Raw genomic sequence first — 56,097 nt, forward strand, 5'->3', positions numbered from 1 at the left:
CTCCCACCGAGAGGGGGGAATAAGAGGCCATGAGGATCAACATGATCGACGGCGGGATCAGAATGCCCAAACAGCCCGAGGCGGCGATGACCCCGGTGGTCAGGGTCGGGCTATAGCCATATTGCAGCATCGGGCGCAGGGCCATCACGCCCATCACGGTGATCGAGGCGCCGATGATACCCGTGGTCGCGGCGAGCAGGATCGAAATAAAAACCACCGCCAGCGCCAGACCGCCGCGAATGTTCGACATCAAAAGTCGCAGTGATTCGAACATCTTATCCGTCACGCCCGAATCGGACAGGAACCGTGCCATCAAGATAAAGAGCGGAATCGCGATCAGCGTGAAGTTGTCCAGCACATCGCCGAAAATCCGGTTGATGACGATGCCCAGCACCATCGGTTTGCCGGCGATGACAGCGCCCAAAACGGCGGTGCCGCCCAGAACGAAGGCCAGCGGGTGGCCCATGAAAAGGCCCAGCAGAAGCAGGCCGAACATGGTGAGAGCAATGAGTTCAGGCGTCACGGGTCAGTTCCTGACGGTTAAGTACGAGTTTCAAAAATTCCGCTACGCCTTGCAGCAGCAAAAGACCGGCAGCGAGGGCCATGGCCATTTTGAGCGGATAGACCGGCAGCTGGACCGAGCCATATGTCGTCTCACCTTGGGCATAGGAGCGCATGGCGAATTCATAAGAGCGGGTGGTGAAGATCCAGGCGAAGGGGAAGAAAAAGATCACATAGCCCGCCGCTTCGACCCAGCGGCGCAGGCTGGGGCCAAGAGTTTCGGTGATCAGATCGACCCGCACATGGGCCTGATGGCGCAGCGCATAGCCGCCCAGCATCACGAAATAGAAGCCATAAAGTTGTTTCGTGACGTCAAAGGCCCAGCGGGTCGGGTCATTCAGCGCATAGCGCATGAAGACGTCATAGATGATGATTGCGGCGAAAATGACGGCGACGACCGACACGATGCGCCCGACGAATTCGTTCATCTGGTCGATGAATTTTATCAAGATCTGAGCCCTCCCTGGCAGCTCGCACATTATTGGCCTTTCTGCCGAAAACAAGGCAAAAGACCATTAATAATGCTGCTTTAAGTAGCACTACGTATGCGGCTTGGGGCGGGATTGTCCAGAAGGTGAGATTTCAATTTGCCTAAGCCATGGACATTTTCGAAAAGCGACGATTATCTGCTGCGCATGGCCCTCCGCGTCGACGTCGGGGGAGGCTAAGCAAATATCCGTTTGGGAGGAAAAACATGGATCGTCGTTCATTTATCCGCAAAGCCGGTGTGATGGGGGCAGGTGCCGCCGCCACGACACTTGCAGCGCCCGCTATTGCGCAGGGCAACATCACCTGGCGCATGGTCACCACATGGCCCAAGAACTTCCCCGGTCTGGGTGTCGGCGCGCAGCGTCTGGCCGACCGGATCACCGCCGCCTCGGGTGGCGAGCTGACCATTCAGGTCTTCTCGGCTGGTGAGATGGTGCCCCCGCTGCAATCGCTCGACGCCGTGATCGACGGCACCGCCGAGATGAGCCATGGCGCCGCCTACTACTGGCAGAACAAATCCCCCGCGCTGTCGTTCTTCACCGGCGTGCCCTACGGCATGACGACGCCGGAATTGACCGCATGGATGCGCTACATGGGCGGTCAGGAAATCTGGGACGAGATCTATGACCAGTTCGGCGTTCAGGGTTTCTTGTCGGGCAACACCGGCACGCAGACCGGCGGCTGGTTCCGCGATGAGCTGAAAAGCCTCGACGACGTCAAAGGCGTACGCTTCCGGACGCCGGGCCTTGGTGGCCGCGTGTGGGAGAAACTGGGCGCGACCGTGACCAACATGGCCGCGGGCGAGATCTTCCAAGCGCTTCAGTCGGGCACGCTCGACGCTGCGGAATTCGTCGGCCCCTACAACGATCTGGCGCTCGGCTTCCATCAGGTGGCCAAGAACTACTACATGCCGTCCTTCGTGGAATCGGGTCTGGCGACCGAGCTTGTCGTCGACAAGAAGAAGTATCAGGAACTGCCCGAGAACCTGCAGGCGATCATCCGTGACGTCAGCCAAGCGGAATACGACCAAGTCGCTGCGGACTTCTACGCGAACGATCCGCGCGCGCTGAAGACCCTGCAGGAAGAGCATGGCGTGACCGTGCGCAACTTCCCCGACGACATCATGGAAGCCGGTGCCAAAGCCTCGGTCGAAGTGGTCGAAGAACTGCGCAACAGCGACGACCCGCTGGTCAAGAAGACCGCCGAGAGCTTTGTCGAAGCGCTGAACCTCGTCCGCACCCGGACCGAGAACATCGACAGCCCCTATGTGCAGGCGCGTCAGAAGTTCCTGAAGTACTGAGCTTCGCGCTGATTGGAAGGGCCCGGTGGTAACGCCGGGCCCTTTTTCGTTTGAGCACGAAGGGCATCGCCCTCCGGGGGGAGGGAGGGCGATGCCCGGCGTGCCGCCGGGCGGGACATTGGCGGATGTTTGGAAAACAAAAAAAGGCCCGGCGTTGCTGCCGGGCCTTTGAACGTCGAGGGGGGCTATCTCACCCTGCGATCACCTTAGGCAACCAAGTCACGATCTGCGGGAAGGCAAACAAGATCGCAATCGCCACCACCTGCAACATCACGAAGGGCAGGATACCTTTGTAAATCGCGCTCGTCGGCAGATCCGACGGGGCCACCCCGCGCAGATAGAACAGCGCAAAGCCGAAGGGCGGCGTCAGGAAGGATGTCTGCAAGTTCACCCCGACCAAGACACCCAGCCAGATCGGATCGATGTCCAGCATCAACAGCACCGGCGCGGTGATCGGGATCACGATAAAGATGATCTCAAAGGTATCGAGGATGAAGCCCAAGAAGAACATGATGATCATCACCACCGCCACTGCGGCCAAGGGGCCGCCGGGCAGGTTGCTGAGGAACTCATGCACCAGATTGTCGCCGCCCATCATGCGGAACACGATGGAAAAGACCGAAGCCCCCAACAGAATGACAAAGACCATGCTGGTGATCGTGGCCGTGGCGATCATCGTCTCCCGCAGGATGCGGAAGGACAGACGCCAGCGCATGGCCGCAAGCACCATCGCCCCCACAGCACCGACAGAGGCCGCCTCGGTCGGGGTGGCGATGCCGCCGAGGATCGAGCCCAGCACGGCGAGGATCAGCAAGAGCGGCGGCATCAGGGCGACAAAGAAATCTCGCACCAGCTGGCTTTTCTCATCCGCCGGAACTGGCGTCGCGGGGCAGGAGGCTGGCGCGGTCGCGGCTTTGAACAGAACGTAGCTCAGGTAAAGTGAAACCAGCAAAATCCCCGGCAGCAGCGCCCCGGCGAAAAGATCCCCGACCGAGACGGGCGTGGGGGCAAAGTTGCCCTTGGCCATCTGCACCTGAGAGTTAATGCCCGAAAGCATGTCGCCCATGAAGATCAACACGGTGGAGGGCGGAATGATCTGACCCAAGGTGCCGCTGGCGCAGATCACCCCAGTGGCAAGCTTGGGGTCATAGCCCGCCCGCAACATCGCGGGCAGCGAGATGAGGCCCATGGTGACAACCGTCGCCCCCACGACGCCCGTGGATGCCGCGAGCATCGCGCCCACAAGCACCACCGAAATCCCCAAACCGCCGCGCATATTGCCGAAAAGTTTGCCCATGGTGAGCAAAAGCTGCTCGGCGATCTGGCTGCGTTCCAGCATCACCCCCATGAAGATAAAGAGCGGCACGGCGACCAAGACTTCGTTGGTCATGAAGCCGATATAGCGGTTCGGCAACGAGCCGAAGTTCGAGGGATCGAAAACGCCGAACCCCATGCCCACGGCGCCAAACAGCAGCGACACGCCCGCAAGTGTGAAAGCCACCGGAAAGCCGAGCAGCAAAAAGCCGATCACGCCAAAGAACATGAGCGCGGCGAGCATCTCGCCAATGAAAATCGGATCCATCAAACGGCTCCCTGCGGATGGTCTGCGGGGATTTGGTCCCGGCTGTATTGCATGGATTTGGGCACCAGCTCAGCATTGCCGCTAAGCACGAGGATGGAGCGGATGATCCATGCAATCCCTTGAATTGCGAGTAGAAATGCGAAGCCGATGATGAAGGCTTTGAGAATGTAAAGCCCCGGCATGCCGCCCACATTGGCCGACCCTTCCTGATAGCCCCAAGCGCGGATCACGAAGGGGATCGAATAGGTGTAGACGATCCAGCAGAAGGGCAGCAGAAAGACGATGACACCGATCAGGTCAATGAGCGCGCGGCGGGCCATGGTGGCGGGGCGGTAGAAGATGTCGACGCGCACATGGTCATCGCGCAGCAGCGCAAAGCCGGCCACGGCCGTGAACATCGCGCCGTTGAGCCAGATATAAAGGTCTTGCATCCAAACGAAGCTGATCGCGAAGACATAGCGCTGCACGACCACGGTGAAACAGACCAACACGATGCCGAGTGCGAGCCATGAGAAGAGATTGCCGATGACCAAATTCACCGCGCAGATCACCCTGGCAATTGCTGCTAAAAAACGCACCTTGTCCCCTCTCCCGTCAAGTTCGTTTGATCGTCAATCAAAGGGAGGGGACAAAATGTCAAGATTTAGATGGCGGGCGGCTCTTCCCGGCTGCATTTGGCGCCTTCCCGTGGCAGGAAGGCAACCGAAGGGCCGCGCCGCTCAATAGATACTGGTCTCGGGCGCGCTGCCTTTACGCACCATGCCGCGGTACATGCCCTGCGAGTTGAAGGGCATAGCGATATTGCCCGCCGCATCCACCGCGATGATCCCGCCGGAGCCGTCGTTGGGTGCCAGATCCTGCATCACCACATGTTCGGCGGCGGTGGCCAGATCCTCGCCCGCGTGGCGCATCCGCGCGGCGATCTCCCCGGCGGCGTTCCAGCGGATGAAAATCTCGCCATGCCCGGTGGCGGAGACGGCGCAGGTCTCGTTGTCCGCGAAAGTGCCCGCGCCGATCATCGGCGTGTCGCCAACCCGGCCTGGGGCCTTGGCGGTCATGCCCCCCGTTGAGGTGGCGGCGGCAATGTTGCCCGCCGCGTCGCGCGCCACGGCCCCCACGGTGCCATGCCGCCGCGCCGGGTCGTCCGAAACCTCGCCCCGGGCGCGCATCTCAAGCGTCTCCTGCAAGGCATCCCAGCGGGACTGGGTGAAGAAGTAGTCACGGTCGGCGAACTCGAGGCCCGCCTGCCGCGCGATCTCCAGCGCGTTGGGGCCGATGAGGGTGACATGCTCGGTCCGTTCCATGACGGCGCGCGCCAGTTTCACCGGGTTCTTCGGCCCGAAGACCCCGGCGACCGAGCCTGCGCGCCGGTCGGCGCCATCCATCACGGCGGCGTCCATCTCCTGCAGGCCCTCGGAAGTATAGACCGCGCCGCGCCCTGCGTTGAACAGCGGCTCGTCTTCGAGCGCGCAGACAGCGGCCACCACCGCGTCCATCGCGCTGCCACCGTCGCGCAGCACCGCTTCGCCTGCTTCCAGCGCCCGGGCGAGGCCGTCGTGGTAGGCGGCCTCCTTTTCGGGCGTCATGTTTTCCTTGAGGATGGTTCCGGCACCGCCGTGAATGGCAAGGGAATAGGTCATGTGTGTCCTTTCAATCCGGCCTGTTCGGCGCAATAGGCTGCGATCTCGGCATGGGTGGCGATCCAGCAATCGCCGCGGGATTTGATGTGGTCGATCAGCTCGTCAAGGATGAAGATACGCGAGCGGTAGCCTGTCACATGCGGGTGCATGGTCAAGAGAAACAGACCGCCCTCGTCATAAGCGCCGTCGAACTCGCGCCGGAAAATGTCGAGCACATCCGCGGGCGGCGTATAGGGCCTCTGCGCGCCAAAACGGTTCATCATGAAATAGACGGCGTCGTCGCGAATCCACTCCACCGGCAGTTCGACGATGCCGGTCGCCTCGCCCTTCTCGACGATTTCGTAGGGGTCGTCGTCCGAGAACAGGGAGCTGTCGTAGAGAAGCCCCATCTCGCGGGCGATCGAGAGCGTGTGGGCACTGTAGTCCCAGGACGGCGTGCGCATGCCGACGGGGCGGATGCCGGTGATCTTTTCCAGCGTGTCCGAGGCGCGCAGCATCAGATCGCGCTCGGCCTCCGGCGGCACCTGCGTGTTGCGCTCGTGGATCCAGCCGTGAAGGCCGATCTCGTGGCCCTCCTCGGCAAGGCTGCGCTGCTCCTCGGGGTGCAGCAGGGCGGAGACGGCGGGCACGAAGAAGCTCGCCTTCACCCCATGCCGGTCAAGGACGCGGCGGATGCGGGGGATGCCACGCCGTGCGCCGTATTCGCCCCAGCCGAGGCGCGCAATGCTTGTGCCGCCGTCGCGTAGCTCGTTGGTTTCGTGATCGCTGTCGAAACTCAACGCCACGGCACAGCGCGCGCCGCCGGGCCAGGATTTCGGCAACAGGTTTTGCCCTGCTCGGACCTGTTCGACCAGCCCCCGCCAATGCGGCTCGTCCCATTCATGCGGCTCGCTCATGCGTGGCCTCCGTCGACGGAAAGGATTTGCCCCGTGATCCAACCGGCGCGGTCGGAGCAGAGGAAGGTGACTGCGTCGGCGATGTCCTGCGCGCGGCCCAGACGGCGCATGTGGATGCCGCCGATGATCTGCTTCTGCCGCTCGGGGCCGAAGGCGTCCCATTGCTTTTCCGTCGAGGGGTTCGACAGGACAAAGCCGGGGGCCACGGAATTCACGGTGATGCCCTGCGGCCCAAGCTCCAGCGCGAGCTGCTTGGTCAGGCCGAGCAGCGCGTGTTTCGCCGCCGCATAGGCCTGAATGCCGGTGAGGCTGGGCTTCAGCCCCGCGCCGGAGGAGATGGTGACGATCCGGCCCGACCCCGCGCTCTTCATCGCGGGCGCGAAACCTTGCGCACACCACATGGCGGCATCGACATTGGCTTTAAAGATCGCCTGCCAGTCGGCCTCGCCGATCTCCTCCAGCGGGCGGCCGACCTGACCGCGCACGCCGCCGGCGGAAGTCACCAGCCCGTCGATCCGTCCGTGACGTTCGAGGATCTCGGCGCAGAGCGCGAGGGTTGTTTCGCGGTTGCCCAGATCGCCGCTATGCAGCGTCACGCCCTCGGCCTTCAGCGGGGCGAGGCCCGCGACGTCGATGTCCATCGCGGCCACGGTGGCCCCGGCGGCGCGCAGTTCGGATAGGATCGCGGCGCCGATGCCCTGTGCTGCGCCCGTTACGGCAAAGACCTTGCCGGTCAGATCGATCTTCATGCCGCCACCAGCAAATTGACGAGGTCGGCGGATTGGGCGCGCTTGCCGTCCTCGATGTCGTGGATGAGGTCCACCATGCGCGCCAGTGTCGGCACCGAGATGCCTGCCTCCCGGCCCAAGTCGACCATAACCCCGATTTGCGCGTCGACCTCGGTCTTGCGCTTGCGCACCGCGAGGTCGCGCCAGATGCCGGAGTGGGTCTTGGCGGTCTTGCGGTTGTGGGCGATCATTTTCTGCATCGCGGCGTCGATGGCGGCGGTGTCATTGGTGCGGAAGGCTTCCGGGTCGAACCCGTTGAAGCCGAGAGGGGAGACGCCCTCATGCGCGGCCAGTGTCATCACCTCGTGGCCAAGCGCGCGGTAGGCGGCGCGGTGTTCGTCGCGGGCCATGGCGTCGGACATGCTGTCGGGGGTGAGGGCGGTGCAGAACAGCAACGCGCCGTAGCCCATCTTGCCCCAGAGGTAGCCCCAGATGTTGTCGGTGGCGACGGCTTCGGGTTCGACCAGTTGCAAAAGGCCATGCACCTCGGCCACGCGGTCGCTCATGCGCCCGTCGAGTTCCCCCACAGCTACGGCGGCGCGGTTGCCGAAGAGGATGCGGCCCGGCTCCAGCCAGTCGGCGCCGTAGTTCACGAAACAGCCCACCGTGTTCTCGGCCCCGATGCGTGCGGCGATGACCTTTTCGTTGAGCCCGTTCTGGGCCGAGACGACATAGCCGCCCGGCGCGAGATGGGGGGCAAGCATCTCCAAAGCGGCGGCGGTGTGGTGCGCCTTCACGCAGAGGAAAATGCGGTCGTATTGGCCAGTCAGTTCGTCCGGCGTGCTGGCCGGGAGGACTTGAGTAAATGCTTCGACCGGGCCTTCAATGCGCAGTCCGCTGCTGCGCATGGCTTCGACATGCTCTTCCACGACATCGACCATATGCACGACATGACCCGCGCGGGCGAAATAGGCGCCGAGGATGCCGCCGATGGCACCGGCGCCCCAGATCAGGATCGGGGTCTCGCTCATGCCCAATCCCCCTCGAGCTGCGCGCGGGTCTCGCGCACGGCGATCTCCCACAGCCGGTCGGTATCTGCGTCCGGCTTCTGGTAGACGCCGCCGTAGTTGCCGTCTCCGATGAGCGCACGCACGCCGGCAGCGTTGCGGTCGCGCAGGCGGTCGAAGTCGACGAAGGGTTTTTGCTCGTCCGGCAGTTCGCGGCCGGGCAGGCGGGTCCAGGGGAAGTTCTCCATCCAGGAGGCGTGGGAGGCGACGGGGTCGATCTCCTGCACGCAGTTCCACGTCTCGGGCGCGCGCCACCAGTCGTGGAAGCGGCAGCGGGCGCCTTCGTTGGCCTCCATCCACTCCATCGTGACGGGCTGGACCGGGCTGTTGCCGCCGTGACCGTTGACGATCAGCACGCGGCGGAAGCCGGTGGCATAGAGGCTGTCGAGGATGTCGCGCAAAAGCGCCGCATAGGTCGAAAGCTTCAGCGAGACCGAGCCGGGGAAACCCATGAAATAGGGCGTCAGACCGTAGGCCACGGCCGGAAACACCGGCACGCCCAGAGGTTCGGCGGCATCGGCGGCGACCTTTTCCGATAGGATCGAATCGACCGAGAGGCTGAGGTAGGCGTGCTGCTCGGTGCTGCCCAAGGGGAGGACGCAGCGGTCGTCGGTCTTGAGGTATTCTTCGATCTCGAACCAATTGCTTTCGGATATCTTCATTCTTCGGCGGCCTTTGCGGATTTGAGAGAGGCCCGGCATGTCTCAATGGCGGGCAGGATTTCTGAACGGATGGCGTGCACGTCTGGGGTGTGACGGTATTCAAAAGCGGTCTGCTCGGGGCGCAACGCGCCACGAAGGTAGTCGGCACCGGTGGCATAGATGACCACATCTGCCTCGCGCATGGCCGATGACAGGCCATTCTCGTCACGAACCTTCATGGTCAACTGCGTGACATGGGGGGCAAACCGCAGGATGCCCGCTTTCATGATCGTAACGAAGCCGGGAAAATAGGAGTAAGCGAGCGTCTTGGCGTCAGGCGGGATCGAAGCCAGCGCCACGCGGGTCGCCTCGTTGGGGATGAGCGTCAGGCCCAGCACCTCGACATTCGGCAAGATTTCTCGCGTTTTGGACAGCAGAGTTTTGGGCGCGATAATCAGGTCGATGTCCTTGGGCGGATTGGGTGAGATCTCATCCAGAACGGCGGCGTCGATCTCATCGCCCTCGGGCAGATGCTGGCGCAGTTCATCGGCATAAGCGCGGGTCGCGTCGATGAAATTGCCGACCATCAGAATGCGCAGCGGGCGCGGGCTGGCGCTGCTGGCCATGGAAATGCGCACAGCCAGTTCCGACGCGCTGACGCCACAGGATTTCGCGAGGCTCAACAGTTCAGCGATCTGTTGATCAAGCTGACGAAAGCGCCCGTCGTGGGCGCGGCTGCCACCGCCGCTGACGAATGTACCCGAGCCGACACGCCCCTCGACCAACCCCGAGGATTGCAGCGCGGCGTAGACATTGCTGACCGTGACCGGGGAAATCTTCATCCGTGCGGCCAAAGCGCGGACCGAGGGCAGGCGCGCGTCGGAGGGCAATTCGCCCGACGCAATCCCGAATTCCAGCGCTCCGCGGAGCTGAACGGAAAGAGATACGGACGAGCTGCGATCCATCGCCTGTACGATTCGATCCATTGCCCGTTCAAATTTTGCCTGTTTGTCACTCATGTTTGTAACACTGCCTCAAAAGCCGTGGCGCGACAAGCTTATATATTGGGCTTATACGGCAGGAAAAGATTGCAATGTTACATATTTGTGTTGACCGTCACAATTATAGCTGTCTAGTGTAACTGCAAGATATAACACATGGAGGTTTTGACCAATGAAGAAGCTTACCCTGAAATCCGCCGTCGCCGCACTGGCGCTGATCGCTGCCGCGCCAGCAGCGATGGCCGCCGATCTGGTGATCGGCCTGCGCGCCGGCCCGGATTCGATTGACCCGCATTGGTCGACCTTGGGCTCGCAAGCCGAAGCCCTGCGCCATGTCTTCGACACGCTGGTCGACGTCGACGAGAAGCTGCAGTTGAAGCCCGGCCTCGCCGTCAGCTGGGAGCCGATCGACGACACCACATGGGAATTCAAGATGCGCGAAGGCGTGAAATTCCATGATGGCACCGACTTCACCGCCGAGGACGCGAAATTCTCGATCGAGCGCATCCCGCAGGTGACCGGCCCGATGCCGATGACCCTCTACACCAAGTATGTCGACAGCGTCGAAGTGGTCGACGACTATACTCTGCGCGTGAAGACCAAGGGCATGGCGCCTTCGCTGCCGAACGACTTCACCCGTCTCTTCGTCGTGCCCTCTGAGACTGGCATGGAAGCGGGTAACGAGGAGTTCAACTCGGGCGAGAAGGCGATCGGCACCGGTCCCTACACCTTCGTCTCTTGGCAGCCCAAGGGCGATCTGGTGCTCGAGCGTTTCGACGACTACTGGGGCGGTCAGGCCGCTTGGGAAACCGTCACCCGTCGCGAGATCCCCGAGGACACTTCGCGCGTTGCGGCACTGCGTTCGGGTGAGGTTGACCTCATCAACTACGTGCCCGCATCCGACTACCTCGCCATGAAGAACGATGGCGACATCGAAACATTCGTGTCTGACTCGGTCTATATCCTCAACATCGCACCGTCGGTGAAGGACGAAGAGCCGCAGCCGATCAAGGTCAACGGCGAAGAGGTCGAGGGCAATCCGCTGCAGGATCTGCGCGTGCGCAAGGCGCTGGACCTGGCGATCAACCGCGACGTGCTCGTGAACGTGGTGCTCGAAGGTCTGGGCACGCCCGCCAACCAGCTGATGCCCGAAGGTTTCTTTGGCTACAGCCCGGAACTGGGCGAGCGCGAATATGACATCGAGAAAGCCAAGGAACTGCTGGCCCAGGCCGGCTACCCCGAGGGTTTCGAGATCGATTTCACCTGCACCAATAACCGCGTGCCCGGCGATGCCGTGGTCTGCGAGGCGCTGGCACAGATGTGGTCGCGTCTGGGTCTTAAGGTGAACGCACAGGCGCTGAACGGCACCGTCTTCTTCCCCGCCGCCGCGCGTGAGGAATACACCATGACCATGTCCGCTTGGGGCACGCTCACCGGCGAGGCCGCCTATACCTACGGCGCGCTGGTGCACACAAAGGACCCCGAGAAGGGCTTCGGCAACTTCAACCGCGCGGGCTATTCCAACCCCGAGTTCGACAAGGTCTTCGGCGAAGGCGCCCAGACCCTCGACCCGGAAGCGCGCAAGAAGCTCTATGAAGAGGCCTCCTTCATCGCGATGGAAGACCGCGCGCTGATCCCGACGGTGATCTTGCAGACCGTCTGGGCGGCTAATGCCGACACCATCGAGATGACGCCCCGCGTCGATCAGGAAACCCGCGCCTATGCGATCACCCCGGTCGAATAAGGCGGCATAACGCACCGGGCGCCCGCTGCTTGCCGGCGGGCGCCTCTATTTTCCAAGTCTGATGGGCGAGGTCGAATGCTCAGCTATTTTGTAACCCGGTTGGCACAGGCGGTTGTCGTGGTCTTTGCCATGTCGGTGATCGTCTTTGTCGGCGTCTTTGCCATCGGCAATCCGATCGACGTGATGATCGATCCGGGCGCCACCGCCGAGATCCGCCAGAAGCTGATCGAGCAATACGGGCTCGATCAACCGCTGGTCGTGCAGTACTGGACCTTCCTCCAGAACGTGGCCCAGGGCGATCTGGGCAACTCGATGGTCTATAACATCCCTGTCGTCGACCTTGTGTTCTCCCGCTTTCCGGCAACGCTGGAGCTGGTGCTTGTCTCGGTGCTGATCGCCGTGGGTGTGGGCATTCCCGCCGGTCTCTGGGCCGGTTACCGTCCCGAGAGCCTTGGCGCCAAGATGATCATGGCGCTGTCGGTTCTGGGCTTCTCGGTGCCGACCTTCTGGATCGGCATGTTGCTGATCATGGGCTTCGCCGTCGAGCTTGGCTGGCTGCCCTCGGGCGGGCGCGGCGACGAGGCGACGGTCTTCGGCATCACCTCCTCGCTTTTCACCCCCGATGGCTGGAGCCATGTCATCATGCCCGCGATCAACCTGTCGCTGTTCAAGATGGGCCTGATGATCCGCCTCACCCGCGCCGGCATGGTCGAGGCCATGGGCACCGATTACGTCAAGTTCGCCCGCGCGCAGGGTCTGCCGGACCGGCAGATCGTATTCCGCCACATCCTGCGCAACATCTCGATCCCAATCGTCACGGTGCTGGGGCTCGAGCTCGGCTCGACGCTGGCCTTCGCGGTGGTGACCGAGAGCGTGTTCAACTGGCCCGGCGTTGGCAAGCTGATCATCGACTCGATCCTGCAACTCGACCGGCCGGTGATGGTCTCTTACCTTATCATGGTCGTGATCCTCTTTGTCCTCATCAACCTCGTGGTTGATCTGGTCTACGCCCGTCTGGACCCGCGGGTCCGCCTGAAAGGAGGCGCATGATGCCCGAGATCGTCGCTGAAAACACCATGGCCGTGCCCTCGGCCCCGCCGGTGGAGACGCGCGCCGAGCGGCTGCGCAACTTCTGGTCGGACTTCCGCGAAAGCTGGGTCGCCGTGGGCGCGCTCACCGTGATTGCCTTGCTTCTGTTCCTCTCCTTCGGCGCGCCGCTGGTCTCGCCGCAGGACCCCTATGACATGGCCGCGCTCGATTGGCTCGACGCCTTCCTGCGCCCGGGCACCGAAGGATCGGGCGGCTACGTCCATCTGCTGGGCACCGACAACGCGGGCCGCGACATGCTCTCGGCCATCTTCTACGGGCTGCGCACCAGCTTCGTGATCGGCCTGTCGGCGGGAGCGCTGGCGCTGCTGGTGGGCATCGCCGTGGGTCTCACGGCGGCCTATTTCGGAGGTCGGATCGAGGCGCTCTTGATGCGGATCGTCGATCTGCAACTGTCGATGCCCGCGATCCTGTTGGCATTGGTGCTGGTGGCGATGCTGGGGCAGGGGATCGGTCAGATCATCCTCGCCCTCGTTGTCGCGCAATATGCCTATTTCGCGCGCACCACCCATGGCGCGGCCAAGGTCGAACGCGGCAAGGACTATATCGAGGCCGCGCGCTCCACCCCGCTGCCGACCCGCCGGGTGCTGTTCCGGCACCTGCTGCCCAACGTGCTGCCGCCGCTCATCGTCGTGGCGACGGTGCAGGTGGCGAGCGCGATCGCGCTGGAGGCGACGCTGTCCTTCCTCGGCGTGGGCCTGCCGCTCACTGAACCTTCGTTGGGATCGCTGATCTCCAACGGGTTCAAATACATCCATTCGGACCGCTACTGGCTGTCGATCTATCCCGGATTGGCACTGATGGTGACCGTTGTCGCAATCAACCTCGTGGGCGATCAGGTCCGCAAGGTGCTCGACCCGAGGAACAGCCGATGAGCGCCGCACTGGAGGTCAGGGGACTGACCACGCAATTCAGCACCCGCAAGGGGGCCGTCACCGCCGTCAATGACGTGAGCTTTTCGGTCCAGCCGGGGCGCATCCTCGGGCTGGTGGGAGAAAGCGGCTCGGGCAAGAGCGTCACCGGGTTTTCGATCATGGGGCTCATCCACGCACCCGGCCGGATCACCGCAGGCGAGGTTCTGGTGCAGGGCACCGATATGCGCAGCCTCAGCGCCGAGGGCCGACGCCAAATGCGCGGCCGCAACATCTCGATGGTGTTTCAGGACCCGATGATGACCCTCAACCCGGTGCTGCGGGTGGGCGACCAGATGGCCATGGCGGTGCGCGTGCACGACAAGGTCAGCAAGGCCGCCGCATGGGAGCGGGCCCGCGAGGCGCTTGAGATCGTCGGCATCCCGGCCCCCGCCGAGCGGCTGCAAGCCTATCCGCACCAGCTCTCTGGCGGCATGCGTCAGCGCGTGGCGATTGCCACGGCCCTGCTGCACCGGCCTGCCGTGATCCTCGCCGATGAGCCGACCACCGCGCTCGACGTCTCGATCCAAGGTCAGATCCTTGCCGAAGTGCGGCGTCTGGCGGATGAGACCGGCACCGCCATCGTCTGGGTCACCCATGACCTCGCCGTGGTCTCTTCGCTCGCCGACGATATCGCGGTGATGTACGCGGGTCGGATCGTCGAAAGCGGCACGGCGGAGGAGGTTATCGCTCACCCGCGTCACCCCTATACGCGCGGGTTGATCGACTCGGTCCCCGGCCTGCACGAACCGGGCCGCGACCTGCCGCAGATCCCGGGCTCGACCCCGCAGCTCGCGAACCTGCCCTCGGGCTGCCCGTTCCGCCCACGCTGCCCGCGCGCCACGGACATCTGCGCGACGCTCCCACCCAACACTGGAACCGAGGCACATTCCGTCCTGTGCCACCATCCGATCGAGGCGACATGACCGATCCCATTCTGAAAATCGAGGGCGTCTCCAAACGGTTCACCCGCAAGCCGGGGCTGGTGGTCCGGGGGCTGGACCGCCTGTCGGGGCGCGACTCCACCCAGACCGTCCATGCCGTGAACGACGTCAATTTAAGCGTTCCGCGCGGCGAGGTGCTGGGCATCGTCGGTGAGAGCGGCTGCGGCAAGTCCACCTTGGGGCGCGTCGTCTCGGGCATCTATGCGCCGAGTGAGGGCACGGTGACGCTCGAAGGCCAGCCGGTGGCGCGCGACCATCGCGGCAATGTCGACAAGCTCACGACCCGCGTGCAGATGATCCACCAGGACCCTTTCGCGAGCCTCAACCCCCGCATGAAGGTGGGCGAAATAATCGCAGAAGGCCCGCGCATCCACGGGCTGATCCCGGCGCGTGAGGTGCAGGAACGGGTGCGCAGCCTGCTGGAGCAGGTCGGCCTGGAGGGCGCCTATGCCAACCGCCTGCCGCACCAGTTCTCCGGCGGGCAGCGCCAGCGCGTCGCCATCGCCCGCGCGCTCGCCATGCAGCCCGAGCTTCTGGTGCTGGACGAAGCCGTGGCCTCGCTCGACGTCTCCATCCAGGCGCAGGTGTTGAACCTCTTCATGAAGCTGCGGCGCGAGCTCGACCTCACGGCGCTGTTCATCAGCCATGACCTGTCGGTCGTGCGTCACGTTTGCGACCGGGTGGCGATCATGTACCTCGGCCGCGTGGTCGAGACCGCGCCGGCGGATGAACTCTACGCCAAGCCGCTGCATCCTTATACCGAGGCGCTCTTTGCCTCCGTGCCGACCCTCGGCACCGGGCGCGCCCACTTCCACCCGATCAAAGGCGAGATCCCCTCGCCGATCAACCCGCCCAAGGGCTGCGCTTTCCATCCGCGCTGCCCGCTTGCAGGGCCGCGCTGCAAAACCGAGGTGCCGCGCCTCGTGAACCCGAAAGACAACCGCAGCGTCGCCTGCCACCTGCATGACGGGGGCACCGGCGCCGAAACAGGAGCCGCCGCATGAGCCTGACCCTGACCGACCGCGTGGGGCGGCTGAACGACGTGCTCGTCTCGGTAAACCTGCTGAACTGGGACGCGCGGGTGATGATGCCCAAGGGCGGGGCCGAGACGCGCGGCCACCAGATCGCCACCTTGATGGGCATCGCGCGTGAGATGATCCTCGACCCCGAGATGGGCAAGGCCGCCGAAGCCGTGCTCAAGAGCGACGCGCCCGAGATCGAGCGCCGCGCCGCGCAATCGGTGCAGGAGGCGCGCACCCATCACGCCCGCATCCCCGCCGCCCTGCTGCGCCGACAGGCCGAGCAATCGATCACCGCCGGCGCCGCCTGGACCGAGGCCCGCCGCACCGGCGATTTCGCCCTGTTCCAGCCGCATCTTCAAAGCATCGTCGATCTGGCGCGCGAGAAGGCTGAGGCGCTCGGCCATGACGGCCACCCCTACGATCCAATGGCCGATGTTTTCGAGCCCGGCGCCACCGCGGTGCAGCTCACCCGGTTCTTCGACCAGCTCCGCGACGGCATCCGCCCGATCCTCGACGCGGCGTTTGCCCGGCCCGCGCCGCGCAGCGATTTCCTGTTCCGCGACTATCCCGTCGCCGGCCAGCAGGCCTTCTGCGCCTATATCGCCGAGGCCCTGGGCTATGACATGGACCGCGGGCGTCTCGATACGGCGGTGCATCCTTTCGAGATCTCCATGACCCGCAACGACGTGCGGATCACCTCGCGCTGGAACCCGAACTACCTGCCAATGTCGATCTTCGGCACGATCCACGAGGCGGGCCATGCGCTCTACGAGATGGGCGCCGATCCGGCGCTCACGCGCGGGGCGCATGCGACCGACATGATCGGGCTCTATGCCGTGGCGGGCACCAGTTTCGGGATGCACGAAAGCCAGTCGCGCCTGCTGGAAAACCACATCGGCCGGTCGCCCGCCTTCTGGGCAGTGCATTACGGGCGCCTGCGCGACACCTTCCCCGAGCAGCTCGGCGACGTGAGCGAAGAGGAATTCGTCGCCGCCATCAACCGCGTCTCCCCCGGCCTCACCCGGGTCGAGGCGGACGAGCTGACCTATGATCTGCATGTCATGCTGCGGGTGAAGATCGAGATGGCGCTGGTGGACGGCTCGCTGAAGGTCGCCGACGTTCCCGAGGCGTGGAACGCGGCGATGCGCGAGGATCTGGGGCTGGAGGTGCCGGACAACGGCGCGGGCTGTCTGCAGGACGTGCATTGGTCGCACGGCTACATCGGCTCCTTCCCGACTTATACCGTGGGCAATTCGACCGCCGCGCAGATCATGGCGCATCTGGATGCCACGCAGCCCGAGGTGCGCGCGGGCGTGACGGCGGGCGACTACGCGCCGCTTCACGCGGCATTGGGCGATCTGGTCTGGCAGCATGGTCGGTCGCGCAGCCGGGCCGAGATCCTCGCGGGGATCGGGGCCGGGGCCTACGACCCGACGGCCTATCTGGCCTATCTGGAAGCCAAGTTCGGCAGGTGATGAGGGGGGCAGTTTGCCCCCCCCCCTTCGAACCTTAGCCCGCTACCCGGTGCAACATCTGGCGGCCCGGGGTCAGGCCCTGCACCTTTTCCACGATCGAGCGCGCGTCGATGCCGAAATGCCGGTAGAGGTCGGCGATGGTGCCGGTCTGGCCAAAATGCTCGACCCCGAGCGGCACCGTCTGATGGCCCACGACCGCGCCCAGCCAGGACAGCGTCGCCGGATGGCCGTCGATCACCGTCACCAGCTTGCAGTCGCGCGGCAGCTGACCTAACAGCGTTTCGATATGACTCTGCGCCGCGTGATTGCCGCGCGCCCGGGCGCGCTGTGCCGCGGTCCAGCCGGCATTCAGCCGGTCGGCGGAGGTCACCGCCAACACACCCACGTCGCGGCGGCCTTCGGCGATGCTACCCGCGGCCTTGATCGCTTCGGGTGCTACGGCGCCTTGGTAGGCGATCACCACATCGCAGTTCGGCCCCGGCTTGCGCAACCAATAGGCTCCGTCGATGGCGCCTTGGCGGAAGTCCTCGTCGACGCGTTTGCCGGGCTGCTCGATGGGGTTCGTGGTCAGCCTCAGATAGACCGAACCTCCGGTCTCATCCCGCAGCCAAGTGCGCTCGTCCGGGTCGCCTTCGCCGTCGCGTTGCAGGTAGTCGAAGGCCCATTGCATGATGACGGCTAGCTCATCGGCGAAGGCCGGCTCAAAGCTCGCCAGCCCGTCCTGGCTCATCCCGATGAGCGGCGTGCCGATCGATTGATGCGCCCCGCCTTCGGGCGCCAACGTCACGCCCGAGGGGGTGCCGACGATCATGAAGCGCGCGTCTTGGTAGCAGGCGTAGTTCAGCGCGTCCAAGGCGCGCGCGACGAAGGGGTCGTAGACCGTGCCGATGGGAATGACCCGTTTGCCGAAGAGCGAATGCGACAGGCCCGCCGCGCCCAAAAGCAGAAAGAGGTTCATTTCGGCGATGCCCAACTCGATATGCTGGCCCTCGGGCGTGAATTCCCATTTCGCGGTGGAGGGGATCTTCTCGTTGATGAAAGTGTCGGCCTGTTCGCTGCGCGCGAAGAGTTTGCGCCGGTTCACCCATGGCCCAAGGTTCGTGGTGCCGGTCACGTCCGGCGACATGGTCACGATGCGGGAGGCGAGATCGCTGTCGCCCTTCGACAGATCGTCGAGGATCTTGCCGAAGGCCATCTGCGTGGAGATTTCGCGGTCGCTCGACAGTTCGATCTGCGGTACCGGCAGTGTCGTGTCATTGTAGCGGCGGCGGCCCTTGGCGAAGAAGGGCACGCGGTCGAGTGCCGCTTGCAACGCTTGCGGGTTCTCGATGGTGGCGAAAGGCTCCCATTCCTCCCCCTCGGCCACGCCCATGTGTTTCTGCCAGTCGGCCATCTGGCTTTTGGTCATCAGACCGCCGTGGTTGTCCTTGTGCCCCGCAATCGGTGTGCCCCACCCCTTGATGGTATAGGCGAGGAAGCAGACCGGGCGGTCGTGGTCGATGGCGGCGAAGGTCTCGGCCATGGTCTCAACACAGTTGCCGCCGAGGTTTTCCATCAGCTCGGCTAGTTCGTCATCGCTGCGCGCGTCGATGAGCGCCGTGACATCACCCTGATCGCCAAGCGCCTCCATCAGCCGCTCGCGCCAGACCGCGCCACCCTGATAGGTCAGCGCCGAGTAGAGCTGGTTGGGGCAATTGTCGATCCAGTCGCGCAGCTTGTCGCCGCCCGGCTCGTCAAAGGCAGCGCGCTGCAAAGCGCCGTATTTCACCTTCACCACGTCCCAGCCGAAGGCGTCGAAAATCTGCTCGATGCGTTTGAACAGCCCCTCGCGCACCACCCCGTCGAGCGACTGGCGGTTGTAGTCGATGATCCACCAGGTGTTGCGCAGGTCGTTCTTCCAGCCCTCTTGCAGCGCCTCGTAGATATTGCCCTCGTCGAGTTCGGCATCGCCGACCAGCGCCACCATGCGGCCCAGATCAACGTCCCCGCCCCAGTCTTTCGCGGTGATGTAGTCCTGCACCAGCGAGGCGAAGGAGGTCACCGCCACCCCAAGCCCGACCGACCCGGTGGAGAAATCCACGTCATCCACGTCTTTGGTGCGGCTGGGGTAGCTCTGCACGCCTTGGAACCCGCGGAAATCCTCCATCTTCTCGCGGGTCTGGTTGCCCATCAGGTATTGCATCGCATGGAAGATCGGCGAGGCATGCGGCTTTACCGCCACCCGGTCCTCGGGCCGCAGGGCACTGAAGTAAAGCGCCGTCATGATCGACACCATCGAGGCCGAAGACGCCTGATGCCCGCCCACTTTGATGCCGTCGACCTTGGGCCGAATGTGGTTCGCGTTGTGGATCATCCAGTGCGACAGCCACAGGAGACGTTGTTCGATGGTCTTCAGCTGTTCAGGGGCGAGAGCGGTCATGGCAGGTCTTTCATTCTGAGGATCCCTCGGGCGGTGCCCTCCTCGACACCACCCGCGACTGGTCCGGTTCGTGCCGGATCAGGCCGCTTGCATGTTATGCGCCCCGAGCGCGGCGTAAAGGTCATCAATGATGTCTTCCGCCGATTCCAGCCCGACCGAAAGCCGCACCAACCCCTCGGCGATGCCGTGTTCGGCGCGTTCCTCGGGGGAATAGGTGGAATGGGTCATGCTGGCGGGATGCTGGATCAGGCTCTCCGCATCGCCAAGGCTCACCGCGCGCTGAATGAGGTTCAGCCGGTTCATGAAAGCGATGCCGCCCGCCTTGCCGCCCTTGACCTCGAAGGGGATCATGCCGCCGAAGTTGCCCATCTGCCGCCGCGCAAGCTCGGCCTGAGGGAAGCTTGCCAGCCCCGGGTAGGCGACATGCAGCACCGCCGGGTGCTGCTCCAGCGCCTCGGCGACCTTGGCGGCGGTGGCACAGTGACGCTTCATGCGCAGCTCCAACGTCTTGATCCCGCGCAGCAGCAGCATGGCGGTGAGCGGCGACATCACCGCGCCGGTCATGTCTTTCAGACCCACGAGCCGCACCTGCATCATGTCCTCGGCATTGCCCACCACGAGGCCCGCGACCACGTCGCCATGGCCGGAAAGGAACTTCGTCGCCGAATGCAGCACGATGTCGGCGCCATGTTCGATGGGCCGGGTGATGACCGGCGTGGCATAGGTGTTGTCGACCACCACCTTGGCGCCCGCGCGATGCGCGATGTCTGAGATGGCGGCGATGTCCACCAGCCGGTTGTTGGGGTTCGCGGGGGTCTCGAAATAGACCACCTTGGTCTGGTCGCTGATCACCTCGGCGAGGTTTGCAGGCTCGGTCATGTCGACCAGCGTCACCTTGACGCCAAAGCGCGGCAACCCGTGGGTCATGAAAGCAAAGGTGCAGCCATAAAGCGTTTTGTCGATGATGATCTCGTCGCCCGCCTGCAGGAAGGTCCAGAGCGTCGAGGTGATCGCCCCCATGCCCGAAGCGGTGGCAAGCCCGGCCTCGGCCCCTTCGAGGTTGGCGATGCGCTTTTCCAGATGGTCCAGCGTCGGGTTGCTGATGCGGGTGTAGAAATGCCCTTCGCGCTCGCCCGCGAACATGTCGCCGCCGGCTTCGGCAGTCTCGAAGGTGAAGGTCGAGCTCATGTAGATGGGCGGGTTCAGCGCGCCCTGTTCGTCCTGCGCGTCATAGCCGTGGTGGATGGCGCGGGTGGCAAAGGATTTCTGGTTCTCGGTCATGGCTGGCCCCTGTCTGAATTTGAGGGCATGATCCGATGGCTTGAAAGGCATTTGGTTGCTAATATATGCTCAAATTTAAGGAGATTTGGCATATCATGCCCCAAACGCCCCGATTGGACGCCACCGACCGCCGGATCATCCGCGCGCTGCAACGCAATGGCCGGATGACCAACCTCGATCTGGCGGATGAAGTTGGCCTGTCGCCCTCGCCCTGCCTGCGGCGTCTGCGCGCGCTGGAGAAAAACGGCGCGATCCGCGGCTACAGCGTGGAGGTCGACGCCAAGGCCTACGGGCTGCCGGTGACGGTCATGGTGCGCGTGACGCTGGACGGTCACGACGAGGGCACGGTGCAGCGCTTCGAGAACCAGATCAAGGCGATCCCCGAGGTGCTGGAATGTTTCGTGATGAGCGGGCTGTCGGACTACCTGCTGCGCGTCGTGGTGGGCGATCTCGAGGACTATGAACGCTTCGTGCGCGCGCGGCTGCATCCCATCGGCGGCATCGGGTCGATCGACACCAGTTTTGTCTACGGCGTGGTCAAACGCTCTCAGGTCTATCCCGACATCGGCGATTGAGGGCGCAGGAGACATTTAACCGGTTTACAATTCCGCCCCCCTTGGGAAATGTTCGCCCGAAGCCCCGAGGAGCCCCCATGACATTCGCCGCCACCCCCGCCTTGCAAGCCGTCGTCGACCATGCGCAAGCGCATGAGACCGACTGGCCCCGCTCGATGTACCATGCCGATGGAGCCTATGTCGGCAACCGCGAGTGGAACGAAAGCGGCCCTTGGACCGAGATCGTGGGCCCCGTCAAACCGCGCGGCGGCCCTGCCGGGGTGATCCTGCACCGCGGCCAGCGCGTGGCCGATTGGGGTGATACGACACGCGCCGATATGACCTTCTCCATCGCCAAGAGCTACCTGTCGGTGCTGGCGGGGCTGGCGGTGAAGGACGGGCTGATCGATGACCTCGACGCGCCCGTGGGCGACAGCGTGCCGGGGCCGCATTTCGCGGGCGATCACAACGGACGCATCACTTGGCGGCATCTGCTGCAGATGAACAGCGAATGGCGGGGCGAGATTTTCGGCAAGGACGATCAGGTCGACCACTACCGCCAAATCGGCCCCGGCGCCGACAACAGCCGCAAGGGGCAGCTGCGCGCGGTCGGCGAACCGGGCAGCCACTATGAGTACAACGACGTGCGGGTGAACGCGCTGGCCTATGCGCTGATGATGCGCTTCCGCCGGCCCTTGCCCGAGGTGCTGCGCGAAAGGATCATTGATCCGATCGGGGCCTCCGCTGACTGGCGATGGGAGGGTTATTCGACCTCATGGGTCGAGGTGGATGGCACCCGGATGCAATCGGTCACCGGCGGCGGGCATTGGGGCGGCGGGCTTTTCATTTCTGCCGAGGATCACGCAAAATTCGGCCAGTTCATCTGCCAGAACGGCGCGTGGAACGGCGAACAAATTCTGCCCGTGGACTGGATGCAGCGGTCCCTGACGCCCACGCCGACGCTCGACAAATACGGCTTCCTGTGGTGGCTGAACCGCGGGGCGGAAGCCGATCCGAAACTGCCCGATACCGCCTTCAGCGCGCAGGGCGCGGGCGGCCATACGATCTGGATCGCGCCCGAGCAGGAAATCGTCGCGGTGATGCGCTGGCTCGCGCCGACCGCCACGCCGCAATTCCTCCGCCGGCTCTTCGCCGCGCTGACTGAGAGCTGACACGAAAGGAAAAACAATGCATATCAAGACCTTCGGCGTCGAGATGTGGATGAACGAATTCGAGAACCACTGCCGCTACAACCTCGCCGAGACCTGCGTGGACTCGATCACCTTGGGTGAGCTGATCGACATGGCGGGCGTCGACAATTCCGTGCTGGGCGAGTTGCGCGGCATGCGCATGGGCTATGGCGCGATCGAGGGCTCGGACCGGCTGCGCGACGCGGTGACGGGGCTCTACGAGACCCAGTCCCGCGAGAACGTGCTGACCACCCACGGCACCATCGGGGCCAATGCGCTGGTTCATCAGACGCTGGTTAGCCGCGGCGATCATGTCATCGCCATCGTGCCGACCTACCAGCAGCATTACTCGATCCCCGAAAGCATCGGCGCCGAGGTCGAACTGCTGCATCTGCGCCCCGAGAACGGCTTCCTGCCCGACCTTGACGAGCTGCGCGCGATGATGCGGCCCGACACGCGGATGATTGCCACCAACAACCCCAACAACCCGACCGGCGCGCTGATGGATCGCGCGATGCTGGCTGAGATTGCCGAGATCGCGCGCGGCAGCGGCGCATGGGTGCTCTGCGATGAGGTCTATCGCGGCACCGATCAGGCGGGGAACGGCTATACCGCCTCGATCTGCGATTTGTACGAGCGGGGCATCAGCACGGCGGGGATGTCCAAGGCCTATTCGCTGGCCGGGCTGCGCGTGGGCTGGGTCGCGGGGCCGAAGGCCCTGCTGGAAGACATCATGATCCACCGCGATTACAACACGATCTCCGTTGGGCGGATTGATGAGTATTTCGCGGCCCTCGCCCTCGAAAACCGCGCCCAGATCCTCGACCGCGCGCATCGGATCACCCGCGAGAACCTCGCGATCCTGTCGGATTGGGTCGAGGCCGAGCCGTTGATCTCATGGGTGAAGCCGCAAGCGGGCACCACGGCGCTGCTGAAATACGACCTGCCGCTGCCCTCCCGCGATTTCTGCACGCAGCTACTGGAGGAAGAGGGCGTCCTCTTCACCCCCGGCAGCGCCATGGACATGGAGGGCTGGCTGCGCATCGGTTTCGCCAATTCGACGGCGGACTTGCGCGACGGATTGGCGCGTGTCTCCGCTTTCCTCGCGCGTCACGGTGCAGCACAGTCAAGCTAGATGGAGCCCATCATGCCGTCAGCCTCAGACCTGATCGCCCAAAGCGCCGCGCGTTCCTGCGTGGTTCATCGCAAGATCGCGGGCGCGGTTTACCGCACCCCGGTGATCGCCTCCCGCTTGCCAATGGCAGAGGGCTCGCGGCTGTTCTACAAGACCGAGAACTTCCAACATACCGGGTCATTCAAACTGCGCGGCGCCAGTGCAAAGCTGACGACGGTGCCGCTCGACCGGCCTGTCATCACCGCATCCTCCGGCAACCACGGCATCGCCTGTTCGCTTGCGGCCCAGACCACGGGGCATGAGTTGATCGTGGTGCTGCCCGAAACCGTCGTCGCCAAGAAACGCAAGATCATCGAAAGCTACGGCACGAGGGTCGTGATCCATGGGGCCGATGCCTCGGTCTCAGAGCTGCATGCGCAGAGTTTGGCTGAGGGAGAGGGCTATACCTATATCTCACCCTACAACGATGCCGAGGTAATCGCGGGGCAGGGCACCGCCGCGCTGGAACTGCTCGACCAGATCGAAGGCATCGACAATGTCTTCGTCTCGATGGGCGGCGGTGGGCTGATCTCGGGCATGGGATCGGTGATCAAGGAATTCTCGCCGCAGACCCGCGTGATCGGTGTGAGTGCCGCGAATAGCTGCGCGCTGGCCGCGTCGATCAAAGCGGGCAAGATCGTCGAAACGGAACATCTCGACACGCTGGCCGATGGCGTGGCGGGCGGGGTCGATGCTGGCTCGATGACCCTGCCGCTCGCAAGCGCGGTGATTGACGAGATCGTCCATTGCGACGAGGATCAGATCGCCGAAGCGTTAAAAGTGTTGGCTTGGGAAGAGAACTTGCTGGTCGAAGGGGCCGCCGCTTTGGCGCTGGCGGCCTATCTGGCAGGGCCGCGGAACTACGCGGGCCAGACCTCTGTCGTTCTGCTATGCGGTGGCAATTATGAGGTCGAGCAGTTGCGCGGCATCATTTAACGGCCACCCGGCCATTTCCCCTCAGTCCATGTCGAACCGCAGGTCGACCCAGCGGCCTTCGGGAATATCCCGCGGCGCGCCGCCCGCCCAGCCGTCCTGCCAGATCACCTCGCGGGTGCGGATATCGAGCGTCCCCGCATCATAGCTGCACGCGACATGAACCAGCCGATTGCCATTCGCATCCTGCGGCGCTTCGATCTGCCAACCGCGGCTGGCGAGCGGCGGCACATTCGACAATCGGTAATGGCCAAGCCCGATCCGTTCGAACCCTGCACCCAAAGGCACCGCAGGCTCTTCACTGCCATCGCGGAACAGGCGCACGATCGGGCTGGCTTCCTTGATGAACCCATTGGCATCCACGGTCGTATTCGCGCCGGACCAAATGGGCTGCCACGCGCCCCATGTCCCCGTCGCCCGGACACGAAAGGCCAGACCCGGCGTGTCGATCCCCAAGGCGATCTGCCACAGATAGGCGCTCTGCCCGCCTAAGGTGCTATTGCCGCAGAGCAGGCCGAAGACCCCATTCAGGGCCGGGAAAGGGTTGGCCCCGGCAGGCGCCTGCGCATGGGCGCCGCCATAGCTTGAAAAACTGCCAGAAAGATCATGCGTGTCGAGGTCCGTCACCAGCGGCCCTGCGTCAGCGCCGATGCCGAAATCCCCGACCCGCAGCAAACGGCCTACGGTCGCATCACCCACGCCCTGTGTCAGCGCCGCGCCTGAAGCGATGCCGCTCGCTGCGTCAAAGGCCAGTGCGGTGGTCCAACTGCTGCCATCGGCGCTGACCTTGATGGCGAAATCATCCTGCCCCGCCGTGCCCATCTCGGCACGGCCAGACCAATCGGTTTGGAACAGCAGGCTCGCGGTATCGGCGGCGCTGGCCTTGTTGAGCTTTAGCTGATGCCCCGCCCCTTCGTGGGTAAACAGGCTCGCCGGGGAGGAGACCGACAAGCGATTGCCACTGTCATGATCCGTATTAACCCCCAGCCCGGGGAGGTTCGCCAGCTCGGGAGGCGCGACCTCGGTCCAAGCCCCAGCCCCCCAACGGTGCAGAATCCCGGTCGATTTATCTAAGGCGACCCAGCCGTCTTGCGGGGCGGTGAACTGCCAGGTCTCTCCGACCCACGCGGCGAGTTCACCGGGATGACCCGCCCAAACCTCTGTCGGCGCATCACCGAGGGCGTAAATCTCCCCCGCCTGCGGCAGGGCGGGCGGCGTGTTGGCGTCAAAGCCTTCGACTGCAAGCTGCACCAGAAGATCGAGCCGTTGCAGCGCTTCGTTATGGGTCACATGTTTTTGCGCCTGTGCGGGCATCAAATAGGGCAGGGATAGGCGCTCAGAGGTGTCGGGCATCGGGGCTCTCCGCGTTATGGGTCGCCTGAGACTGTGAGAAGGAAGTCTTGCCAGCCTGACAACCCACCGTTCGGGCCACGCGCAACAAGCGGCGGTTCTGCCACATCGCACGACACGGGCGAAAGGTTCGCGCTGCGGCCTTCACTTTCGCCAAACCGCCCTAACTCCCTGTCAGGCGGTGCCTTTTCAAAACGAAAGCCGCAGTTTAATATCACGCCACGCCGCGCAAGAAAGGCCCACGCTTATGTCCAAGACCAAGATCGCCGTTGTCGGTATCGGCTACGTCGGGCTTTCGAATGCGGTGCTGCTGGCGCAGCACAACAACGTGACGGCGGTCGATTTGAACGCAGAACGGGTGGCGCAGGTGAATGCCCGCCGCGCGCCAATCGTCGATCCTGAGATCGAGCAATATCTCGCGGAAAAGCCCCTCACCCTCGGGGCCACGACCGATGCCGAGGCGGCATATCGCAACGCTGATTATGTGCTCATCGCCACGCCGACCAACTATGACCCACGCACCAATGTCTTCGACACCTCCAGTGTTGAGGCGGTGGTGCGGGATGTCTTGGCGGTCACGAAAACGGCCACCATCGTCATCAAATCCACCGTCCCGGTGGGCTATACTGCGGGCCTCTCCGCCAAGGTGAACAGCGACCAAGTCATCTTCAGCCCGGAATTCCTGCGCGAGGGCCGCGCGCTCTACGACAACCTCCACCCCTCGCGCGTCGTCGTCGGCGAAGACAGCCCGCGGGCCCGGCGCTTTGCGGAATTGCTGGCCGAGGGGGCAATCGACGACGACATTCCCATGCTCTTTACCGGTGCGTCCGAGGCAGAGGCGGTCAAGCTCTTCGCCAATACCTTCCTTGCCATGCGGGTGGCCTATTTCAATGAGTTGGACAGCTACGCGTTGACCAATGGGTTGGACACGCGGCAGATCATTGACGGTGTCTGCCTCGACCCGCGCATCGGTGGGCATTACAATAACCCGTCCTTCGGCTATGGCGGTTACTGTTTGCCAAAGGATTCCAAGCAGTTGCTGGCCAATTACTCTGACGTCCCGCAAAACCTGATCAACGCCGTGGTCGAGGCAAACCGCACCCGCAAGGATTTCGTCTCGGAGCAGATTCTGGCGCTTGGCCCTCAGCGGGTGGGCATCTACCGGTTGGTGATGAAGGCCGGGTCGGACAATTTCCGGCAAAGCTCGGTCCAAGGCATCATGAAGCGGCTCAAGGCCAAGGGCATCGAGGTGATCGTTTATGAGCCCGTATTGCAAGAGGAACGCTTCTTCGGATCCGAAGTCACCCGCGATCTAGAGGCGTTCAAGACGCGCGTGGATGTGATCGTGGCCAACCGCAATCACCCAGATCTGGCAGATGTCCCCGACAAGGTCTTCACCCGCGATCTTTTCGGTGCGGATTGACGCACCAACGGCACCCCAAACTCTCGAAGGCAAAATGCGCAATACGATCGACAGCAAGAACTGGTGGACCCTGCCCACGGCGCCACAAAATACCATCTGCGATGTCGCGGGGGTGCGCGTGGGCAGCCAAGACCTACGCGGGGAGGGGCTTTGCTCCGGTGTGACGGCGGTTCTGCCGCATGAAGGTGATCTTTTCCGCAATCCTGTGCCTGCGGGCGTCGCCGTGTTGAACGGTTTCGGCAAAAGCGCGGGCCTGATACAACTGGCCGAACTGGGTCAGATCGAGACGCCGATCCTGCTCACCAACACCTTTGGCGTCGGCCCCTGTAGCACGGCACTGATCCGGCGGGCGATTGCAGAAAACCCCGAGATCGGGCGGGGCCTTTGCACGGTCAACCCGCTGGTTTTGGAATGCAACGACGGCACGGTGAACGACATTCAGGCGCTGGCGGTGACCGAGGATCACGCGCAGGCGGCGATTGCGGCTTGCGGGCCAGCGTTTGCGCAGGGCACCGTCGGGGCGGGCAGCGGGATGAAGACCTTTGGCTATGCCGGTGGCCTCGGCTCCGCCTCGCGACAGGTCACCCTGCCGGGCGGCGCGGGTTTCGACCTTGGCGCGCTGGTCCTGTCGAACTTCGGCCAGCAAAGCGCGCTGCGGGTCTTTGGCCAACAGCTGCCGCCGCCGGGGCAGGGCGATGCCCCCGACAAGGGCTCGATCATCGTCATACTGGCGACCGACGCGCCGATGGGGTCGCGGCAGTTGACCCGCATGGCCCGGCGCAGCGCCGCGGCCCTTGGCCGGTTGGGCAGCCACATCGGCCATCAAAGCGGCGACATCGCGCTGGCCTTTTCAACCGCCAACCGCATCACCCGTGGGGGGGCCGACACGCAGAGCGGCGAGCGGTTGAACGAAGACCGGATGGATGCCTTCTTTATCGCCGCGGTCGAAGCGGTTGAGGAGGCGATCCTCAACGCGCTTTGGCATGGCGTCCCGCACCGGGGCTATGATGGCAGCCTTTTGCCCGCCTTCCGCGACCGGATGGCCGAGGTCTATCGCGGTTAAGCCGCGCTCACCGGGTCCATTGGGGCGAGGTCGAGCCCCCCGACCTGCGCCAGATGCGCCAGCAGCGTGTCGATCCCCTCGCCGGACTTCAACGCACAGAAGACCGTCGGCAGGTCCGGGCGCATCCGCGCGCTGTCGCGCTGCATGACGTTGAGCGAGGCGCCGACATGGGGGGCAAGGTCGGTCTTGTTGATGACCAGAATGTCGGACTTGGTGATCGCCGGACCGCCCTTGCGGGGGATCTCCTCCCCCGCCGCCACATCGATCACATAGAGCGTCACATCCGCCAGTTCAGGGCTGAAGGTGGCCGACAGGTTGTCGCCGCCGCTTTCGATCAAGACCACTTCCACATCCGGGTGCCGCGAAACCATCTCCGCCACGGCGGCAAGGTTGATCGAGGCATCCTCGCGAATTGCCGTATGCGGGCAGCCGCCGGTCTCGACCCCGATGATCCGGTCTTGGGGCAGCACCTGCATGCGCATCAGCGCCTCGGCATCCTCTTGGGTGTAGATGTCATTGGTGATCACGCCGATCGACAGCCGATCACGCAGCGCGCGGCTGAGCGCGGCGGTCAGAGTGGTCTTGCCCGCGCCCACCGGGCCGCCGATGCCGACGCGCAAAGGGCCGTTGTTGCGTTTCATGTGCGGAAAATCCTTGAATATTGGGTTTCGTGTTTCATCGCAGCGATGTCGCTGAGAAAGGCGGTGGAGGAGAGATCGTCGAGCGTGCCGTCCTCTGCCGCTGCGGCGATCTCAAGACAGAGCGGCGCAAGGTCGCGGATGACGATCTGCCCCTCGGTCTGCCCCAAGGGGATAAGGCGCATGCCCGCGGTGGCGAGGTTGGTGGTGAAGGCGTGCAAGAACATCTCAAGCGTTTGGCGCAGCGGCAGCCCTTGCAGCCGTGCGGCGCGTCCGACGGCCACGGGATAGCAAAGCGGCGGCATGTCCTGCTGCCAGATCGCGGCGCTGGTGCGGGCAAAGGCTTCGCCCTGTAGCACGGTCTCTTTCAACCGCTCGGCAGAGGCGGCAAAGGCGCGGGCCTGCGCGTCGATCTCCGATGGGTCGTTGGCGCGGTACGCGGCTGCGAGGAACAGCGCATCCGCCTGACCCGACCCGTGCCGCAACACCGTGCGCAGCCAGCCGTCCAACGTTTCTTGGTCCGTCACATCCCCGTTCTGCACCGCCCATTCCAACCCATGGCTATAGGCGAAGGCCCCCACCGGGTAGGAGGGCGACAGCAACTGCACCAAGGTCAGAAGCGCGTCGGCCTGTAGGGTGTCAGCCATGCGCATGGTCATGCGGGTGGTCGTGATTGTGAACAGCGTGGTGGACATGGCCGTGGTCATGCCCATGGGTGCGCCCATGGCCATAGGCACCGCCTTCGGGGCGGAAGGGGCCGGTGATCTCTCGCGCGGTGGCACCGATCTGGCCGAGCATCTTGGCGATCACATGATCGCGCTGGATCACCAGCCGGTCGGCGTCGATTTGACAGGGGGTGTGGCGGTTGCCGATGTGCCACGCGATGCGCGGCAGGTCGGGGCCGGTCACCTCCAGCAGGGCTTCGTCGGCAGCCACAACTTCGACCAGACGCCCGTCGGCCAGCACGAAAGCATCGCCGTGGTCGAGCGAGGTGGTCTGCGCCAGATCGACCAGAAACGTCAGCCCGTCCGCCGTGGTCAGCACCTTGCGGCGCAGAAAGCGCCCGTCATAGGTCAGCTCGACCCGATCACTGGCATCGGACCACGCTCCGGCGCGGCGCATCTCTTGGCAAAGGATTGGGGTCATCTCGGTCTCTTCAAAACAGGAAATAGCGCTGCGCCATCGGCAGCACAGAGGCGGGTTCACAGGTCAGCAATTCACCATCCGCGCGCACCTCATAGGTCTCGGGGTTGACTTCGACCTCAGGCAGCGCGTCGTTCAACTTCAGATCGCGCTTGCCGATCTTACGGGTGTTGCGCACCGCAAGCGTCTGTTTGGCAAGGCCGAGGCTGCCGCCCACTCCCGCGGCCTCCGCCGCTTCGCTGACAAAGACCACGGCGGAATTTTCCACCGCCCGGCCATAGGCGCCGAACATGGGCCGCGAATAGACCGGCTGCGGCGTGGGGATCGAGGCGTTGGGGTCGCCCATCTGCGCGCAGACGATGCTGCCGCCGAGCAAGACCATCTCGGGCTTCACCCCGAAAAAGGCGGGGTTCCAGAGCACCAGATCGGCGCGCTTGCCCTCTTCGATGCTGCCGATATGGGTCGAGATGCCATGAGCGATGGCGGGGTTGATGGTGTATTTCGCAATGTAGCGGCGCACACGGAAATTGTCGTTGTCGCCCGTTTCCTCGGGCAGCCGCCCGCGCTGCTTTTTCATCTTGTTAGCGGTCTGCCATGTGCGGATCAAGACCTCTCCGACCCGGCCCATGGCCTGACTGTCGGAGGCGATGATCGAGAACGCCCCCATGTCATGCAGGATGTCTTCGGCGGCGATGGTCTCTCGCCGGATGCGGCTTTCGGCAAAGGCCACATCCTCGGGGATCGATTTGTCGAGGTGGTGACACACCATGAGCATATCCAGATGCTCTTCCAACGTGTTGACCGTGAAGGGCCGCGTGGGGTTGGTCGAGGAGGGCAGCACATGCTCTTCGCCGCAGATCTTGATGATATCTGGCGCATGGCCCCCGCCCGCGCCTTCGGTGTGGAAGGCATGGATCGTGCGGCCTTTCATGGCTTTTACGGTATGTTCGACAAAGCCGCTTTCGTTCAGCGTGTCGGTGTGGATCATCACCTGCACGTCCATCGCATCGGCCACGCCAAGGCAGCAGTCGATGGCCGCCGGGGTGGTGCCCCAATCCTCATGCAGTTTCAGCGCGCAGGCGCCCGCGTTGATCTGCTCTTCCAGTGCTGCGGGTTGCGAGGCGTTGCCTTTCCCCGCGAAGGCAAGGTTCATCGGAAAGGCGTCGGCGGCCTGCATCATGCGCCCGATATGCCAGCCGCCCGGCGTGCAGGTGGTGGCCAAAGTGCCATGCGCAGGGCCAGTGCCGCCGCCGAGCATGGTGGTCAGCCCCGAATGCAGCGCGTCTTCGATCTGTTGCGGGCAGATGAAATGGATATGGCTATCAAACCCCCCGGCGGTGAGGATGCGCCCCTCGCCCGCGATCACCTCGGTCCCCGGCCCGATGATGATATCGACCCCCGGCTGCGTGTCGGGGTTGCCTGCCTTGCCAATCTTGGCAATGCGCCCGTCTTTCAGGCCGACATCAGCCTTGTAGATGCCGGTATGATCGACGATCAGCGCATTGGTGATGACCGTGTCGACGGCCCCGCCCGCGCGGGTGACCTGCGACTGGCCCATGCCGTCGCGGATCACCTTGCCGCCGCCGAACTTGACCTCTTCGCCATAGGCCCGGCCCTCGCCGGTGGTCAGGTCACGTTCGACTTCGATAATAAGGTCCGTATCGGCCAGCCGCACCCGGTCGCCCACCGTGGGGCCGAACATGGCGGCATAGTCACCGCGTTTGATCTGTGCAGGCATCAGAGGTCTCCCATCACCGCGCTGTTAAAGCCAAAGACCCGCCGCGCCCCGTCGATCGGGATGAGCGCGACCTCGCGCCGTTGGCCGGGCTCGAAACGCACCGCAGTCCCCGCCGCGATGTCGAGGCGCAGGCCCCGCGCGGCGGCGCGGTCGAACTCAAGCGCGGGGTTGCTCTCGGCAAAATGGTAGTGGCTGCCGACCTGCACCGGGCGGTCGCCGGTATTGGCGACCATCAGCGTGATCGCCGTGCTGTCGGCATTGAGGGTCAACAGGCCCTCCGCCGGAATGATCTCTCCCGGGATCATGCTTTGGCGGTCTTCAGACGCCGCAGGACGAGGATCCCCCCCGACAGCGCAAAGGCCGCGGCGGCGATCAGGTAGACGGCGAGCGATCCGTCGCCCTCTCCGCCATGGCTGTGGGGGAGCGGCGCGCTATGGGCGAAGGCCGCCATGGCGAGCGACATAAGCGGCAGGGCAAGAAGGGGGGAAAAACGCGGCATGGGATATCCTATCTGATGGGGTTGTGCACGGTGACCAATTTGGTCCCGTCGGGAAAAGTGGCTTCGACCTGCACCTCGGAGATCATCTCGGCCACCCCCTCCATACAGTCGTCGCGGGTGATGACATGGGCGCCCGCCTGCATCAGATCGGCCACGCTGCGGCCATCCCGCGCGCCTTCGACCACGGTGTCGGTGATGAGGGCGATGGCCTCGGGGTGGTTCAGCTTGACCCCCCGCGCAAGGCGCTTGCGGGCGACCTCGGCGGCCATGGAGATCAGCAGTTTGTCTTTTTCTCGCGGGGTCAGTTGCACGTCAGGTCATCCATGATCGGGGAAGGGTGTCACCGCTCAACGCGCCCAAGATCGGGACGAGCGATTGGCGAAGGTCGAAACTATCTGCGGCGAGGATCCGGGCGACCAGCAGGTCAGGACCGATGAGGCTGGCCCCGGCGCTGTTGGGCAATTGGGCGCGGAGCCGGGGCAGCCGCGCTTCGGCATCGGGGGCCACATAGATCAGCGTGGCAAGGGCACCGGCCCCCGCCGCGATATGAGGGGCCGCCAGATGGGCGGTGACATCGCCGCTGAGTGTCATCGCATCGTGAAAAAGCGGCTGGCCCGCGCGGTTGACCTCGATCCGGTCGCGGAAATAAGCATGACGCAGCGCTTCACCCATAGCGGCGCGGCCAAAGACCAGCGGCTCCACCAGCAGGAGAGAGGCGTCTTGCGCCAGGTCGACCGTCAGATGCCGCCGCAGGGCGCATCCGTCGTAGAGAATGGACTCTTGCGGCAGCCAATGCAGCGTCGCGCCGGAGTCGACGGTAAGGGTGTTGCGCAGCGCCGCCACTTGCCCCGGTTGCGCGCGATAGGCGCGTTCGGCGGCCTGCGTGGTGAGGCTGAGCGCCGCTTGCGCCTCGGCGCGGGCGTTCAGGGTAAAACTATCGCCGCCGGTGATGCCGCCTGCGGTATTGATGACGATGGTCTGCAACAGCGCGGGATCGGGGCGGGGGAAGAGCAGCTTCATCGCGCCCGACTGGCGCAATTCGCCGATTGTCGACCCGCCCCGCGCAGCCTTGGCCGAGACCATCGCAGCACCAAGGGCGCGTGGCTGCACCGGGGTCGCTTGGGGGCTGTTTATGCTGCTGTCGATGAGAATGAGGAACGCTCCGCCCGGTAAAGTCTGATGATTTTTTAATCACCATAGAGACGGGGGAGTGTCATCGCCGAGGCGGTTCAGAGCCGCCTGCGCGGCGGGTTTGCTTGAAAAATGGGCGGCAAATCGCGGTGCTGTCCGAAACTTGGGCATTCCGCGCATGGGGCGGCGGCCCCGGGGAGGGAGGGCCGCCGCTGTCGTCAAATCCCGATCACGGGCGGAGCATGACCTTGCCGCCACGGCCCGTGGTCAGCGCGGCTTTCATCGCCTCGGTCACCTCGGCCAGCGGGTAGATGCCGCCGGTGTCGAGGGGCAGTTGGCCCTTCGCGGCCAGTTGCACCAATTCGCCAATCAGGCGGCCCCGCGTCTCAGCCGCCATCTCGCCGCTCACGCGCGAGCCCCAGAAGCCTTTGACGGTGATGTGCTTCATGATCAATTCGCCCGAAGACATGGTGAGCGGCTGGCCCGTCGCCGTGCCGAAGACGATCAGCTCACCGTCCTTGCCTAGCAGTTCGACCAGTTGGCCGCCCAACTCGCCGCCGACGGAATCGATGGCCGAGACCGCGCCGTCTTTGCCGATCAACTCACGCGCTTTGCTTTGCCAATCCGCATCTTCGGTGGAGAGGACATGTTCCGCGCCGGTGTCGCGCATCTCTTCGGCGGCGCCTTCGCGGCGGACGAGGTTCAGCAGGTTGACGCCGCGCGCCTTGGCCAGACCGACCATGATCTTGCCGACCGCGCCATTGGCGGCGGTTTGGATCAGCCAATCGCCTTCGCCGACCTTGAGGGTCTCCAACAAAGACAGGGCGCTGAAGGGCATGGCAATCAACTGCGCGCCCGCTTCGTCCGAGATCGCCTCGGGCAGGGGCAGCAGGCCCGCGGCAGGGGCGGTGAAATACTCGGCCCATGCGCCGTGGAAGCCAGCCGCGGTGACGCGTTTGCCGATCAGCGCCTCATCAACGCCTTCGCCCACGGCCTCGACGATGCCAAGCGCTTCGGAGCCGCCGATGGCGCCGGGCAGTTCGGGCTTGTAGCCATAGTTACCGCGCACGGTCCAAAGGTCGTGGTTGTGGATGGGCGAGAGCACCATGCGCAGCAGCGCTTCGCCTGCGGCGGGCGCGGGCTTGTCGGTTTCGCGGGTGGTCAGAACCTCGGCGGGCTCGCCGAATGTGTCGTGGATGGCAGCGAACATGCTGTTTCCTTTCAGGTTGGGAATTGGCCCCCGGTGAGGGAGAGTTGGGCAGAGGTTTCAGCGCGCGCCATGCGCAGGGGCGCATCGCTGCGTGCCAGTTTGGCCAGCACCGCAGCGCCGAGCCATTTGGCATAGAGCATGCGGGCTGTGGTCTCGGGGTCTTCGAGCACCCGGACGGTCCCATCCTCTGCGCCTTGGCGCAGCAATTGGGCAATCCGGGCGACCAAAGCATCGACACCCTGATCGAGCGTTTCGCGCATCGTTTCCGACAGGTCGGCAACTTCGGATCCGAGTTTCACCACCAAACAGGCGCTGGCGATCCCCGGGGCGCTGGATTGGCTGAGCCATGCATCCCAGAAACTGTCGAGCTTATCGCCTGCCGTTCCCGGGGCCGCGATCAGCGCATCGACACGGTCGAGATAGGCCTCGACGTAATCTGCCAACATCGTGGTGCCAAAAGCCTCTTTCGACGCGAAGTAATAGTAGAACGAGCCCTTGGGCACGCCGCTTTCGCTCAGAATGCGCGACAGGCCAACGCCAGAGAACCCGTGCCGCAACACGAGGCTGCGCCCTATGTCCAAAATGCGTTGCCGCGTCTGATCCGATTTCTTTGCCTCTGTCATACCGGGGCATCTAAGGAATAATAGACCGGTCGTCTAGTGCGCTCGCGCGAATGTGAGACAGCCAAGTTGAACGAGGCGCCAAACCAGAAAATAGCGAAAAAACCTATTCTTGCGCGATCATATATATTAGATTCCACACAACGGCCCGGAGGGCGATGACAGGGATGGAATGAGAAGATGGATCAAAAGATTGCTCTGATAACAGGGGCCGGAAGCGGGGTGGGCCTTGCCTGTGCGCAGCGTTTGGCGAAGGACGGTTTCACCCTCGTGCTGACGGGGCGGCAGCAGGATAAGATCGACGCGGCCTGCGCGACGCTCGACGGGCAGGGGCATATCGCCGTGGCCGCCGATGTTGGGATCGAGGCGGAGGTCGATGCGCTTTTCGAGCGGGTGGAGACGACCTTTGGGCGGCTGGATTTGCTGTTCAACAATGCCGGGCGCAATGGCTCGGCAGTTGAGGTAGACGGCTTAAGCGTGGCGGAGTGGAACGACATCGTCGCGACCAATCTGACCGGGTCATTCCTCTGCGCCCGCGCGGCTTTCGCCCTGATGAAACGGCAGAGCCCCAAGGGCGGGCGGATCATCAACAACGGTTCAATCAGCGCTCATGTGCCGCGCCCTCTGTCGGTGCCCTATACGGCGACGAAACACGCGATCACCGGGTTGACCCGCGCGCTGTCGCTCGACGGGCGGGCGCATGACATCGCCTGCGGGCAGATCGACATCGGCAACGCGGCGAGCGAGATGACCGAGCGGATGAAGGAGGGCATTCTGCAACCCAACGGCAGCCGCATGTCCGAGCCGCGCATGGATGTGAACGACGTGGCCGAAACGCTGTCATATATGGCGAAGCTGTCGCTCGACTCCAACGCCATGTTCGTCACCGTGATGGCTACTAAAATGCCCTTCGCGGGGCGCGGTTAAATGGTCAAAGCACCTTGCCCGGGTTCATCAAATGGCCCGGGTCGAGGGTGGCCTTAATCTGCGCCATTAACTCCAGCGCGACCGGGTCCTTATACCGGCGCAGCTCGGCGCGTTTGAAGGTGCCGATGCCATGTTCCGCCGAGAAAGAGCCGCCCATCTGGTGCACGATATCATGCACGATCCGGTTGAAGGCCCCGTATTCGGCAAGGAACGCCGCATCCGCCATATCCACCGGGCGCGACAGGTTGAAATGCAGGTTGCCGTCGCCGAAATGGCCAAAGGGGCAAGGGCGCAGCCCGGGCATGTGATCCATACAGGCTTGGGTCGCCTCGCGGATGAAATCCGCCACGCGCGACACCGGGACCGAAACGTCATGTTTGATCGACGCGCCTTCGGGTTTCTGGGCCTCTGACAGGTTCTCTCGCAGCGCCCAAAGCGCGTCTTTCTGCGCCTCCGAGGCGCCGATCACGGCGTCGATGATCTCCTCCGCCTCGAAAGCCGCTTCCAATGCGGTTTCCAGCCGGGCGTCGAGGTCTGTCGGCGCGCCATTGCCGGTGAGTTCGATCAGGCAATAGGCGGGATGCGCCTCGGCCATCGGATCGCTACAGCCGGGCGCGTGGTCGATCACCATTTGCAGGCCCAGCCGGTCGATATACTCGAATGTCGAAAGCGTGTCAGCGGTCTGGCCGCGCATCCGCGCATAGAGCGCGAGCGCCGGATCGGGGCCGGTGCAGGCCACCAGCGCGGTGGCCCGGGCGGTGGGTTTGGGAAAGAGTTTGATCACCGCCGCCGTGATGATGCCAAGCGTGCCTTCGGCGCCGATAAAGAGGTGTTTGAGGTCAAAACCGGTGTTGTTTTTCCGCAGGCCGTTCAGGTCATTCAGCACCCGGCCATCTGGCAGCACCGCTTCGATCCCCAGCACGAGGTCACGGGTATTGCCATAGCGCAGCACCGCCGTCCCGCCCGCGTTGGTCGAAAGGTTGCCGCCGATCTGGCAGGACCCTTCAGAGGCGAGCGAGAGCGGGAAGAGCGCATCGACCTCATCTGCCGCAGCTTGGATATTGGCGAGGATGCAGCCTGCCTCAACCGTCATCGTGGCATTGGTCGGATCGATCGCGCGGATACGGTTCAGCCGGTCTGATGTGAGGATAATGCCGCCATCGGGCACGCCGCCGCCTGCAAGACCGGTGTTGCCGCCTTGCGGTGTGACCGGCACTTCGGCTGCGTGGCACAGACGCATGCAGGCAGCGACCTCCTCGGTTGAACCGGGGCGGATCAGCGCCAGCGCCGTGCCGCGCCGCAGCCCGCGGTCTTCGATCAGCCGCGCGTCGAAATCCTTGGCGTCGGTCACCACATGGGCAGGGCCGATGGCATCGCGCAGCGCATCGAGCAAGGCGGCGTGGTCTTGCGCGTCCGTATCATCTGCGCGGCGCGGCGCGGTCAGGGTCGTCATCTGGGTCATCCTTCAGCGCTGGTCGGCGTCGACTTTTTTCTGGGCCGCCGCGCGCAGCTTGCTGATCGTGGTGCGGGTCGAGATCTGCTCGGGGTCGGTTACCAGTTCGATCAGCGCGGGACGTCCACTCTCGCGGGCGCGGGTGAAGGCGGCGGCGAAATCCTCGGTCTTGGTCACCCGTTCGGCATGGGCGCCCAGACCTTCGGCCATCTTCACGAAGTCTTGGTTCTGCAAGGTGGTGCCCGAGATGCGTTCGGGGTGGTCGCGTTCCTGATGCATGCGGATGGTGCCGTAGATGCCGTTGTTGAACAGCAACACGATGGGCCGCCCGCCATATTGCGCGGCGGTGGCGAGTTCGTTGCCGCTCATCATAAAGCCGCCATCACCGACGAAGGAGAGCGTCAGCCGTTCAGGGTCTGCAATCGACGCGGCCACGGCAGCAGGCACGGAATAGCCCATCGCGCCACAGGTGGAGCCGACGATTCGGCCCGGACGCCCAAAGCGCAGGAACCGCTGCGCCCAGCCGGTGTGGTTGCCCGCGTCGAGCGTGACCACCACGTCGTTGGGCAGCTCATCGCGCAGTTGCGCAAGGGCCACCCCCATGTCGAGATCCCATTCCCCGCCATTGGGCGCTTCGGTATCGGTGAGGTAGTCGGCATGCAGCTTGTCGCACCAATCGCCCCATGCCTCTGCCCGGCCCAGATCGACGCCGTCCAAGGCAGCGGCCACAGCGACGGGCGCTGCCGCAATGCCCAAATCCGGCGAATAGACGCGGCCAATCTCATCCGCCTCGGGATAGAGATGCACCAGACGGGTCTCGGGGTTGGGCGATTGCATGGTGGTATAGGTCTTGGTCGTCATCTCACCCAAACGCGCACCGATCACAATGAGCAAATCCGCCTCACGTTGATGTGCGTAGAGGCTGGGCGCGGTAGAGGTGCCGAAATCGCCTGCATAGACCGGCGAGAGGTTGTTCACGATGTCCTGCCGCCGGAAAGAGGTGGTAACGGGGATCTTGTTGGCTTCGGCAAAGCGGGTGATGGCCGCCGCACTCTCATCCGACCAGCCGGAGCCGCCGAGCAGCAGGAGGGGCCGTTCGGCCTGCGCGATCTCGGTCTTGAGCATATCGAGGCTATCGGGCGACAGGCCGGCATGGGTGGCCGTATAGGGCCGCGCATCGGCCACGGAAACCACCTCGGTCAGCATGTCTTCGGGCAGGGAGATCACCACCGGGCCGGGGCGGCCCGAGGTCGCCACGCGGAAGGCGCGGGCCATATATTCCGGCACCCGCGCCGGGTCATCGATCTGGGTGGCCCATTTGGCGATGGGGCCGAACATGGCGCGGTAATCGACCTCCTGGAAGGCTTCGCGGTCGGTCGTGTCCCGGGCGATCTGTCCCACGAGCAGGATCATCGGCGTGCTGTCTTGCTGCGCGATATGCACCCCGATGGCCGCGTGGCAGGCGCCGGGGCCGCGGGTGACCATGCAGATGCCGGGCTTGCCGGTGAGCTTGCCATAGGTCTCGGCCATATTCGCGGCCCCGGCTTCGTGCCGCGCGTTGATCAGGTTGAAACGGTCCTGCACGTCATGCAGCGCGTCCAGCACCTCAAGGTAGCTTTCGCCGGGCACGCAATAGGCGGTGTCGGCGCCGTGGATCAAAAGCTGATCCACAAGGACCTGTCCGCCGGTCCGCGCCTTGAGGGAAGTTTTTTGCAGCATGGAGAAGGCTCCGTTTCGTTCGTTCAAAGAGTTAAGTATGTGTGGCCGCTTGGCTCTCGGGGCTGGGGTTCCTGGCCTTTTGGAAGGCCAGGATAACGCCCGCGATGACCAGCCCCGAGGCGGTGAGCCGCAGATCGGGATAGATCAGCAAGAGCGACGCCGCGAAAAGCACCACCGACAGCACGTTGGACAGTCTGCCAAAGTAGTAGCGTTGCAGGGCGGCGGCCAGCAAGATGACGCCAATGGTGGCCTGCAACAGGACCAAGGTGATCTGGGTGGCCGAACCCTGCATCAGGATCGCCGGTTCATAGACGAACATGAAGGGCACGATAAAGCCGGTGGCCCCGAGTTTCACCGCGGCCCAGCTCGCCTCCACGATTTTGGCGTGGGACAGGGTGTTGGCCGCATAGACCGCCATGGCGACGGGGGGTGTGATGGCCGACAGGATGGCGAAGTAGAACACGAAGAGATGCGCCGCTTCGACCTGCACGCCCAGTTTCACCAGTGCCGGCACCAGCAGGGCGACCTGCACGATATAGGCCGGTGTGGTCGGCATCCCCATGCCAAGGATGATGCCCGCAATCATCGACAGGAAGAGCGCGATGACCAGCGTGTCTTGGGCCGCTTCGATCACGAAGTTCGAGAAGGTCAGGCCAAGGCCGGTGATGTCGATCACGCCGACGACGATGCCCGCACAGGCACAGGCTGCGGCAATCGCCAGCACGTTGCGTGCGCCGCCTTCGAGCGCTTCGAGGATGTTGTCGACGGTGACGTAATGCCGTGTCGTCTTGCGCAGCGCCGCGACGGGCACGACCGAGACGATACCGCAAAGCGCCGCATAGGGGGCCGAATAGCCCAGCATCAGCACGCCCACGATGATCGTCAGCGGCAGGAACAGGTGGCCGCGTTCAAGCAGCACGGTTTTCAGCGGTACTTGATCCTCTTTCGGGACCGACCCGATGCCCTTGCGCTTGGCCTCGAAATGGACCGCGGCGAAAAGGGCCACATAGAACAGGATCGCGGGCGCCAGCGCGTATTTCGCAACCGTGAGGTATCCGACGCCGAGGTATTCGGCCATGACAAAGGCCGCAGCCCCCATGACGGGCGGCATAATCTGCCCCCCGGTCGAGGCCACGGCTTCGACCGCGCCGGAGAAGGCGGGTTTAAATCCCATGCGTTTCATCAGCGGGATAGAGAAGGTGCCCGTCGTCATCACATTGGCCACGGCAGAGCCGGACACCGACCCGAAGAGGCCCGAGGTCACACAGGCCACCTTGGCCGGACCGCCGACCTGCCGCCCCGTAAGCGCCACCGCGAAATCCATGAAGAGCTGGCCCACGCCCATCCGCTCGACCAAGGAACCGAAGAGGATGAAAAGCACCATATAGGTCGCGGAAACCGCGATCGGGATGCCGAAGATGCCTTCGGGCGTCATGAACAACTGCTCAAGGATCACCGAGGGCAGGGTCGAGGTGAAGGCGAGGCCGTAGCCGAGGAACAAAAGTGCCGTGATCGGCAGCATCGGCCCCAGCATCCGGCGCGTGGCTTCCAATAGCAGAGCCACAAGCGTGATCCCCACCACGATGTCCATCGGCATTAGCGGATCGACGTAGAGGAAGCGCTGCGTGATGTAATTAAGGTTAAAGGAAGGATAGAGCGCAGCACCCGCCGCGAAAAGCCCGATGACCACATCATACCAACTGGGCACATCATTGCGCAGACCCTTGCGGTTCACCGTCAAGAAAATCAGCAGAAGCGCCAGAGCGACGTGTACGCCGCGCATAATATAGGGGTTGGGCGGGCCGACGAAGGCGACATAGAGATGCCACACAGCCATGCCGATCAGGATCAGCCTTGCTATGCGGGTAATCAGGGGCATCTTGTCCAGAAAGATCGACAGTTGCATGGGGGTTCTCTCGTCTAGAGTGGAAGGCGGCCTCTGTGTGTCAGCGCGCGGAATGCACGGGGCGCAGGGACCTTATGGATGTGGGCCGGACGAAGCGCTTGGCTCCGACCGACCCGTTTCGTGTCGGAAGGGAATTACATCCCCGAGACGCCACGCTCTGCGTAGAACTCTTTCGCGGCGGGGTGGAAGGGCACGCCGATGTCGGTGGCCATTTCCTCAACCGTCAGGTTCGCCATGGATTTGCTGATCGCGGCGAAGCTGTCGTTGTTGTCGGCAATCGCGGCGAGCACGGATTTGACGATCTCACCGTCATAGTCGCAGGGCGCGACCATATGGGTGTCATAGCTGATCGCATGCACGGTCTCATCGAAACCGGGGTAGGCGCCCGCCTTGACTTCGCGGCGCTGGAAGGCGGCGTTCTTGTCTTTGAAGTGGGCAAAGGTCTCTTCATCCACGTCGATCAGGCGGATTTTGCGCGAGGATGCCAGATCCATCACCGAGCCGGTTGGCAGGGACGACCCCAGTGTGAAGAAATCGGCCTGACCGTCTTTCATCTGCGAGGCGGAGTCGGAGTAGGACGTGTTGGCGACGCTGTCGAGGTCGTCAAAGGTCATGTCGGCAGTCGACAAAAGCTCGCGCGTCAGGAATTCGCCGGTGTTGCCAAGCTGCTGCGTGGTCAGGCGTTTGCCCTTCATGTCGGCGATTGTCTTGATGCCCGAATCTTCAAGCGCGACGATCTGGAAATACTGCGGATAAAGAATGCCAAGGTTGCAGACATTGGTCGTGGCCTTGCGGAACGGCTCTTTGCCCGAAAGGCTGTCCACGGTCGAGATCGAGTTGGCGAAGGCGATGCCGAAGCGGCCCGCATCCACGCCGACCACATTCGACACGCCCGCGCCCGGCGTGACAGTAATGTCCATGTCGGGGTTCTCACGCTCTACAATCGCCTTGATCGCGCCGCCCACCGGATACCACGACCCGCCCTGCTGGCCGGTCGCCATGACAAAGCTCTGCGCATGGGCGGCGGCGCCTGCGACGGCGAAAAGGATGGTGGCCGCTGTGGTGCGACGGATCGATTTGAAGATGGGTGACATAGAAACTCCTCCCGAGTTTTGACTGTGTGTCGGCAGCTACTGGATGGGTTCCGGGCTCCCCCCTGACATCCTCTTGCCGTGATCCGCAGACTGCGGGGGAATCTCTAGCCTGTCAATTAAAAATACAAATTTACGGGGATTTCATCTTACTTGTAATGTTGTATTCTGGTTGTAATGCTGGGAATGGCCCTACCTTCTGATTATTGACAGCTTGTCATACAGGTGGTTCAATCGGCGAAAGGAAGTTGTTATTATGGCTGCAAATCTTCAGGCGACCGCGCCCCTCGTCGATGGTGCCACGCTGAGCGATCAGGTGACCGAGGTGCTGCGCCACAATGTGGTGAACGGTGTGTGGAACGTGGGCGATGTGCTGCCCTCCGAAACCACATTGGCCAGCGATTTCGATGTGAGCCGCACGGTGATCCGCGAGGCGGTGTCGCGCCTCAAGGCCGAAGGTATGTTGTCGAGCCGTCAGGGCCGGGGGGCCTTTGTCGCCAGCGACCGGCCCCGCCAGGGCTTTGCTATCCCTGAACGTGACATGGAAAGCCAGCGCAAGCTCGAACAGATCCTAGAGCTGCGCATGGGGCTTGAGATCGAAGCCGCTGCCATCGCCGCCGCCCGCGCCACCCCCGAGGCCCGCGCAGAGATTGAGCGTGCCGCCGCCGCTTATGATCAAAGCAACAAGATCGGTGGCCCGGCAGTGGCGGCAGGGGTCACTGCAGACCTCGATTTTCACCGCGCGGTTTGCGAGGCGACGGGGAACAGCTATTACCTTAGCCTGTTCAACTACCTCGTCGCCAGCCTGCGCGAGACGATGCTGGCCGGGCGGCTGCAAGCGCTGAAACGCGGCGGCGAAAGCCGTGACGCGATACAGGAGCACTACGACATCGCCGCCTCTATCGCCGAGGGTGACGCAGAGCGCGCCCGCCAGCGGATGCGCGACCACCTCCAGATGTCGAGCGGGCGGCTTTTGGCACAACTCAAGACCGAGGACGGGCTGGCAGAGTGACCATTCCTGCCGCCCTCCATGCCGCCCTCGCGCGGCCCCCCTCACTGACCATCGCGCTCAGCGGGGGGATCGACAGCCTGACGCTCTCGGCTGCCGCGGCCAAGGTGCGCGGCGCGGCGGGCGTGACGCTTTGCCATGCGGTTTCACCCGCCGTTCCGGCGGCGGCGACCGCGCGGGTGAAGGATTTCGCCACCACTTGGGACCTGCCGCTGAAGCTGGTCGACGCGGGGGAGTTCGCCGATCCCGCCTATCGCGCGAACCCGGTCAATCGCTGTTATTTCTGCAAGTCGAACCTCTATGGCACTTTGGCGCGCATGGGGCCGCTGGTGGCGGCGGGCACCAATACCGATGATCTGACGGACTACCGTCCCGGCCTGCAAGCCGCGGCGGAACACGGCGTGCTGCACCCTTTCGTCGAGGCGCAGATGTCCAAGTCGGATGTGCGCGCCTTGGCCCGCGCGCTCGGGCTGGGGGATCTGGCGGAACTGCCAGCCGCCCCCTGTTTGGCCAGCCGGATCGAGACCGGTCTGCGGGTGGAGCCTGCGGATCTGGTGGTGATCGACCGGGTAGAGACCCTGCTGCGTGAGGTCATGGGCAATATCACCCTGCGCTGCCGACGCCTGCGCGGGGGCTGGGTGGTCGAGCTTGATCCGCTTGTTTATGAAGACCTCTCCGCCCAGAAACGTGCAGCGATATTAACGCAGGTTCGGCAGGCCACGGATGACGGGCGCGCGGTCGATCTGCGGGCCTATTCAAGAGGAAGTGCATTTGTCCATCACTAAGGCCGGCCCCGACGGGCATCCAGACGTGACCTTTGATCGGGGCCGCGGGGGGCGTATCGGCATCGAAGAGGCCGTGCTTTGCGAGCATAAATCCGTGGCGCAGATCGCCGCCATCATCGGCGATGCAGCGGCAGAGGAACGGCGGCTGTTGCTGACCCGGCTGACGGCAGAGCAATTCGCCGCGCTGCCCGCCGACTTGGCGCAACGGGTCGATTACTGCACCGCCTCGCGCACCGCCATTTTGGGAGAGATCGGGCCCTTGGCCAGCACCCCGCGCATCGCCCTCGTCAGTGCGGGCACCTCTGATTACGCCCCTATGGCCGAAGCGCGGCGCACGCTGGCCTATGGCGGAATGGCGGCGACCGAGGTTTCGGACGTGGGCGTCGCCGGGCTGTGGCGTCTGCTCGCGCGGGAAGAGTTGCTGCGCGAGATGGATGTGGTGATCGTCTTTGCCGGGATGGACGCGGCGCTGCCCTCGGTCGTGGCCGGGCTGGTGCCGGGGGTGGTCATTGGTGTGCCGACCTCCGTGGGCTATGGTGTCGCCCGCGGCGGGAGGGTCGCGCTTGATTCGGTACTCGCCAGCTGCGCGCCGGGGGTGACGGTGGTGAACATCGACAACGGCTATGGGGCTGCAACATCGGCGCTGCGGCTGGCCAATATGATGCGCCGCGCCGCGGCGGGAGGGTAGCCGGTGACAGCACCGAAACTGAAGATCAAGAAACGCCAGACCTTGGCCGACCAGCTCTACGGGCAGGTTCTTGAGCAGATCGTGTCGAACAAGCTGGTGCAGGGGGAAAAGCTGCCTTCGGAAAACCAGATCGCCACCGCCTTTGGCGTGTCGCGGCCCGTGGTGCGTGAGGCGCTGCGCAAGCTGCAAGAGGACGGTCTGGTCGAAGCGCGGCGCGGCGTGGGCACCTTCGTCAGGCGGCGGCCTTCGGAAAAGCTGATCGAATATGCCACGGCGGGTTCCGTCGCCGGGCTGATGCGCGCGATGGAAGCGCGGATCACGATCGAAAAGGCCACCGCCCGCATGGCCGCGCAGCGTGCCAGCCCCAAAGACATCGCCCGGATCGAGGCAGCCTTGCAAACGCTGGAGGCATCGATGCAGGCGCGCGATCCGTCCTTTGATGCCGACTACCAATTCCACCGCGCCATCGCGGCGGCTTCGGGCAATGAGGTTTTCGTGCAAATGCTCGACTGCGCCCGCGGTTCGATCGAACAGGGGATCGATGTGGCGCAAAAGCTGACCCGCCAAGGCTCCCAAGCCCGGATCGACGTGGTGATCAGCGAACATCGGGAAATCCTCGAAGCGATCCGCGCGGGCGACAGCGAAGTCGCAGGCGTGTCGATGGCCTATCACCTTTTGCAGGCGCGGGCCCGGATCACCGACCACGCCGGTATCGCATGACCCAAGCAAGCAGAAAGACCACCCCATGATCTACGACCACCGCACCTATTGCTGCCGCCCCGGCACGATCAAGAAACACCTCGCGCTCTATGCCGAATTCGGCTTCCCGGCGCAGCGCCGCATCCTAGGTGAGCCGGTGATCTATGCGCAGGTCGAGACGGGGGACGTGAATTCCTTCGTGCATATCTGGGCCTATAAGGACGCCGCCGACCGTGCCGCACGCCGGGCGCAGATGGCGGCGGACCCTGAGTGGCAGGCCTATCTCAAGAAAAGCGCCGAGGCGGGGTATTTGGTGAGCCAGACCAATAAGATCCTGATGCCCGTGCCGCTAGAGGGTTAAGCCGCGCCCCGGCCTGAGAGGTCAGGCCGGGGCAGCCTTCAGGTCACGAGGCAGGCCTCGTCGATGCCGCGCCCTTCGTGGAAGGCGCGGATGTTGCCCGCCCAATGGCCGACCATGCGTTTGAGGTTGTCCTCACTATGGCCGCCGATATGCGGCAGCGGCAGGACATTATCGAGACGCAGCAGCGGGTTGTCCGGCTCCACCGGTTCTTGGGTAAAGACATCCAATGCCGCCCCGGCGATGCGCTTGTGGGTCAACGTGTCGATCAGGGCCGCCTCGTCGATCAGCCCGCCGCGCCCGGTGTTCACCAAAAGCGCATCCGATTTCATCCGCGCCAGTTCATCCGCCCCGATGGTGTGGTGTGACGCATCGGTCAGCGGCATATGCAGGCTGACGATATCGCAGGTCTCAAGGATCTCATCGCGTTCGGCATAGCGTGCGCTGGTGCCTTCAGCTTCCCCCGAGCGGCGGTAGTAGAGCACCTCGCAGTCAAAGCCCGTCAGCCGTTTCGCGACAAGCTGCCCGATGGCGCCAAAGCCGATCAGCCCGACCTTCTGACTGCTGAGATCCCGCGCCCCGGGGACGATCTCGGGCACGATCCATTTGCCCGCGCGGGTGTTGTTGTAATGCAGCGGGATGCGGCGCAGCGCGGCGATCATCATGCCGATGGTCAGATCGGCGATGGTGGGCGCGTTGACCCCGGGGCTGCGCGCGACCGGCACACCCATCTCGCGCGCGACATCCAAGGGGATTTTGTCATACCCGGTGCCCCATTGATGCACGAGGCGCACGCTATCTGCCCCCCGCAAGACCTCGGCCGGAAGCCCCCGCCCGCGTGGGACGATATAGGCCGCCCCCTTTACCGCTTCGGCAAAGGCTTCTTCCGAGAAGGAGGCCGCAAAGCGCAGGTCGAGCCCTTCGGCATAGCCGCGCACCTTGTCTTGCATGTCCTGCGGCATCGCGTCGAGCACGGCGACGGGGCCGATCAACCCGCCGCTCATGCCGAAGCCCCGCGCAGGTCTTCGGGCAATAGCGCCTCGGGCAGGTTTTGGTAGGACACGGGCCGCAGGAAGCGGCGGATCGCCATGGTGCCGACGGAAGTCGCGCCGAAGTTGGTGGATGCGGGGTAGGGGCCGCCATGCACCATGGCGTCACAAACCTCGACCCCGGTGGGGAAGCCGTTCACAAGTACCCGGCCCGCTTTCCGTTCCAGGATCGGCATCAGCGCCTTGGCGGCGTCGGTGTCGCCCTCGTCCATCTGGAGCGTCACGGTCAATTGTCCCTCGAACCCCTTGGCAAGCTCTTGCATCTCATCGCCCGAGGACACCCGCAGCACCAGACCCAAGGGGCCAAAGACCTCCTCCCCAAGCGCGTGGTCTTGCAGGTAGGTATCGGCGTCGGTTTCAAACAGGTTCGGCTGGGCGGCGCGGCCTTCGCTGTCGTTGCTGACCAGCGCGCGGACGGCGTTGCGCCCGGTGAAACGTTCCTTGCCGTCGCGGTAGGCTTGGGCGATGCCGTCGGTCAGCATGACCTGCGGGCCGACCTGCTCAAGCGCCTCTTTCGCGGCGGCGACGAATGCGTCGCCTTCGGCCCCCTTGGCCACGACCGCGATGCCGGGGTTGGTGCAGAACTGCCCCGCGCCCATGGTCAGCGACCCGGCCCAGCCTGCGCCGATTTCCGCGCCGCGATTGCGGGCGGCATCGGCCAGAACGAACATAGGGTTCACCGACCCCAATTCGCCAAAGAAAGGGATTGGTTCGGGGCGTTGGGCGCAGAGATCGAACAGCGCGCGGCCTCCACCGAGCGATCCGGTAAAGCCCACGGCCTTGATCAGCGGATGCTGCACCAGCGTCTGCCCCACCTCGCGGCTATTGGCGTGGATCAGGGAGAAGACGCCGGGGTGGATGTCGCATTTCTGGATCGCCGCGTGGATCGCTTCGGCCACAATCTCCCCCGTGCCGGGGTGGGCGGAGTGGCCCTTGACCACGACCGGACAGCCCGCCGCCAGCGCCGCGGCGGTGTCGCCGCCCGCGGTGGAGAAGGCCAGCGGGAAGTTCGACGCGCCGAAGACCGCGACCGGTCCGATGGGGCGCTGGATCATGCGGATATCCGGGCGCGGCATCGGCTGGCGTTCGGGCAGGGCGCCGTCGACGCGCCGGTCCAGATGCGCGCCTTTGCGGATGTGATCTGCAAAGAGGCGAAGCTGCCCGGTTGTCCGCCCACGCTCGCCCTGAAGGCGGGCTTCGGGCAGGCCGGATTCGCGGGTGCCGATCTCGGTAATGGTCTCGGCACGGGCCTCCATCTCGTCTGCGATGGTGTCGAGGAAGGCGGCGCGGGTCTCGCGGCTGGCATAGGCGTAGGACCAAAAGGCCTCCTCCGCCGCTTGGCAGGCCCGGTCGACATGGGCCGGGGTGCCGCTTTGGAATTGGTCGCTTTCGCCGGTGGCGGGGGAATTGGCGAAGGTCTCTCCGCCGCCGACCCATTCGCCGGCGATCAGATGCTTGCCGTGGGGGTGAAATCTCTTGCTGTCCGCGGTCATGATCAATCCTTATGGGTTTGCTGTGTCAATGTGGGGGAGGGCCGCGCCATGGTCTGCACCAGCGCATCCATCTGCCGCGTGAGCAGCCAGGCGTCGCCCGCGATGGCGACGAATTCGATACCCTCATCAAAGTACCGTTGCGCAAGATCGGCACCATAGCCGAGGATGCCCGCAGGCAGCCCGGCGGCATGGATGGCCTCGACCGCCTCGCGGATCTTCTCTTGAACATCGGGGTGCATCGGGTTGCCGGTATGGCCCATCGCGGAGGAGAGATCCCCCGGCCCGATAAAGATCGCATCGACCCCCGGCACGCCGGCAATGGCGGGGATTTCGGCCACCGCTTCGGGGGTTTCGACCTGCACGATCACGCATTGCGCCTCTGCATAGGTGCTGAGGTAATCGGTTTGCCGCGCGTAATCATTGGCGCGGATCGTGGCCGAGATGCCGCGCAGCCCTTCGGGCGGGTAGCGGGTCCATGATACGGCTTGGCGGGCGGCCTCGGCGGTTTGGATCATCGGGAACATCAGATTGCGCACGCCGATATCCAGCAGCCGCTTGGTCATCGTTTGGTCCGAGGATGGCATGCGCACAATCATCTGCGCATCGGGATTGGCACTGCCTGCCGCGCGCAGATGGTCGGTAATTTGGCTCAGGTCGTTGGGCGCATGCTCCATATCCAACAACAACCAGTCGATCCCGCTGCCCGCCGCAATCTCTGTCACCGTAGGAGAGCAAAGCGAGAGCCAAAAGCCCGACAGGCGGCTGCCGGGGCGGAGCGTTTGTTTCAGTGGTTTTCCCGACATTTTCGCGGCTCCTCCCTCAAATGGTATCGACAATTGGGGTGATACGGTAATATATCAGTTCGAGCAAGATGTGTTTTCCAACCTTTTTGTGATGATGTTTTAGCTGGCGAGGAATCCATGACCGAGACCAAGAAAACCGCCGATCAGCTGCGCAGCGCGCGCTGGTTCGCCCCCGACGATCTGCGCAGCTTTGGCCATCGGTCGCGCATGATGCAGATGGGTCTGGGCCCCGAGGATTGGGAAGGCCGCCCGGTGATCGGCATCCTGAACACTTGGTCCGAGATGAACCCCTGCCACCTTCATTTCCGCGACCGCGCGGAGGACGTGAAGAAGGGAATCGCGCAGGCCGGGGGGCTGGGGCTTGAGATACCGACGATCTCGATCGACGAGAGCTTCACCAAGCCGACTTCGATGCTCTACCGCAATATGATCGCGATGGAGACCGAAGAGACGATCCGCTCGCACCCGCTCGATGGCGTGGTGCTCATGGGCGGATGTGACAAGTCCACGCCCGGTCTGACCATGGGGGCGATCAGCGCAGGCGTGCCGTTCATCTTCTTGCCCGCGGGGCCGATGCTGCGGGGCAATTACGCGGGCCGGGCGCTTGGCTCTGGTTCGGACGCCTGGAAGTTCTGGGACGAACGCCGCGCAGGCACGATCTCGGCCGAGGAATGGGTCGGCGTCGAAGGCGGCATTGCGCGGTCCTACGGGCATTGCATGACGATGGGCACCGCCTCCACCATGACCGCGATTGCCGAGGCGATGGGGTTGACCCTGCCGGGGGCGACCTCGATCCCCGCTGCGGATGCGGGGCACAAACGGATGAGCGCCTCTTGCGGGCGGCGCATTGTCGATATGGTTTGGGAAGACCTGACGCCGGACAAGATCATCACCCCCGCCGCCGTGCAAAACGCGGCGACGGTGGCGATGGCGACGGGCTGTTCGACCAATGCGGTGGTGCATCTCTTGGCCATGGCGCGCCGGGCCGGGGTGGCGCTGGAGTTGAGCGATCTCGACGCTCTGGGCCGCATCACGCCGCTGATCGCCAATATCCGCCCCTTGGGCAGCAGCGAATATCTGATGGAGGATTTCTATTTCGCGGGCGGGCTGCGGGCGCTGATGGACCAGTTGGGCGACAAGCTTGACCGGTCGGCCATCACCTGCACCGGCAAACCGCTGGAGGAGGGGATCGCGAATGCGCCTGTCTATAATGACGACGTGATCCGGCCCCTGTCGAACCCGGTCTATAAGGAAGGCTCGCTTGCCGTGCTCAAGGGCAACCTTTGCCCCAATGGCGCGGTGATCAAACCGGCGGCCTGCGATCCAAAGTTCCACCACCACGAAGGCCCGGCGCTGGTCTTTGACAGCTACCCCGAGATGAAGGCCGCCATCGACGACGAAAACCTCGATGTGACGCCCGACCATGTGCTGGTGCTGCGCAACGCAGGTCCGCAGGGCGGGCCGGGGATGCCGGAATGGGGGATGCTGCCGATGCCCAAGGCGCTGCTGAAACAGGGGCACCGGGACATGCTGCGGATCTCGGATGCGCGGATGTCGGGCACCTCTTACGGCGCTTGCATCCTGCATGTCGCGCCGGAGTCTTTCGTGGGCGGGCCGCTGGCGCTGCTCAAGACGGGGGACATCGTGCGCATGGATCTTGAGGCCCGAACCCTCGACATGTTGGTGGCTGAGGACGAACTCGCCGCCCGCCGCGCTGCGTGGAAAGCGCCCGAGCCACGGTTTGAGCGGGGCTGGGGCTATATGTTCCAGCGTCATGTGGGGCAGGCCGATCAGGGCTGCGACTTTGACTACCTCACCGCGGCCTTCGGCCAAGCGGCGGGTGAGCCGGATATTTTCTGAGAGGGGCTGGCAATGACACATGATCTTTCGAAAGCGCTTACCGGCATCTCGGGCATCCTCGTGACGCCCTATGACGCGGGCGGAGAGATCGCGCCGCGCAAGCTGACGCCGATCATTGACCGCGCGCTTGCCGCCGGGGTGCATATCCCGGTGGTGAACGGCAATACCGGCGAATACTACGCGCTGACCAATGACGAGGCCCGCACCATGGTGCGCGAGGTGGCGCAGATGATCGACGGGCGCGCGCCGCTGCTTGCGGGTGTCGGGCGCGGCATTCGCGATGCCTGTGCGCTGGCCAAGGCAAGTGCCGAGGCGGGGGCGGATGCGCTGATGATCCATCAGCCGCCCGATCCCTTTGTCTCTCCCCGTGGTACGGTCGATTATGTGCGCGCGGTGCGTGATGCCTCGGGCGGGCTGCCGGTGATGCTGTACCTGCGCAACGATGCGATGGGGCCCGAGGGCATCGCGCGGCTGTGCGAGGTCGACGGGGTGAAGGGCGTCAAATGGGCCACGCCGAACCCCTTGAACCTTGCCCGCGCGATCGAAGCGGCGCCGAAAGACATCGTCTGGGTCGGCGGTTTGGCCGAGGTCTGGGCGCCGCCGCTCTATGCCGTGGGGGCGCGGGGCTTCACCTCGGGCCTCATCAACGTCTGGCCCGAGCGCTCGGTCGCCATCCACGCGGCACTCGACGCAGGCGACTACGGCGAAGCGAACCGCCTCATCGCCGGGATGCGCGCCTTTGAGGACATCCGCGCGGAAGAGCATAACGGCACCAATGTCACCGGCGTCAAAGCCGCCCTTATGGCCATCGGACAGGATTGCGGCCCCACGCGCCCGCCTTCCGCATGGCCGCTGACGGAACAGCAGCAGGCGGTGTTGGATCAATTCGTGAAAGACAATCAACTGAAGGGAGAGGCGGCATGAGCCCCGAACTACGCGAGAAACTCCAAGCGGTCTCGGTCGCGACATTGGCGACGGCGCTGTACAAGCGCGGGCTGCGCAATCAGGTGGTGCAGGGGGTCGGTCCGGTAGCCGCCAAGGGGCGCAACATGGTCGGCCCTGCCTTTACCCTGCGCTATATGCCTGCCCGCGAAGACCGCAACCAATTGGTCGAATTCCGCAATCCCGAGCACCCGCAGCGCGTCGCGATCGAGACCTGCCCCGAGGGCCATGTGTTGGTGATGGACAGCCGCAAGGATGCCCGCGCCGCCAGCGCCGGTGACATCCTGATCACCCGGCTGATGATGCGCGGCGCGGCGGGTGTGGTGACCGACGGGGGCTTGCGCGATGCGGCGACCATCGGCGCGCTTGAGATTCCCGCCTATCACGCGCGGCCCTCCAGCCCCACGAACCTGACGCTGCATGAGGCGATTGAGATCAACTGCCCCGTAGGCTGCGGCGATGCCCCGGTCTTTCCCGGCGATATCGTGGTGGGCGACGACGACTGCGTGATCATCATCCCCGCGGATATTGCCGAAGAGGTGGCCGAAGAGGCTGTCGAGATGACCGCCTATGAGGATTTCGTGGTGGAGCAGGTCAAGGATGGCGCCGGGATCATCGGGCTTTACCCCGGCACCAAGCAAGAGAACCTTGATAAGTTCGCCGCGTGGCGCAAGGCCAACAACCGCTGAGTTAGGGCTTTTCCGGGGTGAAATACTCCGGGAAAGCCGCCCGTTTCTCGGTCATCCGGTCGACGGTGCGTTGTAGGTGCTGGCGCAGCGCCCCCATCGCCGCGGGCGCATCGCCCGCTTCGATCCCGTCGAGGATGCGGCTGTGGCCGCCGATCACGTCCTTGTTGTTCAGAATGCGGCCCGCCTCATCAATATCGTCCAGATGCAGGCGGCGCAGACGTTCCAGATGGCCCGCATGGCTGCGCATGATACGCTGGCTTTGCACATGGCCCGCCGCCACGAAGAGGGTCTGGTGAAACACCTCGTCCAACTCCTGAAAGGTCGGCACATCGCCGGGCTGGTCCGAAATGCTGCTTTGCAAGGCGACGATGCTGCGCAGACGGGTGAGGGCTTCGGGCGCGATCTCATCGGCCAAACGGCGCACGACTTCGGTCTCAAGCGCGATGCGCATGAACTGCGCCTCGCGGATCGCCGACATATCGATCGGCGTGACCAGCGTGCGCGATTGCGGGTAGATCTTGACCAGCCCCTCTTTGGCCAGCTGTTGCAGCGCATCGCGCAGCGGCGTCAAGCTGACGCCATGGGTCTCGGCCAGTTCGGCACGCAACAGCGGTGTGCCGGGCGGCAGGTCGAGCCTTACGATCTGATCGCGCAGGGTGGCGTAAACCCCGCGTCCCGTGGGCCCGCCCTCGAACAGTCCCAAGTCGGCCCCACCGCCAAGGATGCTTTTGGCAAGGGTCTGTGCGCTCTGCGCGGCGGGTTTCTTCGATGCGGTCATGCGGGCTCTTCCATAGCTGTTAAATCTAATATATCAGTTAATGACATCTTACCGAAGCGGTTTTTTCGACACCCGAGGGAGGGGAGCATCCGATGGACAGCCAGACCATGCAAGAGGACAGACGCGCAAAGGTAATGCTGCTGTCACCGACGGATAACGTGGTCGTGGCAACCGCGGCGGTTCCCCGTGGCGCGGTATTGCCGCAAGACGGGCTGCGTGCCAACCATGATACGCCCCAAGGTCACAAGATCGCGATCCGCCCGATCCAGCGCGGCGCGCCGATCCTGAAATTCGACACGGTGATCGGCTATGCGGCAGAAGAGATCGCCGCAGGCGATTGGTTGCACAGCCATAACATCAAGTTCGACGCGGTTGACAAAGACTATGCCTTTGCCCGCGATTATACCCCGACCAAGCTGCTGCCACCGCAAAAGCGCGCCCAGTTCATGGGCATCCGCCGCGCCAATGGCCGGGTCGGCACGCGCAACTACATCGGGCTTTTCGTCACCGTGAATTGCTCGGCCACCGTGGCGCGCAAGATCGCCAATTACTTCGACGAAGAGCGGATGGAGGCATGGGAGAACGTCGACGGGGTGATCCCCTTCATCCACGAATCCGGCTGCGGAATGGAGCTTACGGGCGAGCCGATGGACCTGCTGCGCCGCACGCTCTCGGGCTATATCCGCCACCCCAATCTGGCCGGTGCCGTGGTCCTGTCGCTGGGTTGTGAGCGCAACAACCTCGCCCAATTCTTTGAAGAGGAGGGGTTGGCCGAGGGCAAGATGCTGCGCTGCGTCACCATGCAACATGTCGGCGGCACGGCCCGCGCGATTGCCGAAGGCAAAGAGGCGGTGCGCGAAATGCTGGATCAGGCCAATGCCGTCCGGCGTGAGCCCTGTTCGGCGGAACATATCACCATCGGGATGCAATGCGGCGGGTCGGACGGGCTTTCGGGGCTCTCGGCCAACCCCGGTCTGGGGGCGGCGGCTGATATCCTCGTGCGCAACGGCGGCACGGCGATCCTTTCGGAAACGCCCGAGATTTTCGGCGTCGAACACCTGCTGACCCGGCGTGCCCGCAGTGAAGAGGTGGGGCGCAAGCTGGTCGAACGCATGGATTGGTGGCTGGACTATACCAAGGGCCGCGACACGCAGATCAACGGCGTGGTCAGCCCCGGCAATCAGGCAGGCGGGCTGGCAAATGTGCTCGAAAAATCGCTCGGCGGGGCCAAGAAAAGCGGCAGCACGGGGCTGATGGAGGTCTACCGCTATGCCGAACCGGTGACGCAAAAGGGGCTGGTCTTCATGGATACGCCCGGCTTCGATCCCGTCTCGGCCACCGGGCAGATCGCGGGGGGCGCGAACCTGATCTGCTTCACCACCGGGCGCGGGTCGTGCTTTGGCTCCTACCCCTCACCGACGATCAAACTCGCTTCCAACACGCCGATGTTCACCAAGATGCAGGACGATATGGACATCAACTGCGGCACGGTCATCGACGGCGACCAAAGCCTAGAGGAATTGGGCCAAAGGATCTTCGAGCGCATCCTTGCCATCGCCTCGGGCGAGCAAAGCAAATCCGAAGCGCTCGGCGTGGGCGAGGAAGAATTCGCGCCTTGGCCGATTGGGGTCACGGGGTAACAGATGTCGAAGGGGACAGCGCAGATGAAACCGAACTATGTGAAACTGGTCGAGGATACGCCGCTGCCGCGCATGGCGCTTTGCCGTCAGACCTTTGCCGCAACCCAGATCGACGACCCGCGCGCCGCCGTGGCAGAGGCGATGCAGGCCGATTGCGCGGGCAAGATCAAGCCGGGCATGTCCATCGCCATCACCGCAGGCAGCCGCGGGCTGGCGAAGCTGCCGGAACTGCTGGCCGCCATCGTGGCCGAGGTCCGCGCGCGCGGGGCGCATCCCTTTGTTGTGCCTGCCATGGGCAGCCATGGTGGGGCAACGGCAGAGGGGCAAACGGCGCTTTTGGCTAAACTGGGCGCCACCGAGGAAAGCCTCGGTTGCGAAATCCGCTCTTCGATGGAAACCGATGAGATCGGCGTCCTCGACAACGGCATGTCGGTGCGGATGGACCGCCATGCCAATGCCGCCGATGGGATTATCCTGTTCAACCGGATCAAGCCGCATACTTCTTTCCGCGCGCCGAACGAAAGCGGGCTGGCCAAGATGCTTTCGATCGGGTTGGGCAAGCAATCGGGGGCCGAAACCTGCCATTCGCGGGGCATCGATAACGTCGGCATCTTCGTGGCCAAGATGGCGCGGATGAAGTTGGAGCGTTGCAAGGTGCTTTTCGGCATCGGCACGATTGAGAATGCCTATGACGGGCTGGCGCAGGTCGTGGCGCTTGACAGCGACGGGATGCT

55 protein-coding genes (1 of these 55 only partly in view) are annotated in these 56,097 nt (G+C 64.1%); 24 read left to right on the plus strand and 31 right to left on the minus strand.

Annotated elements, in window-relative coordinates; all coding sequences use genetic code 11:
- The coding region (locus ACGYK2_RS12310; protein WP_394374310.1) for a TRAP transporter large permease subunit at positions 1–496 on the minus strand (496 nt) is incomplete at its 3' end.
- A 16-nt stretch (positions 497–512) separates the two neighbouring features.
- Positions 513–1,013 carry a TRAP transporter small permease subunit gene (locus ACGYK2_RS12315; protein WP_271690342.1) on the minus strand — a complete coding sequence of 167 codons (501 nt, stop codon included), beginning with the start codon at positions 1,011–1,013 and terminating at the stop codon, positions 513–515.
- Between the two features lie 242 nt (positions 1,014–1,255).
- Between ACGYK2_RS12315 and ACGYK2_RS12320 the strand changes: the two genes are divergently transcribed.
- Positions 1,256–2,350, plus strand: a complete 1,095-nt coding sequence (locus ACGYK2_RS12320) for a TRAP transporter substrate-binding protein (protein ID WP_271690295.1) — start codon at positions 1,256–1,258, stop codon at positions 2,348–2,350.
- Between the two features lie 190 nt (positions 2,351–2,540).
- Here ACGYK2_RS12320 and ACGYK2_RS12325 read toward each other — a convergent pair whose 3' ends face one another.
- The 8 genes from ACGYK2_RS12325 to ACGYK2_RS12360 all read right to left on the minus strand — a co-directional run bounded on the left by ACGYK2_RS12325 (position 2,541) and on the right by ACGYK2_RS12360 (position 9,890).
- Positions 2,541–3,932 (minus strand): TRAP transporter large permease subunit, encoded by a 1,392-nt coding sequence (locus ACGYK2_RS12325; RefSeq protein WP_271690296.1) that lies wholly within the window; start codon positions 3,930–3,932, stop codon positions 2,541–2,543.
- Complete coding sequence (locus ACGYK2_RS12330; RefSeq protein ID WP_067263666.1) at positions 3,932–4,510, minus strand: TRAP transporter small permease subunit; 579 nt, start codon at positions 4,508–4,510, stop codon at positions 3,932–3,934. Before ACGYK2_RS12330 ends, ACGYK2_RS12325 begins: the two co-directional genes overlap by 1 nt.
- A 141-nt stretch (positions 4,511–4,651) precedes the next feature.
- Positions 4,652–5,572: an isoaspartyl peptidase/L-asparaginase family protein gene (locus tag ACGYK2_RS12335; RefSeq protein WP_271690297.1), complete on the minus strand. Its 921-nt coding sequence runs from the start codon at positions 5,570–5,572 to the stop codon at positions 4,652–4,654.
- On the minus strand, positions 5,569–6,468 hold the full coding sequence (locus ACGYK2_RS12340; RefSeq protein ID WP_271690298.1) for a polysaccharide deacetylase: 900 nt from the start codon (positions 6,466–6,468) through the stop codon (positions 5,569–5,571). The genes ACGYK2_RS12335 and ACGYK2_RS12340 overlap by 4 nt, the downstream gene beginning before the upstream one ends.
- Positions 6,465–7,217, minus strand: a complete 753-nt coding sequence (locus ACGYK2_RS12345; RefSeq protein WP_271690299.1) for an SDR family NAD(P)-dependent oxidoreductase — start codon at positions 7,215–7,217, stop codon at positions 6,465–6,467. The genes ACGYK2_RS12340 and ACGYK2_RS12345 overlap by 4 nt, the downstream gene beginning before the upstream one ends.
- Positions 7,214–8,227 (minus strand): ketopantoate reductase family protein, encoded by a 1,014-nt coding sequence (locus ACGYK2_RS12350; protein ID WP_271690300.1) that lies wholly within the window; start codon positions 8,225–8,227, stop codon positions 7,214–7,216. Before ACGYK2_RS12350 ends, ACGYK2_RS12345 begins: the two co-directional genes overlap by 4 nt.
- The gene (locus tag ACGYK2_RS12355) at positions 8,224–8,925 is read right to left on the minus strand and encodes a creatininase family protein (RefSeq protein WP_271690301.1); all 702 of its coding nucleotides are present in this window, start codon (positions 8,923–8,925) and stop codon (positions 8,224–8,226) included. The genes ACGYK2_RS12350 and ACGYK2_RS12355 overlap by 4 nt, the downstream gene beginning before the upstream one ends.
- Positions 8,922–9,890: a GntR family transcriptional regulator gene (locus tag ACGYK2_RS12360; RefSeq protein ID WP_271690302.1), complete on the minus strand. Its 969-nt coding sequence runs from the start codon at positions 9,888–9,890 to the stop codon at positions 8,922–8,924. Before ACGYK2_RS12360 ends, ACGYK2_RS12355 begins: the two co-directional genes overlap by 4 nt.
- Positions 9,891–10,077: 187 nt before the next feature.
- Here ACGYK2_RS12360 and ACGYK2_RS12365 point away from each other — a divergent pair, with 187 nt between their 5' ends.
- The 6 genes from ACGYK2_RS12365 to ACGYK2_RS12390 all read left to right on the plus strand — a co-directional run bounded on the left by ACGYK2_RS12365 (position 10,078) and on the right by ACGYK2_RS12390 (position 17,108).
- On the plus strand, positions 10,078–11,649 hold the full coding sequence (locus ACGYK2_RS12365; RefSeq protein ID WP_271690303.1) for an ABC transporter substrate-binding protein: 1,572 nt from the start codon (positions 10,078–10,080) through the stop codon (positions 11,647–11,649).
- A gap of 75 nt (positions 11,650–11,724) precedes the next feature.
- Entirely contained in the window at positions 11,725–12,699 is a 975-nt protein-coding gene (locus ACGYK2_RS12370; RefSeq protein WP_271690304.1) for an ABC transporter permease, read from the plus strand.
- The gene (locus ACGYK2_RS12375) at positions 12,699–13,631 is read left to right on the plus strand and encodes an ABC transporter permease (RefSeq protein WP_276154483.1); all 933 of its coding nucleotides are present in this window, start codon (positions 12,699–12,701) and stop codon (positions 13,629–13,631) included. Before ACGYK2_RS12370 ends, ACGYK2_RS12375 begins: the two co-directional genes overlap by 1 nt.
- Complete coding sequence (locus ACGYK2_RS12380) at positions 13,628–14,593, plus strand: ABC transporter ATP-binding protein (protein ID WP_271690305.1); 966 nt, start codon at positions 13,628–13,630, stop codon at positions 14,591–14,593. Before ACGYK2_RS12375 ends, ACGYK2_RS12380 begins: the two co-directional genes overlap by 4 nt.
- Positions 14,590–15,615, plus strand: a complete 1,026-nt coding sequence (locus tag ACGYK2_RS12385) for an ABC transporter ATP-binding protein (protein ID WP_271690306.1) — start codon at positions 14,590–14,592, stop codon at positions 15,613–15,615. Before ACGYK2_RS12380 ends, ACGYK2_RS12385 begins: the two co-directional genes overlap by 4 nt.
- Complete coding sequence (locus ACGYK2_RS12390) at positions 15,612–17,108, plus strand: carboxypeptidase M32 (RefSeq protein ID WP_271690307.1); 1,497 nt, start codon at positions 15,612–15,614, stop codon at positions 17,106–17,108. Before ACGYK2_RS12385 ends, ACGYK2_RS12390 begins: the two co-directional genes overlap by 4 nt.
- Positions 17,109–17,142: 34 nt before the next feature.
- Here ACGYK2_RS12390 and ACGYK2_RS12395 read toward each other — a convergent pair whose 3' ends face one another.
- The gene (locus tag ACGYK2_RS12395; protein ID WP_271690308.1) at positions 17,143–19,527 is read right to left on the minus strand and encodes a 1-deoxy-D-xylulose-5-phosphate synthase N-terminal domain-containing protein; all 2,385 of its coding nucleotides are present in this window, start codon (positions 19,525–19,527) and stop codon (positions 17,143–17,145) included.
- Between the two features lie 78 nt (positions 19,528–19,605).
- Entirely contained in the window at positions 19,606–20,808 is a 1,203-nt protein-coding gene (locus ACGYK2_RS12400) for a methionine gamma-lyase (protein ID WP_271690309.1), read from the minus strand.
- Positions 20,809–20,903: 95 nt separating this feature from the next.
- Here ACGYK2_RS12400 and ACGYK2_RS12405 point away from each other — a divergent pair, with 95 nt between their 5' ends.
- From ACGYK2_RS12405 to ACGYK2_RS12420, 4 genes are all read left to right on the plus strand, one after another.
- Positions 20,904–21,383: an Lrp/AsnC family transcriptional regulator gene (locus ACGYK2_RS12405; RefSeq protein ID WP_271690310.1), complete on the plus strand. Its 480-nt coding sequence runs from the start codon at positions 20,904–20,906 to the stop codon at positions 21,381–21,383.
- Positions 21,384–21,460: 77 nt separating this feature from the next.
- A complete protein-coding gene (locus ACGYK2_RS12410) occupies positions 21,461–22,534 on the plus strand; it encodes a serine hydrolase (protein WP_271690311.1) in 1,074 nt (357 codons plus the stop codon).
- A gap of 16 nt (positions 22,535–22,550) precedes the next feature.
- Positions 22,551–23,687, plus strand: a complete 1,137-nt coding sequence (locus ACGYK2_RS12415; RefSeq protein WP_271690312.1) for an aminotransferase — start codon at positions 22,551–22,553, stop codon at positions 23,685–23,687.
- 12 nt (positions 23,688–23,699) lie between these two features.
- Positions 23,700–24,662, plus strand: coding sequence for a pyridoxal-phosphate dependent enzyme (locus ACGYK2_RS12420; protein ID WP_271690313.1), 963 nt, complete (start codon positions 23,700–23,702; stop codon positions 24,660–24,662).
- A gap of 21 nt (positions 24,663–24,683) precedes the next feature.
- On the opposite strand, the gene ACGYK2_RS12425 is transcribed toward ACGYK2_RS12420, so the two are convergent.
- A complete protein-coding gene (locus tag ACGYK2_RS12425) occupies positions 24,684–26,012 on the minus strand; it encodes a DUF2793 domain-containing protein (RefSeq protein ID WP_271690314.1) in 1,329 nt (442 codons plus the stop codon).
- Between the two features lie 244 nt (positions 26,013–26,256).
- Here ACGYK2_RS12425 and ACGYK2_RS12430 point away from each other — a divergent pair, with 244 nt between their 5' ends.
- Entirely contained in the window at positions 26,257–27,432 is a 1,176-nt protein-coding gene (locus ACGYK2_RS12430; RefSeq protein ID WP_276154485.1) for a nucleotide sugar dehydrogenase, read from the plus strand.
- A gap of 34 nt (positions 27,433–27,466) precedes the next feature.
- Positions 27,467–28,495, plus strand: coding sequence for a P1 family peptidase (locus ACGYK2_RS12435; RefSeq protein ID WP_271690316.1), 1,029 nt, complete (start codon positions 27,467–27,469; stop codon positions 28,493–28,495).
- Here the strand turns inward: ACGYK2_RS12435 and ureG are convergent.
- From ureG to ACGYK2_RS12485, 10 genes are all read right to left on the minus strand, one after another.
- Complete coding sequence (ureG, locus tag ACGYK2_RS12440) at positions 28,492–29,136, minus strand: urease accessory protein UreG (protein WP_271690317.1); 645 nt, start codon at positions 29,134–29,136, stop codon at positions 28,492–28,494. The two genes, ACGYK2_RS12435 and ureG, sit on opposite strands and share 4 nt — an antisense overlap.
- The gene (locus ACGYK2_RS12445) at positions 29,133–29,780 is read right to left on the minus strand and encodes an urease accessory protein UreF (RefSeq protein ID WP_271690344.1); all 648 of its coding nucleotides are present in this window, start codon (positions 29,778–29,780) and stop codon (positions 29,133–29,135) included. Before ACGYK2_RS12445 ends, ureG begins: the two co-directional genes overlap by 4 nt.
- Entirely contained in the window at positions 29,773–30,279 is a 507-nt protein-coding gene (ureE, locus tag ACGYK2_RS12450; protein WP_271690318.1) for an urease accessory protein UreE, read from the minus strand. The genes ACGYK2_RS12445 and ureE overlap by 8 nt, the downstream gene beginning before the upstream one ends.
- 10 nt (positions 30,280–30,289) lie before the next feature.
- Positions 30,290–32,014, minus strand: a complete 1,725-nt coding sequence (gene ureC / locus ACGYK2_RS12455) for an urease subunit alpha (RefSeq protein ID WP_271690319.1) — start codon at positions 32,012–32,014, stop codon at positions 30,290–30,292.
- Positions 32,014–32,319, minus strand: a complete 306-nt coding sequence (locus tag ACGYK2_RS12460; RefSeq protein WP_271690320.1) for an urease subunit beta — start codon at positions 32,317–32,319, stop codon at positions 32,014–32,016. The genes ureC and ACGYK2_RS12460 overlap by 1 nt, the downstream gene beginning before the upstream one ends.
- A complete protein-coding gene (locus ACGYK2_RS12465) occupies positions 32,316–32,513 on the minus strand; it encodes a hypothetical protein (protein WP_271690321.1) in 198 nt (65 codons plus the stop codon). The genes ACGYK2_RS12460 and ACGYK2_RS12465 overlap by 4 nt, the downstream gene beginning before the upstream one ends.
- An 8-nt stretch (positions 32,514–32,521) precedes the next feature.
- Complete coding sequence (locus tag ACGYK2_RS12470; protein ID WP_271690322.1) at positions 32,522–32,824, minus strand: urease subunit gamma; 303 nt, start codon at positions 32,822–32,824, stop codon at positions 32,522–32,524.
- A gap of 1 nt (position 32,825) precedes the next feature.
- The gene (locus ACGYK2_RS12475; protein ID WP_331618884.1) at positions 32,826–33,623 is read right to left on the minus strand and encodes an urease accessory protein UreD; all 798 of its coding nucleotides are present in this window, start codon (positions 33,621–33,623) and stop codon (positions 32,826–32,828) included.
- 250 nt (positions 33,624–33,873) lie between these two features.
- The gene (locus tag ACGYK2_RS12480) at positions 33,874–34,854 is read right to left on the minus strand and encodes a zinc-binding dehydrogenase (RefSeq protein WP_271690323.1); all 981 of its coding nucleotides are present in this window, start codon (positions 34,852–34,854) and stop codon (positions 33,874–33,876) included.
- Between the two features lie 11 nt (positions 34,855–34,865).
- Positions 34,866–35,477, minus strand: coding sequence for a TetR/AcrR family transcriptional regulator (locus tag ACGYK2_RS12485; RefSeq protein ID WP_271690324.1), 612 nt, complete (start codon positions 35,475–35,477; stop codon positions 34,866–34,868).
- Positions 35,478–35,654: 177 nt separating this feature from the next.
- Here ACGYK2_RS12485 and ACGYK2_RS12490 point away from each other — a divergent pair, with 177 nt between their 5' ends.
- A complete protein-coding gene (locus tag ACGYK2_RS12490; protein WP_271690325.1) occupies positions 35,655–36,401 on the plus strand; it encodes an SDR family oxidoreductase in 747 nt (248 codons plus the stop codon).
- A 4-nt stretch (positions 36,402–36,405) separates the two neighbouring features.
- Here the strand turns inward: ACGYK2_RS12490 and ACGYK2_RS12495 are convergent, their stop codons facing one another.
- The 4 genes from ACGYK2_RS12495 to ACGYK2_RS12510 all read right to left on the minus strand — a co-directional run bounded on the left by ACGYK2_RS12495 (position 36,406) and on the right by ACGYK2_RS12510 (position 42,573).
- Complete coding sequence (locus tag ACGYK2_RS12495; protein WP_271690326.1) at positions 36,406–37,854, minus strand: FAD-binding oxidoreductase; 1,449 nt, start codon at positions 37,852–37,854, stop codon at positions 36,406–36,408.
- A 12-nt stretch (positions 37,855–37,866) separates the two neighbouring features.
- Positions 37,867–39,573 carry a thiamine pyrophosphate-binding protein gene (locus ACGYK2_RS12500; protein WP_271690327.1) on the minus strand — a complete coding sequence of 569 codons (1,707 nt, stop codon included), beginning with the start codon at positions 39,571–39,573 and terminating at the stop codon, positions 37,867–37,869.
- A 31-nt stretch (positions 39,574–39,604) separates the two neighbouring features.
- Positions 39,605–41,479: a TRAP transporter permease gene (locus ACGYK2_RS12505; RefSeq protein WP_271690328.1), complete on the minus strand. Its 1,875-nt coding sequence runs from the start codon at positions 41,477–41,479 to the stop codon at positions 39,605–39,607.
- 134 nt (positions 41,480–41,613) lie between these two features.
- Entirely contained in the window at positions 41,614–42,573 is a 960-nt protein-coding gene (locus ACGYK2_RS12510; protein ID WP_271690329.1) for a TAXI family TRAP transporter solute-binding subunit, read from the minus strand.
- Positions 42,574–42,826: 253 nt separating this feature from the next.
- On the opposite strand from ACGYK2_RS12510, the gene ACGYK2_RS12515 reads away from it, so the two are divergent.
- From ACGYK2_RS12515 to ACGYK2_RS12535, 5 genes are read left to right on the plus strand one after another with little or no spacing between them, the layout of a single operon-like run.
- Entirely contained in the window at positions 42,827–43,582 is a 756-nt protein-coding gene (locus tag ACGYK2_RS12515) for a FadR/GntR family transcriptional regulator (RefSeq protein ID WP_073037919.1), read from the plus strand.
- On the plus strand, positions 43,579–44,364 hold the full coding sequence (locus tag ACGYK2_RS12520; protein WP_271690330.1) for an adenine nucleotide alpha hydrolase: 786 nt from the start codon (positions 43,579–43,581) through the stop codon (positions 44,362–44,364). The genes ACGYK2_RS12515 and ACGYK2_RS12520 overlap by 4 nt, the downstream gene beginning before the upstream one ends.
- A complete protein-coding gene (gene larB, locus ACGYK2_RS12525; protein ID WP_276154486.1) occupies positions 44,351–45,052 on the plus strand; it encodes a nickel pincer cofactor biosynthesis protein LarB in 702 nt (233 codons plus the stop codon). The genes ACGYK2_RS12520 and larB overlap by 14 nt, the downstream gene beginning before the upstream one ends.
- Positions 45,053–45,055: 3 nt before the next feature.
- The gene (locus ACGYK2_RS12530; protein ID WP_209219268.1) at positions 45,056–45,772 is read left to right on the plus strand and encodes a FadR/GntR family transcriptional regulator; all 717 of its coding nucleotides are present in this window, start codon (positions 45,056–45,058) and stop codon (positions 45,770–45,772) included.
- Positions 45,773–45,797: 25 nt separating this feature from the next.
- Positions 45,798–46,112: an NIPSNAP family protein gene (locus ACGYK2_RS12535; protein ID WP_271690331.1), complete on the plus strand. Its 315-nt coding sequence runs from the start codon at positions 45,798–45,800 to the stop codon at positions 46,110–46,112.
- A gap of 38 nt (positions 46,113–46,150) precedes the next feature.
- On the opposite strand, the gene ACGYK2_RS12540 is transcribed toward ACGYK2_RS12535, so the two are convergent.
- The 3 genes from ACGYK2_RS12540 to ACGYK2_RS12550 are packed head-to-tail and all read right to left on the minus strand — an operon-like array spanning position 46,151 to position 49,454.
- On the minus strand, positions 46,151–47,113 hold the full coding sequence (locus ACGYK2_RS12540) for a 2-hydroxyacid dehydrogenase (protein ID WP_271690332.1): 963 nt from the start codon (positions 47,111–47,113) through the stop codon (positions 46,151–46,153).
- On the minus strand, positions 47,110–48,651 hold the full coding sequence (locus ACGYK2_RS12545; protein ID WP_271690333.1) for an aldehyde dehydrogenase (NADP(+)): 1,542 nt from the start codon (positions 48,649–48,651) through the stop codon (positions 47,110–47,112). Before ACGYK2_RS12545 ends, ACGYK2_RS12540 begins: the two co-directional genes overlap by 4 nt.
- Positions 48,652–48,653: 2 nt before the next feature.
- Positions 48,654–49,454 (minus strand): HpcH/HpaI aldolase/citrate lyase family protein, encoded by an 801-nt coding sequence (locus tag ACGYK2_RS12550; protein ID WP_271690334.1) that lies wholly within the window; start codon positions 49,452–49,454, stop codon positions 48,654–48,656.
- Positions 49,455–49,571: 117 nt separating this feature from the next.
- Between ACGYK2_RS12550 and araD the strand changes: the two genes are divergently transcribed.
- From araD to ACGYK2_RS12565, 3 genes are read left to right on the plus strand one after another with little or no spacing between them, the layout of a single operon-like run.
- Entirely contained in the window at positions 49,572–51,314 is a 1,743-nt protein-coding gene (gene araD / locus ACGYK2_RS12555) for an L-arabinonate dehydratase (RefSeq protein WP_271690335.1), read from the plus strand.
- Positions 51,315–51,326: 12 nt separating this feature from the next.
- Complete coding sequence (locus ACGYK2_RS12560) at positions 51,327–52,238, plus strand: dihydrodipicolinate synthase family protein (RefSeq protein ID WP_271690336.1); 912 nt, start codon at positions 51,327–51,329, stop codon at positions 52,236–52,238.
- Positions 52,235–52,945 (plus strand): ribonuclease activity regulator RraA, encoded by a 711-nt coding sequence (locus ACGYK2_RS12565; protein ID WP_271690337.1) that lies wholly within the window; start codon positions 52,235–52,237, stop codon positions 52,943–52,945. The genes ACGYK2_RS12560 and ACGYK2_RS12565 overlap by 4 nt, the downstream gene beginning before the upstream one ends.
- 1 nt (position 52,946) lies before the next feature.
- Here the strand turns inward: ACGYK2_RS12565 and ACGYK2_RS12570 are convergent, their stop codons facing one another.
- Entirely contained in the window at positions 52,947–53,723 is a 777-nt protein-coding gene (locus ACGYK2_RS12570) for a GntR family transcriptional regulator (protein WP_271690338.1), read from the minus strand.
- A gap of 92 nt (positions 53,724–53,815) precedes the next feature.
- Here ACGYK2_RS12570 and ACGYK2_RS12575 point away from each other — a divergent pair, with 92 nt between their 5' ends.
- Both ACGYK2_RS12575 and ACGYK2_RS12580 read left to right on the plus strand, forming a co-directional pair.
- Positions 53,816–55,363: a UxaA family hydrolase gene (locus ACGYK2_RS12575; protein ID WP_271690339.1), complete on the plus strand. Its 1,548-nt coding sequence runs from the start codon at positions 53,816–53,818 to the stop codon at positions 55,361–55,363.
- Positions 55,364–55,366: 3 nt separating this feature from the next.
- Positions 55,367–56,097 carry the 5' portion of a lactate racemase domain-containing protein gene (locus tag ACGYK2_RS12580; RefSeq protein ID WP_271690340.1) on the plus strand. It continues 604 nt past the right edge of the window, so only the first 731 of its 1,335 coding nucleotides appear in the window; the start codon lies at positions 55,367–55,369; its stop codon lies beyond the right edge, outside the window.

The organism is Sulfitobacter sp. 1A10359 (assembly GCF_043558145.1).
GTDB classification, from domain to species: Bacteria; Pseudomonadota; Alphaproteobacteria; order Rhodobacterales; family Rhodobacteraceae; genus Sulfitobacter; species Sulfitobacter faviae.

Coding starts and splice junctions, on each gene's coding strand:
- ACGYK2_RS12460 (WP_271690320.1), bottom strand. CDS start 32,319: ATGATCCCGGGAGAGATCATTCCGGCGGAGGGCCTGTTGACCCTCAAT.
- ACGYK2_RS12500 (WP_271690327.1), bottom strand. CDS start 39,573: ATGCTGCAAAAAACTTCCCTCAAGGCGCGGACCGGCGGACAGGTCCTT.
- ureC (WP_271690319.1), bottom strand. CDS start 32,014: ATGCCTGCACAGATCAAACGCGGTGACTATGCCGCCATGTTCGGCCCC.
- ACGYK2_RS12445 (WP_271690344.1), bottom strand. CDS start 29,780: ATGGCTGACACCCTACAGGCCGACGCGCTTCTGACCTTGGTGCAGTTG.
- ACGYK2_RS12405 (WP_271690310.1), top strand. CDS start 20,904: ATGCCCCAAACGCCCCGATTGGACGCCACCGACCGCCGGATCATCCGC.
- ACGYK2_RS12480 (WP_271690323.1), bottom strand. CDS start 34,854: ATGTTCGCTGCCATCCACGACACATTCGGCGAGCCCGCCGAGGTTCTG.
- ACGYK2_RS12345 (WP_271690299.1), bottom strand. CDS start 7,217: ATGAAGATCGATCTGACCGGCAAGGTCTTTGCCGTAACGGGCGCAGCA.
- ACGYK2_RS12540 (WP_271690332.1), bottom strand. CDS start 47,113: ATGAGCGGCGGGTTGATCGGCCCCGTCGCCGTGCTCGACGCGATGCCG.
- ACGYK2_RS12545 (WP_271690333.1), bottom strand. CDS start 48,651: ATGACCGCGGACAGCAAGAGATTTCACCCCCACGGCAAGCATCTGATC.
- ACGYK2_RS12350 (WP_271690300.1), bottom strand. CDS start 8,227: ATGAGCGAGACCCCGATCCTGATCTGGGGCGCCGGTGCCATCGGCGGC.
- ACGYK2_RS12570 (WP_271690338.1), bottom strand. CDS start 53,723: ATGACCGCATCGAAGAAACCCGCCGCGCAGAGCGCACAGACCCTTGCC.
- ACGYK2_RS12560 (WP_271690336.1), top strand. CDS start 51,327: ATGACACATGATCTTTCGAAAGCGCTTACCGGCATCTCGGGCATCCTC.
- ureE (WP_271690318.1), bottom strand. CDS start 30,279: ATGACCCCAATCCTTTGCCAAGAGATGCGCCGCGCCGGAGCGTGGTCC.
- ACGYK2_RS12490 (WP_271690325.1), top strand. CDS start 35,655: ATGGATCAAAAGATTGCTCTGATAACAGGGGCCGGAAGCGGGGTGGGC.
- ACGYK2_RS12320 (WP_271690295.1), top strand. CDS start 1,256: ATGGATCGTCGTTCATTTATCCGCAAAGCCGGTGTGATGGGGGCAGGT.
- ACGYK2_RS12390 (WP_271690307.1), top strand. CDS start 15,612: ATGAGCCTGACCCTGACCGACCGCGTGGGGCGGCTGAACGACGTGCTC.
- ACGYK2_RS12395 (WP_271690308.1), bottom strand. CDS start 19,527: ATGACCGCTCTCGCCCCTGAACAGCTGAAGACCATCGAACAACGTCTC.
- ACGYK2_RS12365 (WP_271690303.1), top strand. CDS start 10,078: ATGAAGAAGCTTACCCTGAAATCCGCCGTCGCCGCACTGGCGCTGATC.
- ACGYK2_RS12380 (WP_271690305.1), top strand. CDS start 13,628: ATGAGCGCCGCACTGGAGGTCAGGGGACTGACCACGCAATTCAGCACC.
- ACGYK2_RS12565 (WP_271690337.1), top strand. CDS start 52,235: ATGAGCCCCGAACTACGCGAGAAACTCCAAGCGGTCTCGGTCGCGACA.
- ACGYK2_RS12325 (WP_271690296.1), bottom strand. CDS start 3,932: ATGGATCCGATTTTCATTGGCGAGATGCTCGCCGCGCTCATGTTCTTT.
- ACGYK2_RS12335 (WP_271690297.1), bottom strand. CDS start 5,572: ATGACCTATTCCCTTGCCATTCACGGCGGTGCCGGAACCATCCTCAAG.
- ACGYK2_RS12340 (WP_271690298.1), bottom strand. CDS start 6,468: ATGAGCGAGCCGCATGAATGGGACGAGCCGCATTGGCGGGGGCTGGTC.
- ACGYK2_RS12420 (WP_271690313.1), top strand. CDS start 23,700: ATGCCGTCAGCCTCAGACCTGATCGCCCAAAGCGCCGCGCGTTCCTGC.
- ACGYK2_RS12410 (WP_271690311.1), top strand. CDS start 21,461: ATGACATTCGCCGCCACCCCCGCCTTGCAAGCCGTCGTCGACCATGCG.
- ACGYK2_RS12425 (WP_271690314.1), bottom strand. CDS start 26,012: ATGCCCGACACCTCTGAGCGCCTATCCCTGCCCTATTTGATGCCCGCA.
- ACGYK2_RS12535 (WP_271690331.1), top strand. CDS start 45,798: ATGATCTACGACCACCGCACCTATTGCTGCCGCCCCGGCACGATCAAG.
- ACGYK2_RS12360 (WP_271690302.1), bottom strand. CDS start 9,890: ATGGATCGAATCGTACAGGCGATGGATCGCAGCTCGTCCGTATCTCTT.
- ACGYK2_RS12385 (WP_271690306.1), top strand. CDS start 14,590: ATGACCGATCCCATTCTGAAAATCGAGGGCGTCTCCAAACGGTTCACC.
- ACGYK2_RS12495 (WP_271690326.1), bottom strand. CDS start 37,854: ATGACGACCCTGACCGCGCCGCGCCGCGCAGATGATACGGACGCGCAA.
- ACGYK2_RS12575 (WP_271690339.1), top strand. CDS start 53,816: ATGGACAGCCAGACCATGCAAGAGGACAGACGCGCAAAGGTAATGCTG.
- ACGYK2_RS12355 (WP_271690301.1), bottom strand. CDS start 8,925: ATGAAGATATCCGAAAGCAATTGGTTCGAGATCGAAGAATACCTCAAG.
- ACGYK2_RS12370 (WP_271690304.1), top strand. CDS start 11,725: ATGCTCAGCTATTTTGTAACCCGGTTGGCACAGGCGGTTGTCGTGGTC.
- ACGYK2_RS12550 (WP_271690334.1), bottom strand. CDS start 49,454: ATGTCGGGAAAACCACTGAAACAAACGCTCCGCCCCGGCAGCCGCCTG.
- ACGYK2_RS12375 (WP_276154483.1), top strand. CDS start 12,699: ATGCCCGAGATCGTCGCTGAAAACACCATGGCCGTGCCCTCGGCCCCG.
- ACGYK2_RS12435 (WP_271690316.1), top strand. CDS start 27,467: ATGCGCAATACGATCGACAGCAAGAACTGGTGGACCCTGCCCACGGCG.
- araD (WP_271690335.1), top strand. CDS start 49,572: ATGACCGAGACCAAGAAAACCGCCGATCAGCTGCGCAGCGCGCGCTGG.
- ACGYK2_RS12510 (WP_271690329.1), bottom strand. CDS start 42,573: ATGTCACCCATCTTCAAATCGATCCGTCGCACCACAGCGGCCACCATC.
- ACGYK2_RS12400 (WP_271690309.1), bottom strand. CDS start 20,808: ATGACCGAGAACCAGAAATCCTTTGCCACCCGCGCCATCCACCACGGC.
- ACGYK2_RS12515 (WP_073037919.1), top strand. CDS start 42,827: ATGGCTGCAAATCTTCAGGCGACCGCGCCCCTCGTCGATGGTGCCACG.
- ACGYK2_RS12465 (WP_271690321.1), bottom strand. CDS start 32,513: ATGCCGCGTTTTTCCCCCCTTCTTGCCCTGCCGCTTATGTCGCTCGCC.
- ACGYK2_RS12485 (WP_271690324.1), bottom strand. CDS start 35,477: ATGACAGAGGCAAAGAAATCGGATCAGACGCGGCAACGCATTTTGGAC.
- ACGYK2_RS12505 (WP_271690328.1), bottom strand. CDS start 41,479: ATGCAACTGTCGATCTTTCTGGACAAGATGCCCCTGATTACCCGCATA.
- ACGYK2_RS12430 (WP_276154485.1), top strand. CDS start 26,257: ATGTCCAAGACCAAGATCGCCGTTGTCGGTATCGGCTACGTCGGGCTT.
- ACGYK2_RS12415 (WP_271690312.1), top strand. CDS start 22,551: ATGCATATCAAGACCTTCGGCGTCGAGATGTGGATGAACGAATTCGAG.
- ureG (WP_271690317.1), bottom strand. CDS start 29,136: ATGAAACGCAACAACGGCCCTTTGCGCGTCGGCATCGGCGGCCCGGTG.